Consider the following 44,569-nt stretch of genomic DNA (forward strand, 5'->3'; position numbering starts at 1 on the left):
GATGACTCCTCGGCCGCCGGGATGAAACGCCCGGGCGGCACCCAGCCCAGCTGGGGGTTTTCCCATCGCACCAGCGCCTCGGCCTTGGTCATGCGGCCGGTGCTGCAGCTGTAGATGGGCTGGTAGTGCAGCCGCAGTTCCCCGCGCGGTACGGCCTGGCGCAGGGCAGACTCCAGCCGCAGCGATTCGGCCAGGCGTTCGTCCATGTCCGACTCGAAGAAACACCAGCTGCCCCGCCCGCGCGCCTTGGACTCGTACATGGCCACTTCGGCGTGCTGCAGCAGCACCGAGGCCTTGAGGCCCTCGCGCCCCGAAAACGCGACGCCAATGGTGGCTTCGATCTGGTACTCCATGCCGTCGGCGGAACAGAACTGGCGCCGGATCAGCTGCAGCAGCGCCAGCGCACGGGCCTCGACCTCCAGGATGCTCATGAGCGACGGCAGCCCCGCCATTACCAGCGCAAATTCATCGCCACTCAGGCGCGCCAGCAGATCGCCTGGTTTGAGCTGGGCCTGCAGTGCCTGGGCGATGTCGCGCAGGATTCCATCGCCAAAGGCATGGCCCAGTGTGTCGTTCACTTTCTTGAAATGGTCCAGGTCGATCAGCAACACCGCGCACTGCGTGTGCTGGCGGTGTGAGATCCAGAGCACGGCGTCAAGCTGCTGCTCCAGAAAACGCCGGTTGGGCAGGCCGGTCAGTTGGTCGGTGTTGGCCTGGTGCAGGCGCTCTTCTTCGCCCCGCTTGCGTTCGCTCAGGTCGCGGATCAGGCCCAGGATCACGGGGTAGCCCAGGTCCATGTAGCTGGAGAAAATGATCTCGGCCGGAAACGGCTCGCCCCGGGCGGGGGTGACCGACCGCTCCAGTCGCATGGGCTCGTCCATGGGGCCCGACTGCACCATGGCATTGACCTTGCGGAACATGGCCTCAGCCTCTTCCTGCTCACGGGTCAGCAGCGGCACCTGCCGGCCCTCCAGCGCTGCCGGGGACGTACTGCCCGCCAGTTGGGCAAAGCGGTCGTTGCAAAACAGTATCTTGCCGTCGAGCCTGCGGGCCACCAGCGCATCGGGCAGGTGCTTGATCACGTTGGACAGCCGCTGGCGCGTCTGCGCAATGGCTGCATCCACCAGCACCAGTCCCAGCAACACACTGGAGACCCAGCCCACCGCCAGAATGTCCGGGTTCTGAAACGGCGTGCCAATGGTGGACGGCTCCAGAAAGTACAAAAGGAACGCCCCGGTCTTGAGGGCAAAAGCCACCGCCAGCAACCGGTAGTGCATGCGCAGGCACAGGTAGGCAGACACCCCATAGACCAGCATCATCAGCCCCAGCACCAGGATGCTGGCCGCGCGCTTGTCACCCCCGATGCCCACCACCGCGATCAGAAATGCCACCCCCAGGCTGCGCCCGATCAGGGTGCCGGGGCCGATGATGCGGCCCCTGAGGAAGTTGGTGCCCCCGTGCAGGCTGGCCAGAAAGAAGCCGGTGAGCAGCGTGGCCACCACCCCCAGCCACTGCGATTCAGGCTGCAGGTGGTAGCGATAGCCGGTGAAGGTGGCCCCGGCCAGCGCAAGGTGGGCAATGCCCCAGAGCAGCGTGGCCTGGTTCAGGCGGGCACTGCTCCAGCCGATCAGGAACGCCACGCCCAGAATCGCGAGTGCCGCAACGCCCAGGTCGTGAACAGGAACCACAGGACACCACCAGATACAGTTGTTTCACAGCATCGTAGCGGCTGCGGCTTACTTTGTGCTTAGGGTATGCCGCTGCCCTTGTCGTCATCGATATCTATTGACGGCGATGGCGAGTGCTGGAAGGCGCCAAGCCTTCACCGGGGTCGCACGATGCCCAGAACGGCCTGCGCCGTGGCCTGCGCCGCCCCCCGGTGGGCGGTGGAAAAGCGGCTGGCGCGCTCACTGGCTGCCGCGTGGGCGGCCGGGTCCAGGGCCAGACCTGTGGCCTGGGCGACGCCTGCGGCCATGTCGGGCACACGCTGCGCGGCGCCAGCGGCGCGGGCCAGCTCGGCCGCCTCGGCAAAGTTGAAGGTGTGGGGGCCCAGCACCACCGGGCAGCCGCAGGCGGCGGCTTCGATGAGGTTCTGTCCGCCCAGCGGGGCAAAGCTGCCACCCAGCATGGCCACATGGGCCAGGCCGTAGTACAGCGCCATCTCGCCCAGCGAGTCGCCCAGCCACACGTCGGCGGCCTCGGGCACACCGGTCCATGTGCTGCGGCGGGACACGGAGAGGCCCGCCTGCAGCAGCAGCTGGTGCACCTCGTCAAACCGCTGCGGGTGGCGCGGCACGATGAGCCACTGCACAGTGCGCGCGGCAGACTCTGCGCAAAACGCTCCACTATTGATAGCATCTTGAGCATGCTGGACGCGCGCAGAGGCCGTTTTTAACCTCAAATTTTCAAGCCACAGAGCCTCTTCGCCCTCGCGGCTACTGGCCAGCATGACCACGGGGCGTGGCGCCTGCGCGCGCCAGCTGCGGCCCTGCGCCAGTTGCGCCGCATCGGGCACCACGTCGAACTTGAGGTTGCCGAACACGCCTGCCACCCGTGCGCCGATGGCGCGCAGCCGCTGGGCATCGTCTTCGGTCTGGGCCCACACGGCGGCCAGGTTGCTGTAGGCGGGCCGCGCCAGTGCGGCCAGGCGCTGCGCGTTGCGCAGCGACTTGGCGTTGAGCCGCGCATTCGCCAGCACCAGCGGCACGCCCCGCTTGCGGCAACCGGCCACCAGGTTGGGCCAGACCTCGGTCTCCATCAGGATGCCGATGGCCGGGCGGAACTTGCGCAGAAACCGCGCCACGGCGCCGGGGGTGTCCCAGGGCTGCCACACCTGCAAATCGCCGGGCAGCAGCAGCTTCTCGCCCTCGGCCCTGCCCGTGGCCGTGCCATGTGTGAGCAGCAGGCGCATGCCCGGCAGCTGCTCTCGCAGCGCGGCCAGCAGGATGGCGGCGGCCCGTGTTTCGCCCAGCGAGACCGCATGGATCCATACAAAACGGCCCAGCGGGTCGGAGCTGCTGTGCATCATCAGGCTGTCGATGGGCGCGGGATAGCGGCCAAAACGCTCGCCAATGGCCACGCCGTAACCCGGCTCGGCCTTGGCGCGGCGGCGCAGCTTGCGGCGCAGCAGGGGCTGGGCGCCCCAGGTCACCACCGAGTACAGGGCGCGGGCGGGGTTCATGCCACGGCGAGGTGCTGGAGGTCCACGGCCACTACGCCGCCACTCCAGCCGCTGTCGCCCCGGGCGGCCCAGACCAGGCTGGGTGCATCGCCCTCGGCCGCCACCACGCAGCGGCCGCCGGGCTCCCAGACCGCGCTGCGGCCTGCGCTGACATATCCGCCGGACGGCCCGCTGTAGTTGGCCAGCAGCATGGCCATGGCGTGGTCGCGTGCGTAGCCCTGCAGCAATGCCGATTCGGGGCCGTAGCCCTGGTGGCTGATCAGGGCCCCGGCCGCATACAGCGCCGCACCCGCGCCATGTGCGGCACTCGCGTGCTCTGGGTGGGTGATGTCTGCGCACACCGCCATGCCCGTGGGCTCGCCCGCCAGCAGGTGCACCTGGGCATCGTGGGGGCCTGCGCTGGCAAAACGCTCCTCGCTGGTGTGCAGGTGGCGCTTGCGGTACAGCGCCACGCTGCCATCGGGCGCCAGCACCCAGGCGCCGATGGCGGGCAAGGCGCCTGCCTGCACGGGCGCCGCGGGCCCACCCACCACGATGGCCATGCCCTGCTCGCGCGCAGCCTGGCGCAGGGGGGCCAGCGCTGCATGGTCGGCATCCAGCACGTTGGCGGCCAGCACTGCGGGCTCGTAGCCGGTGAGCGAGAGTTCGGGGAACAGCAGCACCTGCACGCCCTCGCTGGCCGCTACCCGCACAAAGGCCAGGTGGATCAGCACATTGCGCGCCACATCCCCAGGGACGGACGGCGACTGTGCGGCGGCGATGCGCAGGGGGGTGGACACGGAGGGGTTGTTCACGCGGGCAGCTCGGTCAGGAAGGTGGCAGGCAACAGGGTTGTCGAGAGGTGCTCAGTGGCTGGCCGCGCCCACATGGGCGTCGGGCTTGACCTTGTGCAGCAGCGCCAGCATGGCGGCCTCGATGCGCGCCAGCGCCTCGGGGGTGTGCCCTTCAAAGCGCAGCACCAACACGGGCGTGGTGTTGCTGGCGCGGATCAGGCCAAAACCGTCGGGCCAGTCCACTCGCAGGCCGTCGATGGTGCTCACTGTGGCGGGCGCGGCAAACAGGCCTGCGGCCAGGGCCTGCAGCTCGGCCGTGAGGCGGTGGGGTTCGCCCTCAGCACACGACACGTTGAGTTCAGGCGTCGAGAAGCTGGTGGGCAGTGCGTTGAGCACGGCGCTCGGGTCTTGCGACTTGCTCAAAATTTCCAGCAGGCGGCAGCCCGCATAGGTGCCGTCGTCAAAACCGTACCAGCGCTCCTTGAAGAAGATATGGCCGCTCATCTCGCCGCCCAGCGGGGAGTTCGTCTCTTTCATGCGCGCCTTGATGAGCGAGTGACCGGTCTTGAACATCACCGGCACACCACCAGCAGCGGCAATCGCGGGCGCCAGGCGCTGGGTGCACTTCACGTCGAAGATGATCTCGCCGCCAGGCGTGCGCGAGAGCACGTCTTGCGCAAACAGCATCATCTGGCGGTCGGGGAAGATGTTGGTGCCGTCCTTGGTGACGATGCCCAGGCGGTCGCCGTCGCCGTCAAACGCCAGGCCCAGCTCGGCATCGCTGGCTTTCAGGGCATCGATCAGGTCGCGCAGGTTCTCGGGCTTGCTCGGGTCGGGGTGGTGGTTGGGGAAGTTGCCATCCACCTCGGAGAACAGCTCGATCACTTCGCAGCCCAGCGCGCGGAAGATGGCGGGGGCCGAGGCGCCCGCAATGCCGTTGCCGCAGTCCACCACAATCTTCAGGGGGCGGGCCAGCTTCACGTCGCCCACGATGCGTTCGCGGTAGGTGGGCAGCACATCCACATGGCGCACCGAGCCGCCGGGCGCCAGTTGCCAGCTCTCCTGCTCCATGGTGCGGCGCAGGCCCTGGATCTCTTCGCCGTAGATGGCTCGGCCGTTCAGCACCATCTTGAAGCCGTTGTAGTCCTTGGGGTTGTGGCTGCCCGTGACCTGGATGCCACTGTTGCACAGTGTGCTGGCCGCAAAGTACAACAGCGGCGTGGTGACCAGGCCCACGTCGATGACCTCGATGCCCGCCTCCACCAGCCCCTGGATCAGCGCCGCCGACATGGCCGGGCCCGACAGGCGCCCGTCGCGCCCCACGGCCACCGTGGTCTGCCCCTCGGCGCGGGCGGCGGTGCCAAAGGCCCGGCCCAGGCCCAGGGCCACTTCTTCGTTCAAGGTCGCTGGCACGATGCCGCGGATGTCATAGGCTTTGAAAATGGCGGGCGTCGGTTGCACGTCGAGGGACCTTTAGCGAAGGGATTGGAAGAGTCGGCCGCATTGTAGGCGGCCCCCCTGCCCGGCCAGGCGTCCGGGCCGCTGCAGGCACATGTCCGAAAACGGCCAGTGCAGGCGCCCCCGCTCTCTATGATCCAGCCCATGACCTCGACCCCGCCCGCCACCACAGATGCCGCCGCCCCCTCGGACGAGGGCCGCTACCTGGCCGTGCTGGCCCGGGATGCACGCTTTGACGGGCATTTCTTCACGGCCGTGACTTCTACCGGCATCTACTGCCGCCCCGTGTGTGCGGTGCGCGCCCCCAGGCGCGAGAACTGCCGCTTTTTTGCACTGGCCGCGCAGGCCGAACACGCGGGTTTTCGCCCCTGTCTGCGCTGCCGGCCCGAGCTGGCGCCCCAGGCGCTGGTGTGGTCGGTGCAGGATGCGAGCAGCATTCTGGTGCAGCAGGCCGTGCGCCTGCTGGATGCGCCCGACCTCTGGCCTGCACCGCCCGCACCGGGCGAAGGCAGCGCCACCGTGGCCCGCCTGGCCGAGCGCCTGGGCGTGAGCGACCGGCACCTGCGCCGCATCTTCGAGACGGCCCTGGGCGTCTCGCCCCTGCAATACCTGCAGACCCGCCGCCTGCTCACGGCCAAACAGCTGCTCACCGACACGCGCATGCCCGTCACGCAGGTGGCGCTTGCCAGCGGTTTCGCCAGCGTGCGGCGCTTCAATGCGGCGTTTGCGGGGCACTACGGGCTCAACCCCACCCAGCTGCGGCGCAGCGGCACTACCTCGGCCGCATCGGCGGCGCCCGAGGGGGGCAGCACCCTGCTGCGCCTGGCGTGGCGGCCACCGTTTGATGTTGCGGCGCTGCTGGCGTTTTTTGAGCGGCGGCAGTTCCATGGCGTGGAATGGGTGCTGCCCGAAGCGGCCACCCTGCGCCGCACCGTGCGCCTGCCCGCCAGCACCACGGGCCTGGGCCAGGAGACCACCGGCTGGTTCAGCGCCCGTTTTGACGTGGCGCGCCACCAGGTGCTGCTGCAGACCAGCGACAGCCTCTACCCCGTGCTGCCGCTCGTCATCCGCCGCGTGCGCGCCATGCTCGATCTGGACGCCGACCCGGCTGCCATCAACGCCGTGCTGCACAGCGCCTTCCCCAACGGCGACGGCCTGCGCGTGCCCGGTGCGTTCGACGGCTTTGAGCTGGCGGTGCGTGCCGTGCTGGGCCAGCAGATCACCGTGGCCGCCGCACGCACCCTGGGCCAGCGGCTGGTGGAGCGGCTGGGCGAGCCCATCGAAACGCCCTGGCCCGAGCTGAACCGCCTGTTTCCCACCGCCGCCACGTTGGCCGTGGCCGACGGCGACACGCTGGGCCAGCTGGGCATCGTGCGCCAGCGCCAGGCGGCCATCTTGGCGCTGGCCCGCGCGGTAGACGCTGGCGGGCTGGCCCTGCACGCAGGCGCCGATGTGGCCAGCACCACGGCGGCACTGTGTGCGCTGCCGGGCATTGGCGACTGGACGGCGCAGTACATCGCCATGCGCGTGCTGCGCTGGCCCGACGCCTTCCCGGCCGGGGATGTGGCGCTGCACAAGGCGCTGGGTGTGCAGGGCCAAAAGAACCCGGCCCGGGCAGCCACCGCGGCATCCGAGCCCTGGCGCCCCTGGCGCAGCTATGCCGTGCTGCGCGCGTGGGCTGCATTGTCCCAATAGCTATTAAAACAATAGCTACTAGCGCTTATCCATCGCGCGCAGAGGCCCTTTTTTACCCAAAAAACGCAGACAACCGCCATGCAATACCACCCCCACACTGTGCAAGCACGCGCAGACACGGCCCTCGGGCCAGTGCGCCTGGCCGCCTCGCCCACCGGCCTGTGCGGCATCTGGTTCGAAGGCCAGCGCCACGAGCCCAGCCAGCAGCTCTATGGCATCACCGCCTGGGCCGAAGTGGACGGCCACCCGCTGCTGCAGGCGGCCACCGGCCAGCTGCAGCAGTACCTGCGCGGCGAACGCGATGGCTTCGATCTGCCCCTGGACCTGTCGGGCGGCACGCCCTTCCAGCAAGCGGTCTGGCAGGCCCTGCTGGCCATTGGCCGGGGCGCCACGCGCAGCTATGGCGAGCTGAGCCAGCACCTGGGCCGCCCCCGCGCCGTGCGGGCGGTGGGCGCCGCCGTGGGACGCAACCCGCTCTCCGTGGTCGTGCCCTGCCACCGCGTGCTGGGTGCCGATGGCAGCCTGACCGGTTACGCTGGCGGGCTGGACCGAAAGGCCGCGCTGCTGGCGCTGGAGAATGCGCTGGCGTCGGCCCAGGCATCCCTGCTCTCCCACAGCCACGACAAGGAAAAAGCGAAAGGCGCCCCATGACCCCACCCGGCCAACAGCCCGTCTCCAGCTGGATCGCTGAGTTCATCCTGCTGGCGGCACTGTGGGGCGCCTCGTTTCTGTTCATGCGCATGGGCGCCTCGGAGTTCGGGCCCCTGCCCATGGTGGGCCTGCGCGTGGGGCTGGCTGCTGTCTTTCTGTGGCCGATCATGCTGCGGCAGGGCGACTACCCGGCGTTTCGCCAGCATTGGCGGCCCATCATGCTGGCGGGCATCATCAACTCCGCCATCCCCTTCGCGCTGTTCGGTTGGGCCGTGTTGCACATCCAGACCGGGCTGGCCTCCATCCTGAACGCCACGGTGCCGTTGTTTGGCGCCCTGGTGGCCTGGCTCTGGCTGGGCGACCGCATCAACCGGCTGCGCTGGGTGGGGCTGGCGCTGGGGTTTGTGGGCGTCGCCCTGCTGGCCTGGCGTGCGCCTGCGGGCACGGGCTTCAAGACCGACCACGCTGCCTTGGCGATCGGCGCCTGCCTGCTGGCCTCGGCGTTCTATGGGCTATCGGCCAGTTTTGCGCGGCGCTACCTCACCGGCATCCCGCCCCTGGCCACGGCCACCGGCAGCCAGTTGGGTGCGGCGCTGGGCCTGGCGCTGCCCACGCTGTGGCTGTGGCCCGCGCAGATGCCCGGCCTGCGGGCCTGGGCTGCCATCGTGACCATAGCCGTGTTGTGCACCGGCATTGCCTACATCCTGTACTTCCGTCTCATCGCCAGCGCAGGCCCCAGCCGCGCCCTGGCCGTGACCTTCATCACACCGGTGTTTGCGGTGCTCTATGGCGCGCTGTTCCTGGGCGAAACTATCACGCCTTGGGTGATTGGCTGCGCATTTGTGATTGTGTGTGGCACGTTGTTGTCAACCGGGCTTGTCAGGACATTTCGGATCGCACTGCCCGGCTCACAACGGCCCTAAACTTCACCCATGGGGATTTCGTCGGGCCTTCACGATCGGACCAGGTGCCTCGACGGCACGGGGACTATTGCTGCCGGCCCCTTTCCCAGTCACCCCTCTTTTTCTTCACGGCTAGAAAATGCCGCAAGGCGGGGGCGTTGCGAGGTGACTTGCGGTGGGTAACAACACCCTTTTGGCTGCTACAGCGGCCATGTTGCTGTTGCTGGTGTTAGCCTTGCTGCCACCCCGTGAATCTCTTGCGCCTTCGCCTAGGACCCTGCTACTGCTGGGACTTGCGGGGGGCCTCGCTTCATGGGGTTCTTTCGAGGCGCTACGCTGGAATGCCCCTGAACTGCGGGTATTTGCGTACCCCACGGTCGCTGCATTTTTGGCGTTGTACTTCGGTACCCCGACGGCCATCCTCACGGCGCTCATTGCTCTGCTAGCGGTAGCGCGGGTCGATACTTCAAATTTGCTTTCAGCGATCAGCATACTGGGCTCAGCCGTGACCGTTGGGGCGATCTGGCATCAGGTAGGTTTGCGCTTTCGGGCTCCTACTTGGGTTTTTCTGGTCGGCGCAACGCTGACTCTGCCCTTCGCAGTGGTCGGCAGCCTCTGGGCCACCGGCAATGAGCCACACTTGACGCGAGGTTTTCCATGGCACCACGGTGCCGGACTGCTGATGCTGGGTATAGGGCGGCTGCTATTGGAAAGCAAGGCACGCGCGGAGCTTTCGCGCAGTGAAATTCAGCAAACGCTAGAGCAGCAGCAGCACCGATTGCAACTGGTGCTGGACTCCATGGGCGGAGGGCATTGGGAATGGGACATGTCGCGCCGCGAGTTCCATTGCAGCGGCCGCTTCTACGAAAAATATGGCATCACTGCTGCCGATATGGCAACCCTGGACCTGTGGACACGCTGGTACGCCCTGCGCCACCCGGTCGACGCCGAGCGCAATGCTGCGAAGCTGGCTCGCGCCATGGATGGGATGGAGGAAAGCTACGAGGCTGAGTTCCGCGTGCGGGACACTGAAGGGCACTGGCGCTGGCTGATGTCGCGCGGCGCGGTGTCGCGCCGCGATTCGCAGGGCAGGCCCACGGCAATGGTCGGCATGGACGTGGACATCACTGCCCACCGCGCGGCTGAAGACGCGCTGCGCTCATCCGAAGCCAAATACACAACGTTCTACCAGACGCTGCCTGACTCGGCGGGCATCTCGCGCATCTCGGACGGCCGCTACGTGGATGTGAACCCCGCCTTTTGCGAGGCAGTGGGGCTGTCACGTGAGAACGTGATCGGACGTACCTCGACCGAACTAAATATCTGGGCTAGCGAGCAGGAGCGCAAGCGGATCGTCGAGGTCTTCAAGCGCGACGGCAAGGTCGACCGCCTGCCAGTGGTCGCCCAGAAAAAAGGCGTGCGCGTCCCGGGCCTCATGTCGGCGCGCTCCGTGCTTGTGGATGGCGAAAACTGCTTTGTTTTCGTTTTCCACAACATGACCGAAGCCCAACGTACCAGTGAAGAGCTTCGGGCGCTGTACAACCAACTCCAGCAGGCCGGCCGCCTGGCCCGACTGGGCGCCTGGGAGGACGAGCGCGGCAAGGGCTTGGTGTACTGGTCAGAGATGTGTTTTGACATCCACGGCCTGGACCCGAGCCAGCCGCCTCCCAGCGACTACATCGACCGCCATGTGGCCCCCGCCTACCGAGAGGCGTTGCGCGAAAAATTTCGCCAAACCATCCGTTCGCGCACCGCGTGGAGCATGGAGATGGAGGTGTTGCACGCTGACGGCCATTTGCTGTGGATACGCGCGCGCGGTGAGCCGGTACTCGAAAACGACCAGGTGGTGCGCGTGCGCGGCGTGATGCAGGACATCGACGAGGCCAAACGCGCCGAGCAGCGCCTGCGCCAGTCGGAAGAACGTTTCTCGCGCATCTTCCAACTCATGCCCTACCCCATGGGACTGTCACGGTGCTGTGACGGCCAGTATGTGGACATCAACCCCGCCTGGGTCGAAATGCTGGGCATCCCGCGCAATGAGGCCATTGGTCGCACGGCTATCGAGCTGGGCATCTTCACCGTCGAAGAACGCCAGCGCCTCATCGACAAGGCAAATGCTAGCGGCCAGATCAGTGACCATGAAATGACGCTGGCCGTGCGCGGCGGCCCGCCCCGCACGGTGCTGCAGTCCATGCGCGCGACCGAGTTCGACGGCGAGCCCTGCTGGCTGTTCTCCGTACACGACATCACCGACCGCAAACGCGAGGAAGAACAGGTGCGCGAGCGGGAAGAGCTGCTGTCGCTCACCATCTCTGCCGCGTCGCTAGGGCGGTGGGACTGGGACTTACAGACCGGCCTGGTCACCGGCGACAGCCGCTGGCACGCCATGCGCGGCATGGAGGCCTCCGGCAACGCGTCGTTGGCAGTGCCGTGGACCAACGCCGTTGCCGACGACGACATCGAACGCATCGACGCCGAGCTTGCACGCCACACAAAGAACCCTGGCACCCCGTTTGATGCCACCTGGCGCGTAAACCAACCCGGCGAGGCCACCCGTTGGGTGCGCAATCTGGGCAAGGTCGTGGGTTTTGACAACCACGGAAACCCCGCCCGCATGCTGGGCGTGGCCATCGACGTGACACCCCAGCGCGAACAAGAGGTCATGCTGCAGCGGATGGCTCTGTTCGACGCCCTTACCGGCCTGCCCAACCGCGTGCTGCTCGCGCGCAGGCTGCAGGAAAGCATGGACCTGGCCCGCGAAAGCGGCTCCCAGTTGGGGGTGGCCTACCTCGACCTGGACGGCTTTAAGCCTGTGAATGACAGGCTTGGCCACGGCGCGGGCGACCGCCTGCTGGTGGTGGTGGCGGGCCGCCTCACCCGGGCGTTGCGGGGCCTGGACTGTGTGGCCCGCCTGGGTGGCGACGAGTTCGTGATCCTCATGCCCGGGCTGGGCTCGGTCAGCGACTGCGAACGCCTGCTCGAACGCGTGATGGAAAGCATTTCGTCCCCCTACACGCTGGATGCCGAGCGGGTGGTCGTCACCGCCAGCATTGGCTACACAGTGTTCCCGCAGGACGATGCCGATGCCGACGCCCTGCTACGCCATGCCGACCAGGCCATGTACGCAGCCAAACAGGCCGGGCGCAACCGTTTCAACCGGTTTGATGCCGACCAGGAGCGCGCCGTGCAACTGCGACGCACCCAGGGCCGTCACCTGCGCGACGCGCTGGCGGACGCCCAGTTCACCCTGTACCTGCAGCCCAAGGTGGACATGCGCAGCGGCACTGTGGTGGGCGCCGAAGTTCTCTCGCGCTGGCAACACCCCGAGCGCGGCCTGGTGCCGCCGGGCGAATTCCTGCCGTTGCTGCAGGGCACCGAGCTGGAGATCGGCTTTGGCGAATGGGTGACCGAGGCCGCGCTCACGGTGCTGGAGCGATTGCAGAACCAGGGCCTGCCCATGCCGCTGAGCATCAACATCGCCGCCCAGCACTTGCAGCAGCCCGGATTTGCCCCCTGGATGGCCCAGTGCCTGGCGCGCCACCCCAAGGTGCCCACGCACCTGGTCGAGATCGAGATCACCGAAAGCGCCGCGCTGTACGATCTGTCGGCCGTGGCCGCCACCCTGACCGAGCTGCGCGCCATGGGCGTGACCGTGTCGCTGGACGACTTTGGCACCGGATACTCGTCGCTCACCTACCTGCGCCGCCTGCCCATGGACACGCTCAAGATCGACCAGAGTTTTGTGCACGGCATGATGGGCGACCCCGGCGACCTGGCCATCGTGCAGGGTGTGATCGGCCTGGCCCGCTCCTTCGGCTATCGCGTGATCGCCGAGGGCGTGGAAACGGTGGAGCAAGGCCAGATGCTGCTGCAGCTGGGCTGCACCCAGGCCCAGGGCTATTGCATCGCCCGACCCATGCCGCTGGACGATTTCATCGCCTGGACGCAAGGGTGGCAGCCGCCGGAGGGATGGCAGCGGAATCGGCCCGTGTAGGGTGCGCAGGGTGCTGTCCTATGTGATCGCAAAGAGCCCCCCAGACGGAAGGAAAAAATGGCGAGACTGTTTTCTCGTAAGGAAAAAATGGCGGATCTATTTTCTGCCTATCTCCCTCCCAACATCCTCAAACAGCTGGCGCATTCCCCCGCGTCCGGTGAGCGTTTGTCCCGAGGGGCTGTCGAGTTCATTTTTGTGATGGCTCAGGGCCGTGGCGATCAGGACACCGCAGAACTCATCGGTGTGATCACCGCCGATGCCCACAGTGCGGGGTGGATGGTCCAGGCCCTTGTGTGCAACCTGGTGGCGCTGGTTCGCGGCACGGTGCCGTTGAACGGACCGCCAGTGCTGGAGCGCGCCGCGCTGGTTCAGCAACTCATGGACACCTGCGCGCGCAGGATCAAGGCCGTTCACGGCGCGGAACAGGCCTCGTTCGGCACCATGGGCAGCAGCGCCCGCAGGGCCCACGGCGTGCTGCTGCCGTCTTTTCCTCAAGCCATGGGCCAGCTTCTGGCGCTGCCGCTGGGGCAGTCGCTTGAACTGGGGATGGCGAAGGTTGCAGCGCAAGAGCCCGCACCGCGTGCGGGCCACCTCGGCTGAATCAGCCCACCAACTCCTTCACCTGCTGCAGCGCTGCCGGGTCTTCCATCGTCGTCAGATCCCCTGGGTCGCGCCGCTCGGCCACGGCCTGCAGGGCGCGGCGCAGCAGCTTGCCGCTGCGGGTCTTGGGCAACACCGTCACAAAGTACACGCGCGACGGCCGCGCCACGGCGCCGAGCTGGCCGTCCACCTGTTTCATCACCTCGCCTTCGAGCTTGAGGCGTGCAGCCTCATGGGTCAGGCCCGATGCATCACGTGCCACGGCAAACGCCATGGCGACCTGGCCCTTGAGGCTGTCGGCCACGCCCACCACGGCCACTTCGGCGATGTTGGGGTGCGAGGCAATGCTTTCCTCGATCTCGCGTGTGCCCAGGCGGTGGCCGGCCACGTTGATTACGTCGTCGGTGCGGCCCAGGATGAAGTGGTAGCCGTCGGCGTCGCGGATGCCCCAGTCGAAGGTGCTGTAAATGAGGCGGCCGGGGATGCTCTTCCAGTAGGTGTTCACAAAGCGGGCGTCGTCGCGCCACACGGTCTGCATGCAGCCGGGCGGCAGCGGGCCTTCGATGGCGACCACGCCCTTCTGGTTGGCTCCCGTCAGCTCCTCGCCCGTGGCCTCGTCGAGCAACTTGACGTGGTAGCCATAGACCGCCTTGCCCGGGCTGCCCCACCGCGCGGCGTTGGCTTCGATGCCGTTGGCCACCGCCAGGATAGGCCAGCCGGTTTCGGTTTGCCAGTAGTTGTCGATGATGGGGATGTTCAGCGCCGCGCCAATCCAGCGTGCCGTGGGCTCGTCCACCGGCTCGCCCGCCAGCCAAAGGGCCTTGAGGCTTTTCACGTTGTATTGGGTGAGGAAAGCCGGGTCCTGCTTTTTCAGCACCCGCACCGCCGTGGGGGCCGAGAACATGTGCGTGACCTGGTACTTCTCCACGATGCTCCACCACACACCCGCGTCGGGCCGGATCGGCAGGCCCTCGTACAGGATGGTGGTCATGCCGGCCAGCAGCGGCCCGTAAATGATGTAGCTGTGCCCCACCACCCAGCCGATGTCGCTGGTGGCGAAGTACACCTCCCCCGGCTTGGCATCGAAGATGTGCTTCATGCTGGCGGCCAGCGCCACGGCGTAGCCGCCCGTGTCGCGCTGCACGCCCTTGGGCTTGCCTGTGGTGCCGCTGGTGTACAGCGTGTAGCTGGGGTGGGTGGATTCGACCCACTCGCAGGGCACCACGGTGTTCAGGTGCTGCTCGCGCAGCAGCGCCCAGTCGTGGTCGCGGCCTGGCTGCAGGTGCATGGGCGCCAGGCCCCGGTTCACCATCAGCACGGCGGCGGGCTTGTGTTTAGACAGGGCAATGGCCTCGTCCAGCAGCGGCTTGTAGGGCACCACCTTGCCGCCGCGCGAGCCCGCATCGGCGCTGACCACGGCCACGGGCTCGGAGTCTTCAATGCGCGAGGCCAGCGAGCCCGAGGCAAACCCGCCAAACACCACCGAATGCAGCGCCCCAATGCGCACGCAGGCCAGCATGGCAAACGCAGCCTCGGCAATCATGGGCATGTAGATGAGCACACGGTCGCCCTTCTTCACACCCAGCGACAACAACACGGCCGCCATGCGCTGCACCTCGGCATGCAGCTCCGCAAAGCTGTAGCTGCGCTCAGTGTCGGTTTCGGTAGAGATCGCCACCAGCGCGGCCTGGCTGGCGCGCGTGGCCAGGTGCCGGTCTACGGCGTTGTGGCACAGATTGGTGGTGCCGCCCACAAACCATTTGGCAAACGGCGGGTTGCTGTAGTCGCACACCTGCTGGGGTGGGGTCTTCCAGTCAATCAGCTTCGCCTGCTCGCTCCAGAAGGCGTCGCGGTGGTCGATGGACTGGCTGTAGAAGTCGGCGTAGGTGCTGTGTGCGGTCATTGTGAGTGTCTCCTCGGCATCTCTCTCGCCCTGCCAGGACAGCAGGTTTTGAATTCATAATTATTCATGACGGGCTTGCGGCAAACTGACGCAGCGACGCTAAATCCACGGTGGTCAGGCCTTGCTCCCGCTCCAGCAACGCACCTGCGCACCCCAGTCCCCCTTGCCCCTTCCACTGCTTGCAGGTGGCTCACGCTCTTCCCTCCCCACCCTTCTAGGCTCTGAAGCACCTGCACGCAAGGATTCTTTGCCTACAAGATTATCAAAAAGAAATAACCATTTCATAAAACAACGCATATACTTCATTTTATGTGGTCGACACTCATCATGACGCTGCCCACGCAGCCCAATGCCGTGCGGCTGCGCATCTGGCGCAATCTCAAGGCACTGGGCTGTGCCGCCCTGCGCGATGGCGCATACCTGCTGCCGCAAGAGCACGCGGACCTGCTCGCCCCCATTGCCACCGAGGTGCGAGAACACGGCGGCACGGCCATGCTGCTGACCCTCACTGCGCCGGACAGCGCACAGCGCCAGGAGATCGAAGCGCTGTTCGACCGCACCGAGGCCTTCATGCTGTGGCGCGATACGGCGACGGCCTTGCAGGCGGAGCTGGCACAGCTCACCGAAACCGAAGCCCGCCGCCGCCTGCGCGGCATTGCCGACGCCCTGCAGGCCTTGCACCGCACCGACTACTACCCCGGCGCCGCCGCCGCGCAGGCCGATGCTGACCTGGCCAGCCTGCGGCAGGCCCTGGACGCTTGCTTCTCACGCGGAGAGCCCGCCGCCCTGCCCGCCCATGGCATCGCGCGCCTGGACGCCGCCCAGTTCCAGAACCAGCGTTGGGCGACCCGCGCCCGGCCCTGGGTGGACCGCCTGGCCTGCGCCTGGCTGATCCGCCGCTTCATCGACCCGGGCGCGCGGTTCGTATGGCTGGCCGATCCGGCATCGCCGCCTGCTGATGTCCTGGGCTTTGACTTTGACGGCGCCCGGTTCACCCACGTGGGTGCCCTGGTGACCTTTGAGGTGCTCATTGCCAGCTTTGGGCTCGAAGCCGACCCTCGGCTGCAGCGCCTGGCCCGTGCCGTGCACTACCTGGACACCGGCGGCATGCCCGTGCCCGAGGCCGCGGGGCTGGAGGCCGTGCTGGCCGGCCTGCGCGAAGTGCATGCCGATGATGACGCCCTGGCCCAGGCCGCCGCGCAGGTGTTCGACGCCTTGTACGCCGTGCCGTCCGCCCTCCCTTCCTCGCAGGCCCCGCTGCCCAGCACCGCACCATGACCACCCCGACTTCTGCGCCCACCACTCCCGCCCTGGACCGCCCCGCCCCCGTGGGTTTTGGCGAGGCCTTCCTGTTCTGGCTCAAGCTGGGCTTCATCAGCTTTGGCGGGCCAGCGGGCCAGATCGCGATCATGCATGCCGAGCTGGTGGAGCGTCGCCGCTGGATCAGCGAAAAGCGCTTTCTGCACGCCCTCAACTACTGCATGCTGCTGCCCGGCCCCGAGGCGCAGCAGCTGGCCACCTACATTGGCTGGCTCATGCACCGCACCTGGGGTGGCATCGTGGCCGGGGCGTTGTTTGTGCTGCCCTCGCTGTTCATCCTGATCGCGCTGTCGTGGGTGTACCTCAGGTTCGGCGATGTGCCCGTGGTGGCGGGCATCTTCTATGGCATCAAACCCGCTGTGACCGCGCTGGTGCTGCACGCAGCGCACCGCATTGGCACGCGCGCGCTCAAGAACGGCTGGATGTGGGGCATTGCCGCTGCGTCTTTTGTGGCCATTTTTGCGTTCGACACGCCCTTTCCGGCCATCGTGCTCGCGGCGGGCCTCATCGGCTACTTTGGCGCACAGCGCTGGCCGGCCGTGTTTGCCCTGGGGGGGGGCCATGCCAACGGCCACCAGGGCTACGGCCCTGCGCTGATTGATGACGACACCCCTGCGCCCGCCCACGCGCGCTTCTCGCGCAGCCACCTGGCCAAGGTGCTCGCGGCAGGGCTGGCGCTGTGGCTCGCAGCCATGGCCGCGTTGGTGGCCACGCAGGGCTGGCAAGGCACGCTTACGCAGATGGGCTGGTTCTTCACCAAGGCCGCGCTGCTCACCTTTGGCGGCGCCTATGCCGTGCTGCCCTACGTGTACCAGGGCGCGGTGGAGCACTACCAGTGGCTCAGCGGCCCGCAGATGATCGACGGCCTGGCGCTGGGCGAGACCACACCCGGCCCGCTGATCATGGTGGTGGCGTTTGTGGGTTTTGTGGGCGGCTGGCTGCAGCAGGTGTGGGGCCCCGATGCACTGTTCGCAGGCGCCGCCGCAGCAGCCACCGTGGTGACTTTCGTCACCTTCCTGCCCTCGTTCATCTTCATCCTGGCGGGTGGCCCGCTGGTGGAAGCCACGCACGGCAAGCTCGGCTTCACCGCGCCACTGTCGGCCATCACCGCCGCCGTGGTGGGTGTGATCCTGAACCTGGCGCTGTTTTTTGCCTACCACCTGCTGTGGCCCCAGGGTTTTGGCGGGGCGTTCGATGCCGTGCCGGCAGTGATCGCTGTGGGCGCGCTGGTGGCGCTGTTCCGCTTCAAGCTGGGGGTAATGCCACTGCTGGGCCTGTGTGCGGCCGTGGGGCTGACAGTGACCTTACTCAAACCCTGGCTGGCCTGAAACAGTTGTCATCCACTTCCCGGGAGTATCCCCATGCAAGCACGCCCCCAAGCCCTTCCTTTTGACCCGGCCACGCTGCCCGGCCTGTCCGAAAGGCTGCTGCGCAGCCACCACCAGAACAACTATGGCGGCGCGGTGGCACGGCTCAACGCCATCCGGGCGCAGCTCTCGGGGCTGGACTTTGCCTCCACGCCCGGCTTTGCGCTCAACGGACTCAAGCGCGAGGAGCTGATCGCCAGCAATTCGATGCTGCTGCACGAGCTGTACTTTGGCAGCCTGGGCGGCGGTGGTGCCGCCCCCGCACCCGCCATGCTGCTGGCGCTGGCGGCCAATTTTGGCAGTGTGGAGCGGTGGCGCGAGGAGTTCGTTGCCATGGGCAAGGCACTGGGCGGCGGCTCTGGCTGGGTGTTGCTGGTGTTCCAGCCGCGCGAGGGCACGCTCGTCAACCAGTGGGCCAGCGATCACACCCAGGTGACTACAGGAGGTGTTCCCATCCTCGCGCTGGACATGTACGAGCATGCCTACCACCTCGACCACGGTGCAGCTGCGGGTGCCTATGTGGACGCCTTCATGGCAAACATCCACTGGGCCGCCGTCTATGAGCGCTACCAGCATGCGGTACACGCCGCGAGCGAAGGGCTGCAAGCGTCCATCCAGGACGCGCAAGCGGCGGCGCAATTGATTGATGTGCGCCGCGCCGGTGTGTACGAGGCGGCCACCACCGCCATCCCCAACGCCCGCTGGCGCGACCCTGCCGCCATCGACACATGGGCCCCGGAGCTGTCTGCCAGCGAAGACGTGGTGGTGTACTGCGTCTATGGCCACGAAGTCGGCCGATCGACCGCGTTGCGCTTGCGCGCAGCGGGCTTCAATGCACGCTTTCTCCAAGGGGGCATAGACGGCTGGGCCGCCTCCGGCAACGCCGTGTGTGCCAAGGCAGAGGCGCAGCGGGCGGGGTGAATCGAAGGCGGCGATGAACCATGCCGCAGGTGGGGTTTCAGCGACGCGCCTCTCCACCGCCTCTGGGTTGATTTGCTATTGTTTTGATAGCTATTAGCGCTTTATGGACGCGCGGAGAAGGCTAAAAATACCCAAATTTTACTTGATCAGCCCCAGGACATCCTTGAATGCCGGGTGCTCGCAGCTGCCCAGCCATTCAAACGCCACCATCTCGGTGGTCACCAGCTCGGCGCCTGCGCCGGCCAGGCGGTCGAAGGCGGCGTCGCGGTTGCGTTCAGTGCGCGAGCCGCAGGCGTCGGTCACCACCCACACTTCAAACTCGTCGTCGATCAGGTCCAGCGCGGTCTGCAGCAGGCAGACATGGGCTTCGCACCCGGCAATCACGATGGTGCCGCGCTCTGCCGCCAGCGGTGCGGGCTTTTGCAGGTGCTTGGGCAGGCTGCGTGCGTTGCCGCCCTGGGGCTTGGCCGGCGGGCGCAGCCATTCGCCCAGGCCTTCCTCGGCGGCGCTGAAGTGCATCTTGGCCAGGGTTTTCTGGCACAAGGCACGCAGCGCGGCGTCGTTGGCCCCAAGGCGCGAAGGGTTCTGCTCGGTGCCCCACACGGGCACATCCAGCATGCGGGCAATCTCGGCCAGGCGGCGGGCGTTGGCCAGCACGGCGGGGCCTTCGTGGATGGCAGGCATCAGGCGCTCCTGGTAATCGACCAGGACGAGTTGGGATTCGGTGGCGTCAAGCAGCATGGTGGGACCGTTTCTGTGTTCGTTGAATCGCTGTGCGGGCGCAGCGTGGGAGGCAATGGCGCATTGTCGCAGCCCGAGCCCGGGGTTTTCAGCTGCGAAGGACGGACTGCAGCGCCGTGGCCAGCGACCCGGCCATGGCCACGGCGTTGCTCGAGTGCGGGATGCAGTCCGTGCTCCAGACCTCCCCCACCCCGGCTTCATGCAGCACCTGCAGCGCATCGCCCGCAAACAGCGCATGCGTCACAGCCACATCCACCGAGGCGGCACCCGCCTGCAGCAGCAGCCGGGCGGCCAGCGCCAGCGTGCGGCCGGTGCTGGCCATGTCGTCCAGCAGCACCACCGCCCTCCCCTGGGCGTTGAGCGCGGGCAGCTCGATGGCCACATGGCGGTCACCATGGCGCACCTTGGTGCACACGGCATGGTCAAAGCCGTGGCGCGCGGCGGCCTGGGCGATCCACTGGGCGGATTCGCCGTCGGGCCCCACCAGCAGCGCGTTCGGGCGGCGTTCAGCAATCAGGTCGGCCAGCGGCTCGGCACCGCTGAGCACCACGGCCTGCGGCACGGCAATGGCCTGCTCCAGCCGGTCGATGCGGTGCAGGTGCGGGTCCACGGTGATGACAGCGTCAAACAGCCCCGCCAGAAACCCGCCCACCACCTGCTGGCTCACGGCCTCGCCAGGGCGGAAGGCCATGTCCTGCCGCATATAGGCCAGGTACGGCGCCACCAGCGTGAGGTGGTGTACACCCAGGCTGCGGGCCGTGCGTGCGGCCAGCAGCAGCTCCACCAGCTTTTCGTTGGGCTGGTGCAGACTGCGCAGCAGCGCGGCGTGCCGTGGCAGGCGGCCAGTGGTCTCGTCCACCGGCAGGCGCAGTTTGAGTTCGCCATCGGGGAAGCGGTGGCGCTCGATGGCCTGGGCGCTAAGGCCTGTGGCCTGCGCCAGGCGCAGCGCAGACGCGGCCTCGTCGTCGAAATACAGCACGCACGCGGCTTCAGGTGCGCCCATGGTCAGAACTCCACAAACACGCGTGGCACCTCGTCGGCCGTGCCCAGCCGGTAGCCGCTGTCCCGCTCGCACGCATGGCGCGCAAACTCGAGGTCCGCCGGGTAGCTGGCATGCACGCGGTACAGCAGGTCGCCCGCCGCCACGGTGTCGCCCAGCTTGTGCATCAGGTCCACCCCGGCGCCCGGCACCTTGGGCGCCCCGGCCAGCCGGGCCACGCGGGCGATCTGGTAGTTGTCGATGCCCGCCACCACGCCGCTGGCGGGCGCCACCACGTCCAGCGTCAGCACACCCAGTGCCGGGTGGTTATGGTCAAACCCCGTGCTGCCCTGGGCGGCAATGATGGCGTTCATGCGCGCCAGCGCCCGGCCGGAGTCGAGGATGTCACGCGCAATCGCGTAGCCGTCGCCGCCGCGCACATCAGGGTCGCACTCGATCAGGCGCCCGGCCAGGCGCAGCGCCTTTTGCCGCAGGTCGTCGGGCGCGCGCGGGTCGTTTTGCAGCACGCGCATCACGTCGCGTGCCTCCAGCACCGGGCCCACGCCATTGCCCACGGGCTGGCGGCCGTCGGTAATGACCACGTCCAGCGACAGGCCCATGCGCCGCGCCACATATTCAAACAGCCGCCGCAGACGCTGCGCCTCAGGCATCGACCGCACCTTGGCCGTGGGGCCGATGGGAATGTCGAGCACCAAGTGCGTGGCGCCGGCCGCCACCTTTTTGGACAGGATGGACGCCACCATCTGCCCGGCGGAGTCGATGGACAGCGGCCGCTCCACCGAGATCAGCACATCGTCGGCGGGCGACAGATTGGCCGTGCCGCCCCAGGCCAGGCAGCCCCGGTGCGCGCGCACGATGTCGGCCAGTTGCGCAAGCGGCAGCTCCACCTTGGCCAGCACCTCCATGGTGTCGGCCGTGCCGGCAGGGGATGTGATGGCGCGCGATGACGTCTTGGGGCACAACATGCCGTGCGCTGCGACGATGGGCACGACCAGCATGGTGGTGCGGTTGCCCGGAATGCCGCCGATGCAGTGCTTGTCCACCACCAGCGGTTCGTGCCAGTCCAGCCGCCTGCCGCTGGCGACCATGGCATCGGTGAGGAAGAAGACCTCCTCCCGGTCCAGCTCATTGCGGTGGCAGGCCACCACGAAGGCGGTGAGTTCGATCTTGGAATAGCGGTGGTCGGCAATGTCGCGCACGATGGCGCCGAAGTCCTCCCGCGTGAGGCGCTCGCTCGCAATCTTGCGGAACAGCGCGCCCATGGACTCGGGTGGCTCGGCCTGGGCCACCGACACGGTGTGACCGTTGTCCACGCCCAGCTGGGCAAACGCGTCTTCCGACAAGCCCAGCTCGTGGCAGCCCACGATGGCAGGGTCGTCCACCACGTTCACCGTGGCCAGGATGCGGCGGCCGTTGGCGCGCACCTCGATCTTGGACAGGGCCTGGAAACCCTCGGCCCGGTACACGGCGCAGTCGCGGTGCAGGTAGGCCACGTTTTCGCGCCAGGTGTCGATGGCCACGCGGCGCAGCGCCAGCTGAGACCGGGGTGGCGCGCCGTCCGGGGCAGACACAGGAGCGAAAGCTGGGGCGGGAGAGGAGGGCTCGGCATGCATGGCGCCAGCCTAAACCCAAAGTGCTGGCAGACACCTAGTGAACACCCCGCGCCGGAAGCTCTGCCGGGCAGAAACTGCGGGTGACATGACCTGGGTCAAGCCGCCCCGCTACCGCCGTCAGTCGGGCTGCAGGCGCAGCAGCCGCCCCTGGGGGCTGTCGGTCACCATATAAAGAAGGCCGTCCGGCCCCTGGCGCACGTCGCGGATGCGCTCGCCATTGCCTTGCAGCAGTTTTTCTTCGCGCTGCACCGTGCCGCCTGTCACTTCCAGCCGGTGCAGGGTGCCAAATTTGAGTGAACCGACAAACAGGCTGCCCTGCCATGCCGCGCCGTAGCGCGCGCTGGTCAAAAACGCCATGCCCGAGGGCGCAATGGACGGCGTCCAGTGGTGCAAGGGCGGCTCCATGCCCGCTTTGGCTGTACCTTCGCCCATCTTGCCGCCGCCATAGTTTTCGCCAAAGGTGACCACGGGCCAGCCGTAGTTGCGGCCGGGTTGGGGCAGGTTGATCTCGTCGCCGCCTTGGGGGCCGTGTTCGTGCATCCAGAGTTTGCCGTCCGGCCCCAGCGTGGCGCCCTGGGGGTTGCGGTGGCCGTAGCTCCAGATCTCGGGCAATGCGCCGGGCTGGCTTGCAAAGGGGTTGCCAGGAGGCACCGCACCGTCGGGAGTGATGCGGACGACCTTGCCGTGGTGGTTGTCCAGCTTTTGCGCATCGTCCTTGCGGTGGTAGCGCTCGCCCAGGGCCACCAGCAGGTTGCCGTCCGGGGCCTGCACGATGCGGCAGCCAAAATGCAGCGCACTTTCGACCTTGGGCCGCTGGCTGAAGACCACACGCACGTCCTGCAGGCTGCGCACATCGGCCGCCAGGGTGGCACGCGCCACGGCCGTGCTGTTGCCCGCCCCGCTGGCTGCGGGCTCTGAAAAGCAGAAGTAGATGCGCCGGTTGCGCGCAAAGTCGGCATCCGTCACCACATCCAGCAGGCCGCCCCGCCCGCCTGCGGCCACCGGGGGCACCCCGGTCAGGGCCGGGCCCACCTGGCCGGTGGCGCCCACCACCCGCATGCGCCCCGGGCGTTCGGTGACCAGAAACTGCCCGTCCGGCAAAAAGGCCAGCGCCCAGGGGTTGACCAGCCCGGTGGCCACCGCGACCAGCGAGACGGCCGGCACGGTGTTTTGGGCACTGCTGCTGGCCGCGCAGCCAAAAGCTATCAAAAACATAGCTGCCTGGGATTTGCTGGTGCGCCGAAAGGCCGGTTTTTTCATGAATTTCATCGCAAAAAATTCCTCCACCCCAGGATGGGCGCCAAGGGCGCGTTGACACCGAACCCGCGCGGCGCAAAAGCCCGCCAACGCAACGCATTGCAAGCCCCCGCGCCCGGCCATCGCCATTTAGTTGAATCAAATCAATGGCTTGCAAAACAGCTTATTTTTAATAAGCAACCATACCGTGTTACCCTTCGCCCCCATGTCCAGATGGTTTTGCCTCCTCCTCCTGGTCTGCGCCACCACCGCGCAGGCAGCCCCCCAGACGGCCAATTCTGACGATATGGACCGTTTGCTTGCCGACAAAGGCCTGCTCACACGGCTGGAAAACGTGAGCCACCAGGTGGCCGACAAGGCCCACACAGTGGCCGGACAGGCCTCCGAGCTGGTGGTTAACGCCATGGGTTTCCTGGGCGTGCCTTACAAGCGTGGCGGCAACAGCGCCGAAACCGGCTTTGACTGCAGCGGTTTTGTGCGTGCCATGTACGAACAGACCGTGGGCCTGCTGCTGCCCCGCCGCGCTGACCAGCAGGCGGCTGCCACCCAGGTCATCGACAAAAAAGAACTGCAACCGGGCGACCTGGTGTTCTTCAACACCATGCGCCGCAATTTCAGCCACGTGGGCATCTATGTGGGGGACGGCAAGTTCATCCACTCCCCCCGCAGCGGCTCGGAGATCCGGGTTGAAGACATGGGCGTGGCCTACTGGAAGCGCCGCTTCAACGGCGCACGCCGCGTGACTTCGGCCGAGGGCGCGACCAGCACCGCCCAGGCAGCGCAGCCGCAGTAAAGCTTTACTGCGCGCTCGCCCGCTGGCGGCGGGACCAAATCAGGGCTTGATCTCGTACACCGTCTCGGTGCTGCGGATCGGCCCACCCACCACATTCACCGGCCCGGCAGACGGGTCCTTCAGCAGTGCCTTGGCGGCTGCCATATCGGCCTGGTACCGCGCGCGGGCCTGGGATTCGCAGGCCTTGCGCTCTGCAGCGGCCATGGCCCGGCATTCCTCCAGGCTGACCTTGAGCCCGCCACCGGCTTCGCGGATGGCCGACTGGTAACGCTGCTGGGGCGTGGTGTCCGGCACGGCGCCCCGGGCCAGCGAGGCTTCGCCCCCTTGCGATTGCGCCATCGCCCCAGTGGGCAGGGCCAGCAGGCCCCCCAAGGCGCAGGCAGCCGCCGCCAGGGCGGCACCGGAGCGGGTCCAACGTGGGTAGGTCATGGGAGTTTCCTTTCTTGGTGGATCGAGACAAGCCGGGGTCGGCAGGCAGCCTGTGAAGGCCTCGCCGCCGGGCCCTGCGGCACGGAAAACCCCACTGTAGTTTTGCAACCGGGCCCTGCCTCGCCAGCAGGTGCCGCGCTACCATGTCAGACACCACCCACAGGCCGCTGCCATGCACCACCCTTCTGCGCCACCCGGGACCCAGGCCCCCCACGACAAGGACTACCTGCGGCGCCTGCTGGCCGAGCGCAACCAGGTGCCCGCCAACGCCGCAGGCATCGACGCCGCCATTGAGCAGGCCTTTGTGCGCAACGTGGCCATCCTGGTGCTGGACATGTGCGGCTTTTCGCGCATCACGCAAAGTCACGGCATCATCCATTTCCTGGCCATGATCCACCAGATGGAGCAGGCGGCCCGCCCCGCCATCCGGGGCAATGGCGGCGAAATCATCAAACAGGAGGCCGACAACCTGTTTGCGGTGTTCAACAGCCCCGAGCAGGCCCTGGAAGCAGCGCTGGACACATTGCGCGCCCTGCAGGCCATGAACACCGTGCTGCCGCCCGAACGCATCCTGAACGTCAGTGCAGGCATTGGTTTCGGCCCCACACTGGTCATCGCCCAGCAGGACCTGTTTGGCCCCGAGATGAACTGCGCCTGCAAGCTCGGCGAAGACATCGCCGGTGCCAACGACATCCTGCTGACCGAAGCTGCCCACGCAGGCCTGCCACCGGGCCGCTACATCTGCGACGGCGCCAGCTACCAGATTTCGGGCATGGACCTGCACGCGCACCGCTTCGGGCACTGCCTGTTCGAGCGACCCTTGAACTCACCGCCCCCGGGCGCCACCTCCCCCCGGTGACGCACACAGGGGGCGTTGTCCGACAGTAGGGGCACCCGCCCCTTCGGTACAGTCCCCTGGTTCGCTTTCGTTCGCTTTCATCACATCCATCCGCAAGCTCCAACAAGCTCGCACAAGTTCACAAAGGGGAAAACATGGTGTCAATTCTGGGAACGCTGCTGGTCGGTCTGGTCGTGGGTTTCATTGCCCGCGCCATCAAGCCCGGGGACGACAAGCTGGGCTGGATCATGACTGCGCTGCTCGGCGTGGCAGGCTCCTTCCTTGCCAGCTATGTAGGCATGGCCATGGGCTGGTATGCACAGGGCGACTCGGCCGGCTGGATCGCCTCTGTGCTGGGCGCCGTGGTCCTGCTGGTGGTGTACAGCCTGGTCAAGGGCAAATCGTCCTAAACCGCCGCACTGGACTGCCCCATGCCCAGCTCTTCGCAGATGGCCGCCGGTGACCCGGACCTGGCCGCCGCAGTGCGGCGTGCCCGCAAGCTGTTGCACCGGCGCGCCCTGGTGGCCGCCGCCGCCAGCATGGTGCCCGTGCCGGGACTCGACTGGGCTGTGGATGCGGCCCTGCTGTCCAGACTCATTCCGCAAATCAGCGCCGAGTTTGGCCTGTCCGCCGGGCAGATCGACCAGCTTGACCCCAGCAAACGCGAGCAGGTGCAAAAGGCCGTGGGCCTGGTCGGTTCGGTGCTGATCGGCAAGCTGATCACGCGCGAACTGGTGTTGCGCGCCGCGCAGACTGTGGGCCTGCGCCTCACCACCAAGCAGGTGGCCAAGTACGTGCCCCTGGCGGGCCAGGCCGTGGCCGCCACCTTGGGCTACGCCACGCTGCGCTACCTGGGCGAGCAGCACCTGCGCGACTGCGTGCAGGTGGTGCAGGAGGCCCGGCTGCAACTGCCCGCCCCTGCCTCTGCCGTCCGCAAGTAGCCCCGGTCAGGCTTACTCTGCCGCGCAGACAAAGCTGCTGGCGTCTTCCACATTGCCCGAGCCCTTGTACTTGGCGAACTGTGGGTAGGCGCACAGCGGCCGCGTGCGGTTGGGCATGAAGGTATTGGCAGGCAGCGCCTTGGCAGCGATGGTGTCGGGCGCCACGCCCTTCTCCACCCAGTCCACCATGGCCTGGATTGAATCAAAGTTGTCGGTGGCCGGACCGCCCGAGCAGTGGTTCATGCCGGGCACCAGGAAGGTGCGCGCAAAGTTCTGCGTGGCTGCCATGCCGCCGTTGTTGGCCGCCAGGCGTTCGTAGTAGTCCATGGTGTCCAGGGCCGAGAAGATCGGGTCGGACATGCCGTGGATGAACAACATCTTGCCGCCGCGCTGCTTGAAGGCCGCGAGCTTATCGTCGCGGTAGGTGTCATAGATGGCCGAATAGGCCTCCATGCGCGCCGGATCGGTGTCGAAGTTGAAGGCGAGCGGGTTGAAGCTGAGGTCTGGCGGCGTGAAGAACTCGTTCACCAGCGCATCGACCATCAGCGTGATGTAGCGTGCGTCCGGCGTGGCGGTGGTGGAGCTGCCCAGCGTCCAGGTGCGCCAGCCTGGCGCGGCCAGGCCCGGGTCCCAGGGCTGACCGGCGTACAAGGCCTTACCCGCAGAGTTGCGCGGGCCCGCAAACACGCTCTTGAGCGCGCCCACCTGGGCGCTGCTCAGGCAGCTGGCGCCCTTGGCACCGCTGCACTGCAGCACCGCTGGGTCAAACTTGCAGGCCTTCACGTTGTTCACCAGGCCATCGGCCACACCATCGGCCGCGTCGCACGACGACTTCACTGCATCGGCCACGAGGTTCAGGTCGGCGTTGCTGAACGCCTGCGACAGGATGCGCTTGCCCGATGCGTCCTGCGGGGCGATGGCTTCGAACTGGATGGTGTTCCACATCGCGGCCACCGTGGCGCCGCTGGACACGCGCATGGCGGGCGCACCAGCCGTGATGGCGTCGAAATAGTCCGGAAAACGCTGCGAAAACATCATGCCCTGGCGCCCGCCGCCCGAACAGCCCGAGAAGTACGAATGGTCGGGCTTGCGGCCATAGCGGGTGGCAATCAGCGACTTGGCGGCCACCGCCGTCTTGTCGTAGGAGTTGTAGGCATGGTCAATGCGCGCCTGCGGGTCGGCGCCGAAGCTGGCCGTGGTGCCGGTGTGCCCCGCGTCGGTGGACACCACCGCAAACCCCTGCCCCAGCGGCGACGGTGTGCCGCCCGAAATGCTGGAGCTGAGCGAGGTGTCGCGCAGGGTGCCGTCGTTGCCGCCGCCACCGATGAACAGGAAACGCCCGTTCCAGTTGTCCGGCAGGCTCAGTTGAAAACCGATGGCGTAGTTCTTGCCATCCACGCCCACGCGGGGGGTGATGGCGCCCGTGACCGCGCAGTGGCCTGGCAGGAACGCGCCCGTGGCGGCTCCGCCTGGGCGCTTGGTGTCTGCGGCGACGTAGCTGGTGGTGAGCGTGGTTGCAGCCAGCCCGGCCTTGGCCGATAGCTCGGCGCAGGCCGCAGCGGGCGTGACCTGTTGGGCCGACGCATCGCCGTTGCCGCCACCACAGGCGGCCATCAGCAGGGGCATGGTGAGTGCGGCGGGCACCAGTTTGCGGCGCAATCCCGCAGCGGGTTGGCTGGCGGGCTGCAGAGCGTGGAGAAAGGACATGGTGTGTGCCTCCGGTCGTGTTGTGGTTGGAATGAAAGTGAAGCGCGTGCCCAGCGCCAGGCATGGCTGCGCCCCGGCCCGTGCCGCCTGCGAAGGCAGGTGCGCGGGTCTGGATGCGGGGAAATGTGTTGAGCGGGCCGGGCGCTCAGTCGGCCTTGAAGCCGGTGGCGGCAACGGCCTTGCCCCAGGTCACCGTGTCGGCGGCGATGGTGCGGGCAAAGTCCTGCGGGCTGGTGCCCGTCACGCGGAAACCGGCCTCTTCCATCTTGGCCTTGCCCTCGGGCGACTGCACGGCCCGGATGATGTCGGCGCCGAGCTTGGCAACGATCTCGGGGGGCGTCTTGGCCGGGGCCACGATACCGAACCACGACGAGAACTCCAGGTTGGCGTAGCCCTGCTCCTTGATGGTGGGTACGTCAGGCAGCGCGTTGGTGCGCGTGGCGCCGGTGGAGCCCAGTGCCACCAGCTTGCCCGCCTTCACATTGGGGGCTGCCAGCCCCACACTGGCAAACACCCCCTGCACATCGCCGCTGAACAGGCCACCCAGCGCGTCCGCCGTGTTCTTGTAGTGCACTGGCTCGGGCTTGAGCTTGACCGCATCGCCAAACATGAAGGCGCCAAAGTGCCCCGGCGTGCCCGCGCCAAACGTGGCCAGGAACAGGCCCTTTTGCTGCTTGGTCCAGTCCACAAACTCCTTCACGTTGCGCGATGGCACCTTTTGGGGATTGACCAGCAGCACAAAGTCGGAGGTGACGACCTGGCTCACGGGCACAAAGTCCTTGGCCGGGTCGTAGGGCAGCTTGTTGTAGCTGCTGGGGGTAATGCTGAGCTGGCCGGTTTCGCCCAGCATCAGCGTGTAGCCGTCGGGTGCGGCGCGTGCGGCCTCGCTGGCCGCAATGAGGCCGCCCGCGCCGGGCTTGTTGTCCACAATCACGCCCGCGTTGCCCCAGCCTTCCGAGAGTTTTTGCGCCAGCAGGCGCGCCACGATGTCCGGCCCCGTGCCCGCAGGAAAGCCCACGATGATGCGCACGGGCTTGCTGGGGTAGGCCGCAGCCCCCTGTGCCTGGGCCCCCGCCCAGGGCATGAGCCCGGCCAGGATGGATGCAGCCACCAGGGCGCGGCGCAAGGGTTGGGTGGTGTTTTTCATAGTGTCTCCAGGTCTTGTACGTTGGGAAAGGTCAAAAGATAAAAAAGGGCCGGGCGCTATCGCAGCTCAAAAAAACGCATGGCCACGGCGTCGGGGTAGCGCGCGCCCGTGCCCACAAACATGCGCTCGGCCATCCAGGACAGCGCGGGCGATGCGGTCTCGAAACTCGGGCTGCAGCGGAAATAGACCTGCGCCGGGTCCACCAGCTCGCCGCGTACCAGGCGGGCAATCAGCTCAGCCGGGCCCGAGCGCACGGCACGGTTTTGCACATAAATAAGGTCGCCACCATCGGTCTCCAGCACGTAGCGCGCATCCAGCTCCGACAGCCGGTCGTTCACGATGAGCTGGAAGTCTGCGCCGCCCGGCAGCACACGCGCGCTCCAGCCATCGCCGGTGGCGGTGCCGCCCAGGATGGGGATCAGCCTGCGCAGGCCGTGCACGGTGTGGCCGACTTCCTGGGGGACGCCTACCTCCACGCGAAGGTCGGCAAAAAACTGGAATTGCGGATCGGGTAAGGGGATGACTTCAGACATGAGACCTAGCGTAAGTCCCGTTGCAAGCAGCGCCTGTTATCCCAGAGGATGACGGGATAACCCGAGCGCCCCAGTGGCCGCATCGGGGGCAGTTTCAGCGCACACTCCACGTTTTCGCACCCCATCACCTCGCAATTTCCGACTTTTCCATGCGGCAGTGGCTCCCCTCCTCTCCCCAGACTGTGCCCGGCCGGCAGGTGCTGCACAGCCCTGCCAGCCAGACGCTGGCCAGCATGGTTCATCGCCTGGGCGACAACGGCTTTGCGCCGGGCCTGCTGCAAGACCTGGAACCGGTGTTGCCCGCCGCTTCCTGGTCGGTGTACCGCACGGGCCACCGCTGCAAACCCACGCTGTTCATGTCGGCCAGCCGGGGCGTGCCCGACACCACGCAGGACTGCTGGTGGGCCTACCTCTCGGGCCCCTACCGCAGCGACCGCACCTGGGGCCGCCCATTTGACGAAGTGCCCGTGGCTGCGCCCGAAACGCGCCTGTGCCATGTGACCGCGACCGAGGTGGAGGGCGAACACCGCGCCCGGGTGTACGAAGCCCACGGCGTGGCCGAGCGCGTGTCGGTGGTCGAGTATGAAAGCGATGGCTCGGTGTTTGCGGTCAACTTCTACCGCCACCAGCACCAACGCGCCTTCAGCGACCGGCAGATCAGCGCGTTCGAGTCCGTCGCGCCGGTGCTGCTGGCGCTGACCCGCAAGCACATCGACCTGTCGCACACGCACCTGCCCCCGGCCACGCTGTGGCACGAGGCCAGCAGCACTGACCCGGTACACAACTTGGCGCTGCCTGCCGATGCGGCCCTGGCCCCGCTGGCGGCCGACGGCCTGCCCGTGCTGCGCATGCGCCTGGTGCGCCTGCAGGCCGAGCTGACCGACCGCGAGCTGGACGTGTGTGCGCGCCTGCTGCAGGGCATGACGCACGAAGGCATCGCCAGCGACCTGGGCCTGAGCGTGCCCACCGTCAAGACCTACCGCAACCGCGCCTTTGCGCGCCTGGGCATCCACTTCCGCAACGAGCTGTTCGCACGGGTGCTGGGCGGCTGAGCGGCGCCCTTCCTCTTCAGACGCCTGGAACCCAGGGCGGCGGCCGCCGCCGGATGGTCTGCGCCTTCACGATGGCCGTGTTGGTCTGCGCCTTGTCGGCAATGCGGTCCAGCACCCCGTCCAGCTGCTCGATGGACCGCACAAACACCCGGGCCACAAAACAGTCGTCGCCCGTGACCTTGTCGCACTCGCAGAACTCGGGCGTGTCGCGGATCAGCTGCTCCACCGCCGCCAGCTGGCCCGGCAAGGGGCGAATCCGCACGACGGCCTGCAGCTGGTAGCCCAGCGCGCGCGGCTCGATGTCTACCGTGAACGCACGCACCACCCCGCGCTCTTCGAGCCGCCGCAGGCGCTCGGACACGCTGGGCGACGACAGGCCCACGCGCTTGCCCAGCTCCTTGAGCGAGGTGCGGGCGTCCTGGTGCAGCTGGGTCAGGATGGCTTGGTCGATGGCGTCCATGGTGCAGAGGCGAAATTCGATGAATACCTCAGATTATCAGGAGCAATTGAAAAATTGCCTAATGCAAAGCATTCCTTGCGAAGCTTCTGTTTTCTATAGTTCTGCCATCACCACACGGAGCAACAGGCACACAGGTATGGAAAAGAAAACACAGGGCACGCTGGAGATGGGCGCCGCCATGGCCATCTCGGGAACCATCGGCTGGTTTGTCGTGCAATCGGGCCTGCCCGCGCTGGAGGTGGTTTTCTGGCGCTGCGCCTTGGGCGCCGTAGCCCTGGGCCTGGTGTGCTGGGCCATGGGGCTGCTGCGCGGCATGACCTGGCGCATCGCCCGCTGGGCCGCGCTGGGCGGCGTGGCCATCGTCACCAACTGGCTGCTGCTGTTCGGCGCCTACTCCCATGCCTCCATCTCCGTCGCCACAGCGGTCTACAACACGCAGCCGTTCATGCTGGTGGTCTTTGGCGCCCTGCTGTTTGGCGAACGCGTCACGCTGGCCAAACTCGGCTGGCTGGCCACGGCCTTTGTGGGCATGCTGCTCATCGTGCAGGCCAAGCCCGGTGTGGGCCTGCCGGGCGGCGACTACGCCCTGGGCATTGCCATGGCGCTGGGCGCGGCGTTCTTCTGGGCCGTGGCCTCGGTCATTGCCAAGCGGCTCACGGGCACACCGCCCCACCTGATTACGCTGGTGCAGGTGGCGGTGGGCGTGCTCATGCTCGCACCTTTTGCCCGGCTGGGCACCCCGCCGCAGGGCGCCAGCACCTGGCTGCTGCTGGTCACGCTGGGCGTGGTGCACACGGGCCTCATGTACATCCTGCTGTATGGCGCGGTGCAGAAACTGCCCACCTACCTGCAGGGGGCGCTGTCGTTCATCTACCCAGTGGTGGCGATCGGCGTGGACTTTGTGGCGTTCGGCCACCGGCTGCAGCCCGCACAGTGGCTGGGCGCAGCGGCCATCTTGCTGGCCGCCGCCGCGATGAACCTGCAGGCCACCCGGCCACGGGGCACTGTGACGGAGGCCTCGGCCAAAGCGTGCGCTGGCGGCGCAAAACCCCGGTAGTCAATCCGCGCGCGCCGCTCGCAGCCAACCAGCTGGATGGCAGTGTCACCCCGTTTCTCGCACGGTCAAGCCAGCGTGCGACGATTCTTGCGAGATGATGGCCAAGCAGCGGGCTGGTGTCTGCAGAATCTTTGCAGTAACCGGGCTGCTGAAGGCCCCGGCCCATGGAATGCCTGCAGAACGGAAACAACAACGCGAACAGCCCCCGATGAAAAGCCTCTCGAAACCCCGCCCCCCATCCAGGATCGCGCCCTGGTGCCTGGCGCTGCCGTGCATAGCAGGCGCCCTGCACGCCCATGCCGAAGCGCCCATGCACACCGACGACGCGGGCACGCTGGCCCAGGGCGTGCTGAAACTGGAAGTCACCCTGGGCCGCGACGCCAAGACCCGCAGCACCGAGATGCTGTTTGGCATGGGGCTGCTGCCCGGCCTGGAGATGGAGGTGTCGCTGGCCCACGGCCGCGACAAGGGCCAGAGCCCGGCCACCACGCTGCAGGGCCGGGGCTGGGGGGTGAAGTGGGTGCCCATCCAGAACGATGCGGGCTGGTCGCTGGGCGCCCGGGCCGACCTGGGCCACACCCGCGTGCGCGACGACGCCACCCCGGCGCACTTTTCTGAGCGGGCCTTCACCATCACCGGCCTGGCCAGCTACCGGTTTGCCAACGATCAAGCGCTGCACATCAATGCAGGCCACCACACCGTCCGCGTGCAGGGCGTGCGCCACCGCGCCGCCACCTGGGCGGTGGGGCACGAGCTGCCGCTCACCGTCCAGCTGCGCTTCACCTCCGAGGTGTTTGGCGAACAACGGTCGCGCCCCGACAAGGCCCTGGGCCTGCGCTACGAGATTGCCGAAGGGCTCAAGGCCTCGGTGGCCGTGGGCCGTGGCAATGGGCGCAGCTTCAGCCAGGTGGGCCTGGCCTGGGAGTTCTGACCAGGGGCGTACAACCACCACGGCACAATCGGCGGCCTATGCCTGCCGCTGGCCACGACCCTGCCCACCCCGCGCCCCCTGATCAGCCCCGGTCGAACCGGGCTGCCCTTGTCGCCGCCTGGGCCCAGGCCCTGCGCCAGCGCGCCGATGCGGCCACGCTGCAGGCGTTGGCACCGCTGACCGACGCCGAGGCCGCACGGGTGATGGCGCTGCTGCGCGACGGCGCCGCACCTGCCCTTTCTGTGGCCCCCACCGCTTCGTCGGCGCCAACCCCAGTTGCATCCGGTGTGGTCGCAGGCCAGTTCCGCCCCCGCATCACCCTCATGACCCTGGGCCGGGGCGACGGCCTGCTGGGCATGGCGCCCCAAGGCAAGCTGGGGCCACGCGGCGACAGCGTGACCCTGGCACAGATCGACTGGACCTACCGCACCGACAGCGGCGCCCAGTGGGAGGCTGCCGCGCCCACCTCGGTGCTCAACGCCCGCCCCGCGCCCGTGCAAGACCTGTACGACACCGGCGGCCCCGTGCTGCGCATGCAGCGCAACCTGGCCGCTGAGGCCGACGCCATGGACCGCGTGTGGGACCTGGGCCTGACCCCCGTGGACCCCAAGAGCCTGCAGTGGCGCCACCGTGCGGCCGCCGCCACGCTGGGCCCCATGTGGACCCTGGCGCAGGAGGCGCACTTTGGCGACTTCTGGGCCGACGTGGTTCCGCAGTTGCGCGCCGAGGGCTGGAGCGTGGTGGTACACCCCGGCTTCGCACACGAAAGCGTGCCCGTGTCGCGCTGGAAGCTGGTCATCGCCCCCGACACTGGCGAGCTGCTGGCCAAAGAGGTGGATGGCCCGCTGGGCACACGCCAGCGCCCCATGCAGAAGCTGCACCTGCCCGAGCGCGAAGGCGCCTGGCTGCTCAGCCTGGGCATCGAGATCGACGGCGAGGTGTTGGACCTCGCCCCCATGCTGGCCGACCTGCTGCGCCGCGACGTGCGCTGGCTCAACGCGCGGCAGATGGCGGCCATCGACGACATCGCCGTCATCTCGCTGCGCGCTCCTGGCGGGCGGCGCATCGACGCACCCGCAGGGCCGCTCAAGGCCATCGTGGGCGCCATGGTGGACCTGCTCACCGACCCCTCCCGCAAACAGCTGAAGGACGGCGACCCGCTGCGCCTGGGCGCCTGGGAGGTCCGCCGCATCGAGGCCCTGCGTGCCGGGCTGGTGCAAGCCCACCGCGTGGGCACCGTCAGCGGCTGGAGCAACGATTGGCAGCTGCAGGGCGACGCGGGCCTGGCACAGCTCGCCCAGCGCCTGCGCCGCATCGGCACCCCGCAGCCCGTGGTGGCGCCCCAGGGCCTGCAGGTGCAGCTGCGCCCCTACCAGCTCGACGGCCTGGCCTGGCTGCAGTACCTGCGCGCCCAGGGCCTGGGCGGCATCCTGGCCGACGACATGGGCCTGGGCAAAACCGCGCAGGCGCTGGCCCATGTGCTGGTGGAGAAAAAAGCGGGCCGCCTCACCCGCCCGGCCCTGGTGGTGCTGCCCACCTCGCTGCTCTTCAACTGGCAGGCCGAGGCCGCGCGCATGGCGCCGGGCCTGCGCGTGCTGGCCCTGCATGGCGCGAGCCGGGGTCAGCGCTACCTGCAGATCGCCGACCATGACCTGGTGCTGACCACCTACCCGCTGCTCTGGCGTGACGTGGATGCGCTGGCCGCAGAGCCTTTTCACCTGCTGATCCTGGACGAAGCCCAGATGGTGAAAAACGCAGGCAGCCGCAGCGCCCGCGCCCTGCGCAAGCTGCAGGCCCCGCACCTGCTGTGCCTGACGGGCACGCCGCTCGAAAACCACCTGGGCGAGCTGTGGGCGCAGTTCGACTTTTTGATGCCCGGCTTTCTGGGAGACATGCGCAGCTTCAACGCCCGCTGGCGCAAGCCCATCGAAGAGAACGGCGAAACCCTGCGCGCCCAGCTGCTGGCCCAGCGCGTGCGCCCCTTCATCCTGCGCCGCCGCAAGCAGGACGTGGCCACCGAGCTGCCGCCGCGCACCGAGACCATCTTGCGCGTGCAGCTGCAGGGCAAGCAGCGCGAGCTGTACGAGGCCGTACGCACCACGGCCGACAAGCAGGTACGCCGAGCGCTGGAGCGCCAGAGCTTTGATGGCGCGCAGATCACCATCCTGGATGCACTGCTCAAGCTGCGCCAGGTGTGCTGCGATCCGCGCCTGGTCAAAGGCGCGAAGATCCACCCCGGCACCGAACGCGCCAAGCTCGACCTGCTGGCCGACATGCTGCCCGCCCTGGTCGAAGAAGGCCGCCGCGTGCTGGTGTTCTCTCAGTTCACCGAGATGCTGATGCTGGCCGCCGAACAACTGGACGCGCTGGCCCTGCCCTACCTCACCCTCACCGGCAAGACGCCACCGGGCCAGCGCGGCGCCGTGGTTCAACGTTTTCAGGCGCAGGACGCAAGCAGCGCGCCCATCCTGCTGGTCAGCCTCAAGGCGGGCGGCACGGGCCTGAACCTGACGGCCGCCGACACCGTGATCCACCTCGACCCCTGGTGGAACCCCGCCGTGGAGGAGCAGGCCACCGCCCGCGCCCACCGCATCGGGCAGGACCAGCCGGTGTTCGTCTACAAGCTGGTGGTCGAGGGCAGCATTGAGGAGCGCATGTTGGAGCTGCAGGCGCGCAAGGCCGCGCTGGCCAGCGGCGTGCTGGGCCACGACGCGGCCGGTGCGCTGAAGTTCAGCGAGGCCGATCTCACGGCACTGCTCGCGCCCCTGGCCGAGCCCGCCGACAACCCGCTGGCCATTCCGGGTGAGGATGCGCGGCGCTGGGGTGGCACCGGAAAACGCCGGTCTCGCCCGCTGCAGCCTTAATTTTAATAATGGATTTTATTTTGTGGAGATATTGATGAAATTCCCGATGCGAAATTTTCTATTTTTCCTCATTTTTTCCGCGAAATTCATTTCCGCTAGTGCATCATCAGGATTGTGCCCAGTTGAAGTATTTGCAATCGAGAGAGGCAATGGACTTGTTGAAATCGGCATAAAAAATAACATGAAAGAGAGCTTCGAGATTTCATATGATCGCCTGCCTTGGGTCTTGGGTGCTAGGGGAGCCAATTTTGAGATTGCAGTGGATGGTCAACGAATTCGGACGCCCTTCGGAGCTGGTCACAACACGCGAATCATAAACATTGGCCCAAAATCCTATATTTCTTCAATTGACGACATAGGATATTTGCGGAGTTTTTACGAAAACATCGACAAATCCCGAGTAACCATCACTTGGTCATATTCAATTCCAGGTGAAAAAATACCTGAAAATTGTCGCGAAGTAAATGGAAAAATATCTCCTCCATAATTTTACATGATCGATCATGATATGAAGGTGATTAATCTTGGCGGGCGTCTTTCCTATGACATAACGAGATTTAGGAACTCTGTTTAGCGATGATGCCAACGTGCTGATACGTGACTTGGCGCCACTGAGAAACCAAGTGGCATTCCGGACGAAGACGCGCTGCGCTCGTGCAGAACGGGCAAGCAGCGCCACGGGCTCTTCGGTCACCAGAATATGAATAAAAATGGCCTCTACCGCCTGATAGGAGTGCCTTTATAGCTATCAAAACAATAGTATTTGATGGGCGAACAGGGGCAACCGACGGCGCACCCAGCCGAGGTGCAGAATTCAAAAGCAAGCTTCGGAGTGCGCTCCGCACGTGCCGTTTCTACAGTGAGGGCATCGCAAACCCAGCTGTTCGCACCCCGTGTGTGAACACGGTTCTTTTCGGAGCCCTCACCATGCAAGCCTTCGGCACCGCCATTTCCTCAACGCCCCCAATGTCCACGCCCACCCGCCCGGCCCCCCGCAGCACCCAGGCAGCGCAACAAGCCGCCGCCACCCAGGCCGACCCGCGCTGGGCGGCGGTGCTGACGCGCAGCGCAGCGGCAGACGGCAGCTTCTGGTATTCGGTGTTGTCCACGGGCGTGTACTGCCGCCCCAGCTGCGCGGCGCGCACGCCCCGGCCCGAGAACGTGCGCTTCCACGCCAGCTGCGCCGACGCCAAAAACGCAGGCTTTCGCCCCTGCCAGCGCTGCAAGCCACAGCAGCCCTCGGCGCAGTCGCACCATGCCGAATGGGTCACGCAGGCCTGCCGCTTCATCGAAGCCGATGCAGCCGAGGGGCGCGCCCCCACGCTCGATGCACTGGCCGCCCGGCTGGGGCTGAGCGGCTCGCACCTGCACCGCATCTTCAAGCAGGCCACGGGCCTCACGCCCAAGGCCTACGCCGCCGCGCAGCGCGAGCAGCGTGTGCGCAGCGCACTGGGGCAAACCAGCGACTCGGTGACCGAGGCCATCTACGGCGCGGGCTACCAGTCCAGCAGCCGCTTCTACGAAAAATCCGCCCAGGTGCTGGGCATGACACCCACGCGCTACCGCGCAGGCGGTGCCGCGCAACACATCCACTTTGCCGTGGCGCAATGCTCGCTGGGCGCCATTCTGGTGGCTCACAGCGGCCAGGGTTTGTGCGCCATCCTGCTCGGCGACGACCCCGACGCGTTGGTGCGCGACCTGCAGGACCGGTTTGCGCAGGCGCAGCTGGTGGGCGGCGATGCCGGTTTTGAATCGCTGGTGGCCCAGGTGGTGGCTTTTGTCGAAGCGCCCGGCCTGGGCCTCCACCTGCCGCTTGACGTGCAGGGCACGGCCTTCCAGCAGCGCGTGTGGCAGGCGCTGCGCACCATCCCGCCCGGGCAGACAGCGAGTTATGCCGAGATTGCAGCGCGCATCGGCGCCCCCGCCGCCACCCGCGCGGTGGCCCAGGCCTGCGGCGCCAACGCGCTGGCCGTGGCCATCCCCTGCCACCGGGTGGTGAGGAGCGACGGCGCGCTGTCAGGCTACCGCTGGGGCGTGGAGCGCAAGCGCGCGCTGCTCGAGCGGGAGTCCGCCGCCGCCGCACCCGCGCGCCTGCAGGAGAAGGCCGCATGAGTGGCTTGAGCGCCCTGCCCCACAGCACACCACAGGCCACCAGCCCCTGGCCCGGGCGTGTGGTCGCGCTCGACTGGGCCCAGGCCACCGACGACCTGCACACCCAGGGCCATGCGGTGTTGCCGCAACTGCTGAGCGCCGAGGAATGCACGGCCTTGGCCGGGCTCTACCGCCGCCCCGGCCCACCCCTGTTCCGCAGCCGCGTGGTCATGCAGCGCCACGGCTTTGGCCTGGGCGAATACCAGTATTTCAGCTACCCGCTGCCGGACATGGTGGCCGGGCTGCGCGACGCGCTCTACCCGCAACTGCAGCCCATCGCCAACCACTGGAATGCCGCCATGGGCATTGACGTGCGCTACCCCGCGCAGCATGCCGACTTCATCGCCCGCTGCCATGCGGCCGGGCAACTGCGCCCCACGCCACTGCTGCTGCAGTACGCGCCGGGCGACTACAACTGCCTGCACCAGGATTTGTATGGCGAGCATGTGTTCCCGCTGCAGGTGGCCATCCTGCTGTCGGAGCCCGGCCACGACTTCACCGGCGGCGAATTTGTGCTGACTGAACAACGCCCCCGCATGCAGTCGCGGGCCGAGGTGGTGCCCCTGCGCCAGGGCGACGCCGTGGCGTTTGCCGTGCACCACCGCCCGGTGCAAGGCACACGCGGCACCTACCGCGTGAACCTGCGCCACGGTGTTAGCCGCGTGCGATCAGGCCAGCGGCATACGATGGGCATCATCTTTCATGATGCTGACTAGATGACGATGACCCTCGGCCTGTTTGACGACCTGCCCGCCACACCCCAGGCCCCCGAGTGGCTGGAGCCAGGTGCCGTGGTGCTGCGCGGCTTTGCATTGCCGCAGGCTACCGATTTGTTGCAGGCCGTCGATGCCATCACGGCCCAGGCGCCCTTCAGGCACCTTGTCACGCCGGGCGGGCAGCGCATGTCGGTGGCCATGACCAACAGCGGCGCGCTGGGCTGGATCAGCGACCGCAGCGGCTACCGCTATGGTCCCACCGACCCAACCACCGGGCTGCCCTGGCCGCCCATGCCTGCGGCGTTTCGCCAGCTCGCCCGGGAAGCCGCCGAGGCGGCAGGCTACCCCGGCTTTGCGCCCGATGCCTGCCTCATCAACCGCTACGCACCCGGCACGCGGCTGTCACTGCACCAGGACCGCGACGAAGGCAACTACGACCACCCCATCGTGTCTGTCTCCCTGGGCATCCCGGCCATCTTCCTGTGGGGCGGCGCAGAACGTGCCGACAAGGCCCGGCGTGTGGGCCTGTGGCATGGCGACGTGGTGGTGTGGGGCGGCCCGGCGCGGCTGCGGTTTCATGGCGTGTTGCCGCTGGCCGACGCCAGCCATGCGATGACGGGTGCCCTGCGCATCAACCTCACGTTTCGCAAGGCAGGCTGAAACCCGTCCACCGCATCGGAGACATCAGCGAATGGGATACTCCGTGGCGCCGCCGATGGACGCGAGCATCCGGTCCGCGTCCTGGCGCCCCTTCAGGTCCTGGGCCACGGTGATCTTCTTGCCGCTGCGCAGCTCGGCCTCGATGCGGTAGTAGACCTCGCGGCGGTTGTTGATCTCCACGGTGTAGCCCTCCACCACACGCAGCCGGGCTATATCGGGGGCTGGCACCTGGTGCCATTGCAGCATCAGGCCCAGCAGGCGCCGTTCGGTGCGCAGGCCGTCGCGGTCGATCTGCACGCGCAGGCTGTTGGCCAGCGCGTAGAACGCGCCCACCAGCACCGCGCCTCCCACGCCCCCAAAGCCCAGCCTGAACAGCCAGGGCCCGATGTCGGACTGGGCCTCTTGCTCCCAGGGCACCAGCGCGCCCACAGCCAGAAACACCACCCCCACCAGCCCCATCGCCAGCTTGAGTCCCCACCATCGCCCGGCCGGAAAGTGCATCTGCACCCCACCGGGGATCTTTTCGAGCTTGCCGGGCGTGCCTGCGGCGGTGGTGTTGCGCTGCCACTGCTTGTTGAGCGGCTTGCCCCCGCGCGCCACAAACACCAGCATGCCCACGCCCACGCCACCAAACATCACCACAAACACCATCTTGAATGCCAGCAGTCCGGGCCGCAGACTGCGGTCAATCACCGCCTCGGCCGGGTGCGAGGGGTTGACCCAGACCGGCACCGGTTGCCCGTCGCGCAGCGCCTGCTCCAGCCGCTCGCCGAGCGCCTCCTGAAAATCGCCCACGTTGTCGCCGCCGCCGCTGATGGCCACACGCTCGCCCTCATACACCTGGCCCGCCACGGTGTAGCGGTAGCGCGCCGTCACGTGGTACGAGGTGGATTTGCTGCTGCGGCTGCTGTTCAGGCTCGCGGCCAGCAGCGTGGCGTTGGCCGGCTGCCAGAACTGCATGCGCGACCAGTCGTACAGCGTGGGCAACACGCTCAGCAGCAGCATGCCCACGCCCACGGCGGCAAAGGGCAGCGCAAACAAGGCCATCACCCATCCGCCCGGCTTCTTCTTGCCCGCTTTGTCCATCGGCATCTCCCGCGCCGCACTGCAGCGGCTGGGGTGATTTTGCGGGCAAAGTCGGTTTTTTTGAGCAGATGCTTGGGCGCTGCCCCAGCGCCTCAGCGCTCGATCACATCGTTGTTGCTGCCGTTGCGCGTGATGCGCGACTTGAATCCCACGGGCACATAGACGGTGTTGCCGCTGCCGTCCAGCTCGATGCGCTCCACGGTGGCAGTCTTGAGCACAAAAATGCGGTTGTTCATGCCCGCCACGATCAGCCGCGCTACGGTGTTGCCCGCCGCCACCGTCACGTCGTTGCGCGCGCCGGTCACCTCCAGGTCGTAGATGCCGGTCTTGTCGATGGTCTTATCCATGCTGATGCCGTCCACGGTGACCACATGCCCGTCGTCCGAGCTGCCGCCGCAGGCCGACAGCATGGACACAATCAAGGCGTACACCAGGTTGCGCGGCGAAAACAGGGTGATGGCGTTTTGCAGATTCATACGGAAGCCCCACAGCCGGGGGTAAAAAAACAGAGAAGCCCGCAGTCTGCAAAAACCCGCATGAAGCCCCCATGAAGCCGCCGCCATGCCGGGCGCCCCAGATGAAGCTTTCATGAACGCCCGCTGCGCACGCACCCCTTGGGCGACACGGCCCGCTCCTAGAATCGCCGCCACCGCCTCACTCCTCAAACCCCATCGCATGGCCAGCATCCTTCTTGTGGAAGACGACCTCCCCTTGGGCAACTCGCTGCAGCGTGTGCTCACCGTGGCGGGCCACCATGTGGTGTGGCTGCGCACCAGCGCCGATGCACGCCGGTTTCTGCAAGACCAGCCCTTTGCCCTGGTGCTGCTGGACATTGGCCTGCCGGACGAGACGGGGCTGGATTTGCTCGCCTGGCTGCGCGCCCAGGGGCAGGCCACGCCGGTGATGCTGCTCACCGCCCGCGACAGCGTGGGCGAACGCGTGCTGGGGCTGGACGCGGGGGCCGACGACTACCTGGGCAAACCGTTTGCCATCGAAGAGCTGCTGTCGCGCGTGCGTGCCCTGCTGCGGCGCCACAGCGGGCAGACCAGCAGCGTGTGGCAGATTGGCCCGCTTTGCATCCACACCGCGCGGCGCAGGGTGCAGGTGCATGGGCAGGACGTGCACCTCTCCGCCCGCGAGTACGACATCCTGCGCGCCCTGGCCGAAGACCCGGGCCGCGTGCTCACACGCGCGCAGATCGAGGCCAGCTCCAGCCCTGCCGACACGCTGGACAGCAACGCCACCGACGTGCATGTCTACAAACTGCGGCGCAAGCTGGGCAACCACCTCATCAGCACCGTGCGCGGCGTGGGCTATGTGCTGGAGTCGCCCACCCCAGCCCTGGACCCGGCACCATGAGCGCAGCCGCCATGCACGCCGCGCAAGCGGCCACGACGGCGACGGCCCCCGGCGCACCACGCCCGCCCTCGCTCATCCGCCGCCTGATTGCCTGGCAAGCCCTGGCCCTGGTCGTGGCCTGGCTGGCCCTGGCCTCGGTGATGACCTGGGTGGCGCTGGAACGCAGCCCCGAAGACATCGACACCCGGCTGCGCGAAACCGCCCGCATCCTGGCTGAGGCCGCCAGCGGCCCCGAAGCCACCCTGCCCGCCCGCATGTTGGCCGCCCAGGGCGCGCTGCTGCGCATCACCGGCCGCGACCTGCTCGGCATGGCAGGCCTGACCCACACCCGCGTGCTGAACACGCAGGGCCAGGTGCTGTACCGCAGCAGCGAAGACGTGCCCTGGCCGCCCACTGCCATGGAAACCGCCACGGAAACCGCCCCGCCCCCATCCGGCAACCCGCCCTGGCACCTGCACACCCAGGCCGCCAGCGACGGCAGCGTGGTGGTGCAGGTGGCCGAGCCCGGTGCGCTGCACCTGGGCGCGCTGCTGCCGGTGCTGTGGCTGGTGCTCAAAAGCCAGCTGGGCGTGTTTTTGTGGCATGGGCTGGTGGTGTGGGTCACGGTGCGCAGCGGGCTGGCGCCACTGCAGCAACTGGCGCAGCGCATCTCGCGCCGCCGCGCGGGCGACCTGGCGCCCGTGCAGGTGGACAGGCTCTATGCCGAAACCGCGCCCGTGGTCCACGAACTCAACGCCCTGCTCGCCCACGAGGCCCAGCGGCTGGAGGCCGAACGGCGTTTTCTGGCCGACGCCGCGCACGAGTTGCGCACGCCCCTGGCCGCCATCAACGCCCAGGCCCACCAGCTGCTCACCGAACCCGACCCCGCCGCGCGGGCCGACGCCGCCCACGCACTGCAGCAAGGCATCACCCGGGCCTCGCACCTACTCACCCAGCTGCTGACCCTGGCGCGCGCCGATGCCGCCGCCCAGCCCGCTGCCCCAGCCGTGCACCCCACGCTGGACCTGGCCGACCTGCTGCGCAACCGTGTGGCCCTGCTCGTGCCCCTGGCGCGCGCACGGGGCATCGAGCTGGCCCTGACGGCCCCCGAACACCTCAGCGCCCGGCTGGACCACGAAGGCCTGTGCTCCGTCATCGACAACCTGGTGGACAACGCCATCCGCTACGGTGTGGCCGGTGGCAGTGTGGAGGTGACCCTGGGCACGGATGACGCAAGCCCCAGCGGCCCCATCGTGCTGCTGGTGCAGGACAACGGCCGGGGCATCGCCCCCGAGCACCGCGCCCGGGTGTGGGAGCGCTTCTACCGCATCCCCGGCACCAGCGAGGCGGGCACGGGCCTGGGCCTGGCCATTGCACAGCGCGTGGTGCAGCGCATGGGCGGCACCCTGGGTTTTGCCGACGGGCTGGGCGGGCGCGGCGTGGGCCTGCGCTGCGTGCTGCCGCGCGAGCCGCTGGCCGCGCCCGGCACGGCAGTAGCAGAAAAATCTGAATAAAAATAGGCTCTACCGCGCAATGGATAAGCGCAAGCAGCTATCAAAACAGAAGCGACCCAACTCCCGTATCCACTGCGCAGCCCAAAAGTTGTAGTTGCCCTTTGCCAGAATGGCACCATGACCGCCACCACCGCCACCCCACAACACCCGCCGCGCTACTGGCTCATGAAGTCCGAGCCCGAGGAATGCTCCATCGACGACGCCCTGGCCGCCCCGAATGCGACCGTGCCCTGGACGGGGGTGCGCAACTACCAGGCGCGCAACTTCATGCGCGACGAGATGCAGGTGGGCGACGGCGTGCTGTTCTACCACTCCAGCTGCCCCGAACCCGGCATCGCGGGCATCGCCCGCGTGGCCAGCAGCACCCGGCCTGATCCCACGCAGTTCGACCCCGCCTCGCCCTACCACGACCCCAAGTCCCCGCCCAACCAGCCCCGCTGGCTGCTGCTGGACGTGCAGGCCCTGCGCAAGACCCGGCTGATCTCGCTGGCCGAGCTCCGCGAGCACCCGGACCTGGCTCCCATGCGTGTGCTGCAGCGGGGCAACCGGCTGTCGATCACGCCGGTGGAGGTGGCGGAGTGGGAGGCGATTACGGGGCGGCTGTTGGGTGCATCCTAGATACGGGGCAATCCAATCAGGACAGGGGGCGAATAAGTGGTGCCGCGACTCAATTCAACCAGCCGCCATGAAACTGTGAGGCCGTTGAATTTACGTGCAAATCGACAATCAACACTCGGAGTGATGCCGTATGCCATTGAGGTCGATCCTGCAGCACCACTTCACATGAGCGGCCCAGCCGGTCGATCGATGCTTTTCAAGGGCCTGTCCGAGTTTCCGTGTGTGAGGCTCATTGAACCTTCACCGATTTCGTGAAGCTGATTGAGGATCTTACGTGCTCGATTTGGTGAACCGGTCTTCGTAGAGGATCGCGAATTGGTTCATTGCTGACTTCCAGTTGTTGGTTGCCCGCCCCCAG

The 44,569-nt window shown here is 67.4% G+C and carries 39 protein-coding genes (1 of these 39 cut by a window edge); 23 read left to right on the plus strand and 16 right to left on the minus strand.

Annotated features, from left to right (window positions below; all coding sequences use genetic code 11):
* From ACYZGB_RS15420 to ACYZGB_RS15435, 4 genes are all read right to left on the minus strand, one after another.
* Positions 1-1,688: the 5' portion of a putative bifunctional diguanylate cyclase/phosphodiesterase gene (locus ACYZGB_RS15420; RefSeq protein WP_462389494.1), read on the minus strand. It extends 616 nt beyond the left edge of the window; 1,688 of the gene's 2,304 nt are visible here — the first part of the coding sequence; the start codon lies at positions 1,686-1,688; the stop codon falls past the left edge of the window.
* 134 nt (positions 1,689-1,822) lie between these two features.
* Positions 1,823-3,181, minus strand: coding sequence for a 3-deoxy-D-manno-octulosonic acid transferase (locus ACYZGB_RS15425; protein ID WP_462389496.1), 1,359 nt, complete (start codon positions 3,179-3,181; stop codon positions 1,823-1,825).
* Positions 3,178-3,975, minus strand: a complete 798-nt coding sequence (locus ACYZGB_RS15430; protein WP_462389497.1) for a carbon-nitrogen hydrolase family protein — start codon at positions 3,973-3,975, stop codon at positions 3,178-3,180. Before ACYZGB_RS15430 ends, ACYZGB_RS15425 begins: the two co-directional genes overlap by 4 nt.
* 51 nt (positions 3,976-4,026) lie before the next feature.
* The gene (locus tag ACYZGB_RS15435; RefSeq protein ID WP_462389498.1) at positions 4,027-5,415 is read right to left on the minus strand and encodes a phosphomannomutase/phosphoglucomutase; all 1,389 of its coding nucleotides are present in this window, start codon (positions 5,413-5,415) and stop codon (positions 4,027-4,029) included.
* Positions 5,416-5,544: 129 nt separating this feature from the next.
* On the opposite strand from ACYZGB_RS15435, the gene ACYZGB_RS15440 reads away from it, so the two are divergent.
* The 5 genes from ACYZGB_RS15440 to ACYZGB_RS15460 all read left to right on the plus strand — a co-directional run bounded on the left by ACYZGB_RS15440 (position 5,545) and on the right by ACYZGB_RS15460 (position 13,254).
* Positions 5,545-7,107, plus strand: a complete 1,563-nt coding sequence (locus ACYZGB_RS15440) for a DNA-3-methyladenine glycosylase 2 family protein (RefSeq protein ID WP_462389500.1) — start codon at positions 5,545-5,547, stop codon at positions 7,105-7,107.
* 78 nt (positions 7,108-7,185) lie between these two features.
* Complete coding sequence (locus ACYZGB_RS15445; RefSeq protein WP_462389501.1) at positions 7,186-7,758, plus strand: methylated-DNA--[protein]-cysteine S-methyltransferase; 573 nt, start codon at positions 7,186-7,188, stop codon at positions 7,756-7,758.
* Positions 7,755-8,681, plus strand: a complete 927-nt coding sequence (locus tag ACYZGB_RS15450; RefSeq protein ID WP_462389502.1) for a DMT family transporter — start codon at positions 7,755-7,757, stop codon at positions 8,679-8,681. Before ACYZGB_RS15445 ends, ACYZGB_RS15450 begins: the two co-directional genes overlap by 4 nt.
* Positions 8,682-8,835: 154 nt before the next feature.
* Positions 8,836-12,654 (plus strand): sensor domain-containing protein, encoded by a 3,819-nt coding sequence (locus tag ACYZGB_RS15455; RefSeq protein WP_462389504.1) that lies wholly within the window; start codon positions 8,836-8,838, stop codon positions 12,652-12,654.
* 57 nt (positions 12,655-12,711) lie between these two features.
* On the plus strand, positions 12,712-13,254 hold the full coding sequence (locus ACYZGB_RS15460; protein WP_462389506.1) for a hypothetical protein: 543 nt from the start codon (positions 12,712-12,714) through the stop codon (positions 13,252-13,254).
* Position 13,255: 1 nt separating this feature from the next.
* Here ACYZGB_RS15460 and ACYZGB_RS15465 read toward each other — a convergent pair whose 3' ends face one another.
* Entirely contained in the window at positions 13,256-15,157 is a 1,902-nt protein-coding gene (locus ACYZGB_RS15465) for a propionate--CoA ligase (protein WP_462389508.1), read from the minus strand.
* A gap of 309 nt (positions 15,158-15,466) precedes the next feature.
* Here ACYZGB_RS15465 and ACYZGB_RS15470 point away from each other — a divergent pair, with 309 nt between their 5' ends.
* The 3 genes from ACYZGB_RS15470 to ACYZGB_RS15480 are packed head-to-tail and all read left to right on the plus strand — an operon-like array spanning position 15,467 to position 18,765.
* Positions 15,467-16,435, plus strand: a complete 969-nt coding sequence (locus ACYZGB_RS15470; RefSeq protein ID WP_462389510.1) for a chromate resistance protein ChrB domain-containing protein — start codon at positions 15,467-15,469, stop codon at positions 16,433-16,435.
* The gene (gene chrA / locus ACYZGB_RS15475) at positions 16,432-17,805 is read left to right on the plus strand and encodes a chromate efflux transporter (protein ID WP_462389512.1); all 1,374 of its coding nucleotides are present in this window, start codon (positions 16,432-16,434) and stop codon (positions 17,803-17,805) included. The genes ACYZGB_RS15470 and chrA overlap by 4 nt, the downstream gene beginning before the upstream one ends.
* A gap of 33 nt (positions 17,806-17,838) precedes the next feature.
* A complete protein-coding gene (locus ACYZGB_RS15480) occupies positions 17,839-18,765 on the plus strand; it encodes a Fe-Mn family superoxide dismutase (RefSeq protein ID WP_462389514.1) in 927 nt (308 codons plus the stop codon).
* A 138-nt stretch (positions 18,766-18,903) separates the two neighbouring features.
* On the opposite strand, the gene ACYZGB_RS15485 is transcribed toward ACYZGB_RS15480, so the two are convergent.
* The 4 genes from ACYZGB_RS15485 to ACYZGB_RS15500 all read right to left on the minus strand — a co-directional run bounded on the left by ACYZGB_RS15485 (position 18,904) and on the right by ACYZGB_RS15500 (position 23,379).
* The gene (locus tag ACYZGB_RS15485) at positions 18,904-19,506 is read right to left on the minus strand and encodes an isochorismatase family protein (RefSeq protein WP_056062923.1); all 603 of its coding nucleotides are present in this window, start codon (positions 19,504-19,506) and stop codon (positions 18,904-18,906) included.
* A gap of 88 nt (positions 19,507-19,594) precedes the next feature.
* Entirely contained in the window at positions 19,595-20,509 is a 915-nt protein-coding gene (locus ACYZGB_RS15490; protein WP_462389516.1) for a ribose-phosphate diphosphokinase, read from the minus strand.
* A gap of 2 nt (positions 20,510-20,511) precedes the next feature.
* Positions 20,512-22,041, minus strand: a complete 1,530-nt coding sequence (locus ACYZGB_RS15495) for a thymidine phosphorylase family protein (protein ID WP_462389550.1) — start codon at positions 22,039-22,041, stop codon at positions 20,512-20,514.
* A gap of 195 nt (positions 22,042-22,236) precedes the next feature.
* Positions 22,237-23,379: a PQQ-dependent sugar dehydrogenase gene (locus ACYZGB_RS15500; RefSeq protein ID WP_462389552.1), complete on the minus strand. Its 1,143-nt coding sequence runs from the start codon at positions 23,377-23,379 to the stop codon at positions 22,237-22,239.
* Between the two features lie 202 nt (positions 23,380-23,581).
* On the opposite strand from ACYZGB_RS15500, the gene ACYZGB_RS15505 reads away from it, so the two are divergent.
* Positions 23,582-24,169 carry a C40 family peptidase gene (locus tag ACYZGB_RS15505; RefSeq protein WP_462389517.1) on the plus strand — a complete coding sequence of 196 codons (588 nt, stop codon included), beginning with the start codon at positions 23,582-23,584 and terminating at the stop codon, positions 24,167-24,169.
* A gap of 39 nt (positions 24,170-24,208) precedes the next feature.
* Here ACYZGB_RS15505 and ACYZGB_RS15510 read toward each other — a convergent pair whose 3' ends face one another.
* Positions 24,209-24,598, minus strand: coding sequence for a hypothetical protein (locus tag ACYZGB_RS15510; protein ID WP_462389519.1), 390 nt, complete (start codon positions 24,596-24,598; stop codon positions 24,209-24,211).
* A 172-nt stretch (positions 24,599-24,770) separates the two neighbouring features.
* On the opposite strand from ACYZGB_RS15510, the gene ACYZGB_RS15515 reads away from it, so the two are divergent.
* The 3 genes from ACYZGB_RS15515 to ACYZGB_RS15525 all read left to right on the plus strand — a co-directional run bounded on the left by ACYZGB_RS15515 (position 24,771) and on the right by ACYZGB_RS15525 (position 26,377).
* Positions 24,771-25,457, plus strand: a complete 687-nt coding sequence (locus ACYZGB_RS15515; RefSeq protein WP_462389521.1) for an adenylate/guanylate cyclase domain-containing protein — start codon at positions 24,771-24,773, stop codon at positions 25,455-25,457.
* A gap of 134 nt (positions 25,458-25,591) precedes the next feature.
* Positions 25,592-25,846 carry a GlsB/YeaQ/YmgE family stress response membrane protein gene (locus tag ACYZGB_RS15520; protein ID WP_462389522.1) on the plus strand — a complete coding sequence of 85 codons (255 nt, stop codon included), beginning with the start codon at positions 25,592-25,594 and terminating at the stop codon, positions 25,844-25,846.
* Between the two features lie 21 nt (positions 25,847-25,867).
* Positions 25,868-26,377: a hypothetical protein gene (locus ACYZGB_RS15525; RefSeq protein ID WP_462389523.1), complete on the plus strand. Its 510-nt coding sequence runs from the start codon at positions 25,868-25,870 to the stop codon at positions 26,375-26,377.
* A 12-nt stretch (positions 26,378-26,389) separates the two neighbouring features.
* Here the strand turns inward: ACYZGB_RS15525 and ACYZGB_RS15530 are convergent, their stop codons facing one another.
* The 3 genes from ACYZGB_RS15530 to ACYZGB_RS15540 form a co-directional block, all read right to left on the minus strand.
* Positions 26,390-28,084, minus strand: a complete 1,695-nt coding sequence (locus tag ACYZGB_RS15530) for a tannase/feruloyl esterase family alpha/beta hydrolase (protein WP_462389524.1) — start codon at positions 28,082-28,084, stop codon at positions 26,390-26,392.
* Positions 28,085-28,229: 145 nt separating this feature from the next.
* On the minus strand, positions 28,230-29,231 hold the full coding sequence (locus ACYZGB_RS15535) for a Bug family tripartite tricarboxylate transporter substrate binding protein (protein WP_462389525.1): 1,002 nt from the start codon (positions 29,229-29,231) through the stop codon (positions 28,230-28,232).
* 56 nt (positions 29,232-29,287) lie between these two features.
* Positions 29,288-29,764 (minus strand): DUF3237 domain-containing protein, encoded by a 477-nt coding sequence (locus ACYZGB_RS15540; RefSeq protein WP_462389527.1) that lies wholly within the window; start codon positions 29,762-29,764, stop codon positions 29,288-29,290.
* A 149-nt stretch (positions 29,765-29,913) separates the two neighbouring features.
* Between ACYZGB_RS15540 and ACYZGB_RS15545 the strand changes: the two genes are divergently transcribed.
* A complete protein-coding gene (locus ACYZGB_RS15545) occupies positions 29,914-30,816 on the plus strand; it encodes a helix-turn-helix transcriptional regulator (protein WP_462389529.1) in 903 nt (300 codons plus the stop codon).
* A 16-nt stretch (positions 30,817-30,832) separates the two neighbouring features.
* Here the strand turns inward: ACYZGB_RS15545 and ACYZGB_RS15550 are convergent, their stop codons facing one another.
* The gene (locus tag ACYZGB_RS15550) at positions 30,833-31,276 is read right to left on the minus strand and encodes an Lrp/AsnC family transcriptional regulator (RefSeq protein WP_462389530.1); all 444 of its coding nucleotides are present in this window, start codon (positions 31,274-31,276) and stop codon (positions 30,833-30,835) included.
* A 136-nt stretch (positions 31,277-31,412) separates the two neighbouring features.
* Here ACYZGB_RS15550 and ACYZGB_RS15555 point away from each other — a divergent pair, with 136 nt between their 5' ends.
* The 7 genes from ACYZGB_RS15555 to alkB all read left to right on the plus strand — a co-directional run bounded on the left by ACYZGB_RS15555 (position 31,413) and on the right by alkB (position 39,655).
* Positions 31,413-32,333 carry a DMT family transporter gene (locus ACYZGB_RS15555; RefSeq protein WP_462389531.1) on the plus strand — a complete coding sequence of 307 codons (921 nt, stop codon included), beginning with the start codon at positions 31,413-31,415 and terminating at the stop codon, positions 32,331-32,333.
* Between the two features lie 208 nt (positions 32,334-32,541).
* A complete protein-coding gene (locus ACYZGB_RS15560) occupies positions 32,542-33,264 on the plus strand; it encodes a hypothetical protein (protein ID WP_462389532.1) in 723 nt (240 codons plus the stop codon).
* A gap of 38 nt (positions 33,265-33,302) precedes the next feature.
* A complete protein-coding gene (locus tag ACYZGB_RS15565) occupies positions 33,303-36,128 on the plus strand; it encodes a DEAD/DEAH box helicase (protein ID WP_462389534.1) in 2,826 nt (941 codons plus the stop codon).
* 34 nt (positions 36,129-36,162) lie between these two features.
* Positions 36,163-36,615, plus strand: coding sequence for a hypothetical protein (locus ACYZGB_RS15570; RefSeq protein WP_462389536.1), 453 nt, complete (start codon positions 36,163-36,165; stop codon positions 36,613-36,615).
* A 479-nt stretch (positions 36,616-37,094) separates the two neighbouring features.
* Positions 37,095-38,240 (plus strand): bifunctional DNA-binding transcriptional regulator/O6-methylguanine-DNA methyltransferase Ada, encoded by a 1,146-nt coding sequence (gene ada, locus ACYZGB_RS15575; RefSeq protein ID WP_462389554.1) that lies wholly within the window; start codon positions 37,095-37,097, stop codon positions 38,238-38,240.
* Positions 38,237-38,995 (plus strand): 2OG-Fe(II) oxygenase, encoded by a 759-nt coding sequence (locus ACYZGB_RS15580; protein WP_462389538.1) that lies wholly within the window; start codon positions 38,237-38,239, stop codon positions 38,993-38,995. The genes ada and ACYZGB_RS15580 overlap by 4 nt, the downstream gene beginning before the upstream one ends.
* A gap of 6 nt (positions 38,996-39,001) precedes the next feature.
* Positions 39,002-39,655, plus strand: coding sequence for a DNA oxidative demethylase AlkB (gene alkB / locus ACYZGB_RS15585; RefSeq protein ID WP_462389556.1), 654 nt, complete (start codon positions 39,002-39,004; stop codon positions 39,653-39,655).
* Positions 39,656-39,679: 24 nt separating this feature from the next.
* Here the strand turns inward: alkB and ACYZGB_RS15590 are convergent, their stop codons facing one another.
* Positions 39,680-40,747, minus strand: coding sequence for a DUF3592 domain-containing protein (locus ACYZGB_RS15590; RefSeq protein WP_462389539.1), 1,068 nt, complete (start codon positions 40,745-40,747; stop codon positions 39,680-39,682).
* Positions 40,748-40,833: 86 nt separating this feature from the next.
* Positions 40,834-41,217 (minus strand): hypothetical protein, encoded by a 384-nt coding sequence (locus ACYZGB_RS15595; protein WP_462389541.1) that lies wholly within the window; start codon positions 41,215-41,217, stop codon positions 40,834-40,836.
* 199 nt (positions 41,218-41,416) lie between these two features.
* On the opposite strand from ACYZGB_RS15595, the gene ACYZGB_RS15600 reads away from it, so the two are divergent.
* The 3 genes from ACYZGB_RS15600 to ACYZGB_RS15610 all read left to right on the plus strand — a co-directional run bounded on the left by ACYZGB_RS15600 (position 41,417) and on the right by ACYZGB_RS15610 (position 44,211).
* A complete protein-coding gene (locus tag ACYZGB_RS15600) occupies positions 41,417-42,100 on the plus strand; it encodes a response regulator transcription factor (RefSeq protein ID WP_462389542.1) in 684 nt (227 codons plus the stop codon).
* A complete protein-coding gene (locus ACYZGB_RS15605) occupies positions 42,097-43,593 on the plus strand; it encodes an ATP-binding protein (protein WP_462389544.1) in 1,497 nt (498 codons plus the stop codon). Before ACYZGB_RS15600 ends, ACYZGB_RS15605 begins: the two co-directional genes overlap by 4 nt.
* A gap of 117 nt (positions 43,594-43,710) precedes the next feature.
* Positions 43,711-44,211: an EVE domain-containing protein gene (locus ACYZGB_RS15610; RefSeq protein WP_462389546.1), complete on the plus strand. Its 501-nt coding sequence runs from the start codon at positions 43,711-43,713 to the stop codon at positions 44,209-44,211.
* Positions 44,212-44,569 lie beyond the last annotated feature (358 nt).

The sequence above is a fragment of the Acidovorax sp. Q11 genome (assembly GCF_054950075.1).

What these genes read in the sequence shown, in the direction of transcription:
- ACYZGB_RS15560 (WP_462389532.1), top strand. Translation starts at nt 32,542, where the DNA reads ATGAAAAGCCTCTCGAAACCCCGCCCCCCATCCAGGATCGCGCCCTGG.
- ACYZGB_RS15540 (WP_462389527.1), bottom strand. Translation starts at nt 29,764, where the DNA reads ATGTCTGAAGTCATCCCCTTACCCGATCCGCAATTCCAGTTTTTTGCC.
- ACYZGB_RS15445 (WP_462389501.1), top strand. Translation starts at nt 7,186, where the DNA reads ATGCAATACCACCCCCACACTGTGCAAGCACGCGCAGACACGGCCCTC.
- ACYZGB_RS15490 (WP_462389516.1), bottom strand. Translation starts at nt 20,509, where the DNA reads ATGGGCGCACCTGAAGCCGCGTGCGTGCTGTATTTCGACGACGAGGCC.
- ACYZGB_RS15450 (WP_462389502.1), top strand. Translation starts at nt 7,755, where the DNA reads ATGACCCCACCCGGCCAACAGCCCGTCTCCAGCTGGATCGCTGAGTTC.
- ACYZGB_RS15480 (WP_462389514.1), top strand. Translation starts at nt 17,839, where the DNA reads ATGCAAGCACGCCCCCAAGCCCTTCCTTTTGACCCGGCCACGCTGCCC.
- ACYZGB_RS15545 (WP_462389529.1), top strand. Translation starts at nt 29,914, where the DNA reads ATGCGGCAGTGGCTCCCCTCCTCTCCCCAGACTGTGCCCGGCCGGCAG.
- ACYZGB_RS15580 (WP_462389538.1), top strand. Translation starts at nt 38,237, where the DNA reads ATGAGTGGCTTGAGCGCCCTGCCCCACAGCACACCACAGGCCACCAGC.
- ACYZGB_RS15600 (WP_462389542.1), top strand. Translation starts at nt 41,417, where the DNA reads ATGGCCAGCATCCTTCTTGTGGAAGACGACCTCCCCTTGGGCAACTCG.
- ACYZGB_RS15515 (WP_462389521.1), top strand. Translation starts at nt 24,771, where the DNA reads ATGCACCACCCTTCTGCGCCACCCGGGACCCAGGCCCCCCACGACAAG.
- ACYZGB_RS15535 (WP_462389525.1), bottom strand. Translation starts at nt 29,231, where the DNA reads ATGAAAAACACCACCCAACCCTTGCGCCGCGCCCTGGTGGCTGCATCC.
- ACYZGB_RS15590 (WP_462389539.1), bottom strand. Translation starts at nt 40,747, where the DNA reads ATGCCGATGGACAAAGCGGGCAAGAAGAAGCCGGGCGGATGGGTGATG.
- ACYZGB_RS15555 (WP_462389531.1), top strand. Translation starts at nt 31,413, where the DNA reads ATGGAAAAGAAAACACAGGGCACGCTGGAGATGGGCGCCGCCATGGCC.
- ACYZGB_RS15500 (WP_462389552.1), bottom strand. Translation starts at nt 23,379, where the DNA reads ATGAAAAAACCGGCCTTTCGGCGCACCAGCAAATCCCAGGCAGCTATG.
- chrA (WP_462389512.1), top strand. Translation starts at nt 16,432, where the DNA reads ATGACCACCCCGACTTCTGCGCCCACCACTCCCGCCCTGGACCGCCCC.
- ACYZGB_RS15510 (WP_462389519.1), bottom strand. Translation starts at nt 24,598, where the DNA reads ATGACCTACCCACGTTGGACCCGCTCCGGTGCCGCCCTGGCGGCGGCT.
- ada (WP_462389554.1), top strand. Translation starts at nt 37,095, where the DNA reads ATGTCCACGCCCACCCGCCCGGCCCCCCGCAGCACCCAGGCAGCGCAA.
- ACYZGB_RS15440 (WP_462389500.1), top strand. Translation starts at nt 5,545, where the DNA reads ATGATCCAGCCCATGACCTCGACCCCGCCCGCCACCACAGATGCCGCC.
- ACYZGB_RS15605 (WP_462389544.1), top strand. Translation starts at nt 42,097, where the DNA reads ATGAGCGCAGCCGCCATGCACGCCGCGCAAGCGGCCACGACGGCGACG.
- ACYZGB_RS15525 (WP_462389523.1), top strand. Translation starts at nt 25,868, where the DNA reads ATGCCCAGCTCTTCGCAGATGGCCGCCGGTGACCCGGACCTGGCCGCC.
- ACYZGB_RS15505 (WP_462389517.1), top strand. Translation starts at nt 23,582, where the DNA reads ATGTCCAGATGGTTTTGCCTCCTCCTCCTGGTCTGCGCCACCACCGCG.
- ACYZGB_RS15610 (WP_462389546.1), top strand. Translation starts at nt 43,711, where the DNA reads ATGACCGCCACCACCGCCACCCCACAACACCCGCCGCGCTACTGGCTC.
- ACYZGB_RS15530 (WP_462389524.1), bottom strand. Translation starts at nt 28,084, where the DNA reads ATGTCCTTTCTCCACGCTCTGCAGCCCGCCAGCCAACCCGCTGCGGGA.
- ACYZGB_RS15595 (WP_462389541.1), bottom strand. Translation starts at nt 41,217, where the DNA reads ATGAATCTGCAAAACGCCATCACCCTGTTTTCGCCGCGCAACCTGGTG.
- ACYZGB_RS15570 (WP_462389536.1), top strand. Translation starts at nt 36,163, where the DNA reads ATGAAATTCCCGATGCGAAATTTTCTATTTTTCCTCATTTTTTCCGCG.
- ACYZGB_RS15565 (WP_462389534.1), top strand. Translation starts at nt 33,303, where the DNA reads ATGCCTGCCGCTGGCCACGACCCTGCCCACCCCGCGCCCCCTGATCAG.
- ACYZGB_RS15425 (WP_462389496.1), bottom strand. Translation starts at nt 3,181, where the DNA reads ATGAACCCCGCCCGCGCCCTGTACTCGGTGGTGACCTGGGGCGCCCAG.
- ACYZGB_RS15465 (WP_462389508.1), bottom strand. Translation starts at nt 15,157, where the DNA reads ATGACCGCACACAGCACCTACGCCGACTTCTACAGCCAGTCCATCGAC.
- ACYZGB_RS15470 (WP_462389510.1), top strand. Translation starts at nt 15,467, where the DNA reads ATGTGGTCGACACTCATCATGACGCTGCCCACGCAGCCCAATGCCGTG.
- alkB (WP_462389556.1), top strand. Translation starts at nt 39,002, where the DNA reads ATGACCCTCGGCCTGTTTGACGACCTGCCCGCCACACCCCAGGCCCCC.
- ACYZGB_RS15485 (WP_056062923.1), bottom strand. Translation starts at nt 19,506, where the DNA reads ATGCTGCTTGACGCCACCGAATCCCAACTCGTCCTGGTCGATTACCAG.
- ACYZGB_RS15550 (WP_462389530.1), bottom strand. Translation starts at nt 31,276, where the DNA reads ATGGACGCCATCGACCAAGCCATCCTGACCCAGCTGCACCAGGACGCC.
- ACYZGB_RS15520 (WP_462389522.1), top strand. Translation starts at nt 25,592, where the DNA reads ATGGTGTCAATTCTGGGAACGCTGCTGGTCGGTCTGGTCGTGGGTTTC.
- ACYZGB_RS15460 (WP_462389506.1), top strand. Translation starts at nt 12,712, where the DNA reads ATGGCGAGACTGTTTTCTCGTAAGGAAAAAATGGCGGATCTATTTTCT.